The 55902-nt window shown below is 61.5% G+C and carries 57 protein-coding genes, 1 tRNA gene and 1 pseudogene (2 of these 59 running past the window's edge); 41 read left to right on the forward strand and 18 right to left on the reverse strand.

Annotated elements, in window-relative coordinates; translation table 11 throughout:
* The 15 genes from RCCGE510_RS07565 to RCCGE510_RS07635 form a co-directional block, all read left to right on the forward strand.
* On the forward strand, positions 1 to 423 hold the 3' end of the coding sequence (locus RCCGE510_RS07565; RefSeq protein ID WP_007628684.1) for a VOC family protein. It extends 474 nt beyond the left edge of the window; the window shows 423 of its 897 coding nt (coding positions 475–897); its start codon lies beyond the left edge, outside the window; it ends in the stop codon at positions 421 to 423.
* Positions 420 to 1265, forward strand: a complete 846-nt coding sequence (gene kdsA / locus RCCGE510_RS07570) for a 3-deoxy-8-phosphooctulonate synthase (RefSeq protein ID WP_007628685.1) — start codon at positions 420 to 422, stop codon at positions 1263 to 1265. The genes RCCGE510_RS07565 and kdsA overlap by 4 nt, the downstream gene beginning before the upstream one ends.
* Positions 1266 to 1405: 140 nt before the next feature.
* A complete protein-coding gene (gene eno, locus RCCGE510_RS07575) occupies positions 1406 to 2680 on the forward strand; it encodes a phosphopyruvate hydratase (RefSeq protein ID WP_007628686.1) in 1275 nt (424 codons plus the stop codon).
* A gap of 137 nt (positions 2681 to 2817) precedes the next feature.
* Positions 2818 to 3138 carry a septum formation initiator family protein gene (locus RCCGE510_RS07580; protein WP_007628688.1) on the forward strand — a complete coding sequence of 107 codons (321 nt, stop codon included), beginning with the start codon at positions 2818 to 2820 and terminating at the stop codon, positions 3136 to 3138.
* Positions 3139 to 3283: 145 nt separating this feature from the next.
* Entirely contained in the window at positions 3284 to 4330 is a 1047-nt protein-coding gene (gene pdhA, locus RCCGE510_RS07585) for a pyruvate dehydrogenase (acetyl-transferring) E1 component subunit alpha (RefSeq protein WP_007628691.1), read from the forward strand.
* Positions 4331 to 4345: 15 nt separating this feature from the next.
* A complete protein-coding gene (locus RCCGE510_RS07590) occupies positions 4346 to 5731 on the forward strand; it encodes a pyruvate dehydrogenase complex E1 component subunit beta (protein WP_007628692.1) in 1386 nt (461 codons plus the stop codon).
* 15 nt (positions 5732 to 5746) lie between these two features.
* Positions 5747 to 7087, forward strand: a complete 1341-nt coding sequence (locus RCCGE510_RS07595; RefSeq protein ID WP_007628693.1) for a pyruvate dehydrogenase complex dihydrolipoamide acetyltransferase — start codon at positions 5747 to 5749, stop codon at positions 7085 to 7087.
* A 19-nt stretch (positions 7088 to 7106) separates the two neighbouring features.
* The gene (locus RCCGE510_RS07600) at positions 7107 to 7748 is read left to right on the forward strand and encodes an SGNH/GDSL hydrolase family protein (RefSeq protein ID WP_007628694.1); all 642 of its coding nucleotides are present in this window, start codon (positions 7107 to 7109) and stop codon (positions 7746 to 7748) included.
* Positions 7749 to 7750: 2 nt separating this feature from the next.
* Positions 7751 to 8332 carry a GNAT family N-acetyltransferase gene (locus RCCGE510_RS07605; protein WP_007628695.1) on the forward strand — a complete coding sequence of 194 codons (582 nt, stop codon included), beginning with the start codon at positions 7751 to 7753 and terminating at the stop codon, positions 8330 to 8332.
* A gap of 17 nt (positions 8333 to 8349) precedes the next feature.
* Positions 8350 to 9798, forward strand: coding sequence for a dihydrolipoyl dehydrogenase (gene lpdA, locus RCCGE510_RS07610; protein WP_007628696.1), 1449 nt, complete (start codon positions 8350 to 8352; stop codon positions 9796 to 9798).
* A gap of 113 nt (positions 9799 to 9911) precedes the next feature.
* The gene (locus tag RCCGE510_RS07615) at positions 9912 to 10166 is read left to right on the forward strand and encodes a GlsB/YeaQ/YmgE family stress response membrane protein (RefSeq protein ID WP_003539329.1); all 255 of its coding nucleotides are present in this window, start codon (positions 9912 to 9914) and stop codon (positions 10164 to 10166) included.
* Positions 10167 to 10190: 24 nt separating this feature from the next.
* Positions 10191 to 10439 (forward strand): GlsB/YeaQ/YmgE family stress response membrane protein, encoded by a 249-nt coding sequence (locus RCCGE510_RS07620; RefSeq protein WP_007628699.1) that lies wholly within the window; start codon positions 10191 to 10193, stop codon positions 10437 to 10439.
* 45 nt (positions 10440 to 10484) lie between these two features.
* Complete coding sequence (gene lipA / locus RCCGE510_RS07625) at positions 10485 to 11456, forward strand: lipoyl synthase (RefSeq protein ID WP_007628700.1); 972 nt, start codon at positions 10485 to 10487, stop codon at positions 11454 to 11456.
* A gap of 281 nt (positions 11457 to 11737) precedes the next feature.
* Positions 11738 to 12292, forward strand: coding sequence for an AAA family ATPase (locus RCCGE510_RS07630; protein ID WP_037078070.1), 555 nt, complete (start codon positions 11738 to 11740; stop codon positions 12290 to 12292).
* A gap of 9 nt (positions 12293 to 12301) precedes the next feature.
* Complete coding sequence (locus tag RCCGE510_RS07635; RefSeq protein WP_007628702.1) at positions 12302 to 12754, forward strand: type II toxin-antitoxin system RatA family toxin; 453 nt, start codon at positions 12302 to 12304, stop codon at positions 12752 to 12754.
* Between the two features lie 23 nt (positions 12755 to 12777).
* Here the strand turns inward: RCCGE510_RS07635 and RCCGE510_RS07640 are convergent, their stop codons facing one another.
* Positions 12778 to 13278: a CinA family protein gene (locus RCCGE510_RS07640; protein ID WP_007628704.1), complete on the reverse strand. Its 501-nt coding sequence runs from the start codon at positions 13276 to 13278 to the stop codon at positions 12778 to 12780.
* A complete protein-coding gene (locus RCCGE510_RS07645) occupies positions 13278 to 14495 on the reverse strand; it encodes a bifunctional 2-C-methyl-D-erythritol 4-phosphate cytidylyltransferase/2-C-methyl-D-erythritol 2,4-cyclodiphosphate synthase (protein ID WP_007628706.1) in 1218 nt (405 codons plus the stop codon). The genes RCCGE510_RS07640 and RCCGE510_RS07645 overlap by 1 nt, the downstream gene beginning before the upstream one ends.
* A 145-nt stretch (positions 14496 to 14640) precedes the next feature.
* On the opposite strand from RCCGE510_RS07645, the gene dusB reads away from it, so the two are divergent.
* The 4 genes from dusB to RCCGE510_RS07670 all read left to right on the forward strand — a co-directional run bounded on the left by dusB (position 14641) and on the right by RCCGE510_RS07670 (position 19789).
* Entirely contained in the window at positions 14641 to 15657 is a 1017-nt protein-coding gene (dusB, locus tag RCCGE510_RS07650) for a tRNA dihydrouridine synthase DusB (RefSeq protein ID WP_037078073.1), read from the forward strand.
* On the forward strand, positions 15654 to 16808 hold the full coding sequence (locus RCCGE510_RS07655; RefSeq protein WP_007628710.1) for a nitrogen regulation protein NR(II): 1155 nt from the start codon (positions 15654 to 15656) through the stop codon (positions 16806 to 16808). Before dusB ends, RCCGE510_RS07655 begins: the two co-directional genes overlap by 4 nt.
* Positions 16805 to 18256: a nitrogen regulation protein NR(I) gene (gene ntrC / locus RCCGE510_RS07660; RefSeq protein WP_007628712.1), complete on the forward strand. Its 1452-nt coding sequence runs from the start codon at positions 16805 to 16807 to the stop codon at positions 18254 to 18256. Before RCCGE510_RS07655 ends, ntrC begins: the two co-directional genes overlap by 4 nt.
* Before the next feature lie 543 nt (positions 18257 to 18799).
* On the forward strand, positions 18800 to 19789 hold the full coding sequence (locus tag RCCGE510_RS07670) for an aldo/keto reductase (protein ID WP_007628714.1): 990 nt from the start codon (positions 18800 to 18802) through the stop codon (positions 19787 to 19789).
* 161 nt (positions 19790 to 19950) lie between these two features.
* On the opposite strand, the gene RCCGE510_RS07675 is transcribed toward RCCGE510_RS07670, so the two are convergent.
* From RCCGE510_RS07675 to RCCGE510_RS07700, 6 genes are all read right to left on the reverse strand, one after another.
* Entirely contained in the window at positions 19951 to 21273 is a 1323-nt protein-coding gene (locus RCCGE510_RS07675; protein ID WP_007628715.1) for a D-serine ammonia-lyase, read from the reverse strand.
* A gap of 40 nt (positions 21274 to 21313) precedes the next feature.
* Positions 21314 to 22072, reverse strand: a complete 759-nt coding sequence (locus tag RCCGE510_RS07680; protein ID WP_007628718.1) for an amino acid ABC transporter ATP-binding protein — start codon at positions 22070 to 22072, stop codon at positions 21314 to 21316.
* 25 nt (positions 22073 to 22097) lie between these two features.
* Positions 22098 to 23225, reverse strand: a complete 1128-nt coding sequence (locus RCCGE510_RS07685) for an amino acid ABC transporter permease (protein ID WP_007628720.1) — start codon at positions 23223 to 23225, stop codon at positions 22098 to 22100.
* Positions 23222 to 24436, reverse strand: coding sequence for an ABC transporter permease subunit (locus RCCGE510_RS07690; protein ID WP_007628722.1), 1215 nt, complete (start codon positions 24434 to 24436; stop codon positions 23222 to 23224). Before RCCGE510_RS07690 ends, RCCGE510_RS07685 begins: the two co-directional genes overlap by 4 nt.
* Positions 24437 to 24493: 57 nt before the next feature.
* Entirely contained in the window at positions 24494 to 25528 is a 1035-nt protein-coding gene (locus RCCGE510_RS07695) for a transporter substrate-binding domain-containing protein (protein ID WP_007628723.1), read from the reverse strand.
* Positions 25529 to 25832: 304 nt separating this feature from the next.
* Positions 25833 to 26729 (reverse strand): LysR substrate-binding domain-containing protein, encoded by an 897-nt coding sequence (locus tag RCCGE510_RS07700; RefSeq protein WP_007628724.1) that lies wholly within the window; start codon positions 26727 to 26729, stop codon positions 25833 to 25835.
* Between the two features lie 127 nt (positions 26730 to 26856).
* Here RCCGE510_RS07700 and glyA point away from each other — a divergent pair, with 127 nt between their 5' ends.
* The 10 genes from glyA to hflX all read left to right on the forward strand — a co-directional run bounded on the left by glyA (position 26857) and on the right by hflX (position 37997).
* The gene (gene glyA, locus RCCGE510_RS07705; RefSeq protein ID WP_007628725.1) at positions 26857 to 28134 is read left to right on the forward strand and encodes a serine hydroxymethyltransferase; all 1278 of its coding nucleotides are present in this window, start codon (positions 26857 to 26859) and stop codon (positions 28132 to 28134) included.
* Between the two features lie 111 nt (positions 28135 to 28245).
* Positions 28246 to 29142, forward strand: a complete 897-nt coding sequence (folD, locus tag RCCGE510_RS07710; RefSeq protein WP_037078079.1) for a bifunctional methylenetetrahydrofolate dehydrogenase/methenyltetrahydrofolate cyclohydrolase FolD — start codon at positions 28246 to 28248, stop codon at positions 29140 to 29142.
* Positions 29143 to 29164: 22 nt separating this feature from the next.
* Positions 29165 to 30061 (forward strand): formyltetrahydrofolate deformylase, encoded by an 897-nt coding sequence (purU, locus tag RCCGE510_RS07715; RefSeq protein ID WP_007628727.1) that lies wholly within the window; start codon positions 29165 to 29167, stop codon positions 30059 to 30061.
* A 43-nt stretch (positions 30062 to 30104) separates the two neighbouring features.
* A complete protein-coding gene (locus tag RCCGE510_RS07720) occupies positions 30105 to 30362 on the forward strand; it encodes a hypothetical protein (RefSeq protein WP_007628729.1) in 258 nt (85 codons plus the stop codon).
* 223 nt (positions 30363 to 30585) lie between these two features.
* Positions 30586 to 31512: a helix-turn-helix transcriptional regulator gene (locus RCCGE510_RS07725; protein WP_007628731.1), complete on the forward strand. Its 927-nt coding sequence runs from the start codon at positions 30586 to 30588 to the stop codon at positions 31510 to 31512.
* A gap of 174 nt (positions 31513 to 31686) precedes the next feature.
* Positions 31687 to 33957 (forward strand): PAS domain-containing sensor histidine kinase, encoded by a 2271-nt coding sequence (locus RCCGE510_RS07730; protein ID WP_007628732.1) that lies wholly within the window; start codon positions 31687 to 31689, stop codon positions 33955 to 33957.
* On the forward strand, positions 33947 to 35311 hold the full coding sequence (locus RCCGE510_RS07735) for a sigma-54 dependent transcriptional regulator (protein ID WP_007628733.1): 1365 nt from the start codon (positions 33947 to 33949) through the stop codon (positions 35309 to 35311). Before RCCGE510_RS07730 ends, RCCGE510_RS07735 begins: the two co-directional genes overlap by 11 nt.
* A 65-nt stretch (positions 35312 to 35376) precedes the next feature.
* Complete coding sequence (locus RCCGE510_RS07740; protein WP_007628734.1) at positions 35377 to 36240, forward strand: D-amino-acid transaminase; 864 nt, start codon at positions 35377 to 35379, stop codon at positions 36238 to 36240.
* 111 nt (positions 36241 to 36351) lie between these two features.
* Positions 36352 to 36594, forward strand: a complete 243-nt coding sequence (gene hfq / locus RCCGE510_RS07745) for an RNA chaperone Hfq (protein ID WP_003539403.1) — start codon at positions 36352 to 36354, stop codon at positions 36592 to 36594.
* 77 nt (positions 36595 to 36671) lie between these two features.
* Positions 36672 to 37997, forward strand: a complete 1326-nt coding sequence (gene hflX / locus RCCGE510_RS07750) for a GTPase HflX (RefSeq protein ID WP_007628735.1) — start codon at positions 36672 to 36674, stop codon at positions 37995 to 37997.
* 179 nt (positions 37998 to 38176) lie between these two features.
* Here hflX and mazG read toward each other — a convergent pair whose 3' ends face one another.
* Both mazG and RCCGE510_RS07760 read right to left on the reverse strand, forming a co-directional pair.
* Positions 38177 to 39025, reverse strand: coding sequence for a nucleoside triphosphate pyrophosphohydrolase (gene mazG, locus RCCGE510_RS07755; RefSeq protein WP_007628736.1), 849 nt, complete (start codon positions 39023 to 39025; stop codon positions 38177 to 38179).
* Between the two features lie 6 nt (positions 39026 to 39031).
* Complete coding sequence (locus tag RCCGE510_RS07760; protein ID WP_007628737.1) at positions 39032 to 39619, reverse strand: nucleoside deaminase; 588 nt, start codon at positions 39617 to 39619, stop codon at positions 39032 to 39034.
* A gap of 266 nt (positions 39620 to 39885) precedes the next feature.
* Here RCCGE510_RS07760 and cysG point away from each other — a divergent pair, with 266 nt between their 5' ends.
* From cysG to RCCGE510_RS07785, 5 genes are read left to right on the forward strand one after another with little or no spacing between them, the layout of a single operon-like run.
* Positions 39886 to 41322, forward strand: coding sequence for a siroheme synthase CysG (gene cysG / locus RCCGE510_RS07765; RefSeq protein WP_007628738.1), 1437 nt, complete (start codon positions 39886 to 39888; stop codon positions 41320 to 41322).
* 2 nt (positions 41323 to 41324) lie between these two features.
* The gene (locus tag RCCGE510_RS07770) at positions 41325 to 41639 is read left to right on the forward strand and encodes a DUF2849 domain-containing protein (protein ID WP_007628739.1); all 315 of its coding nucleotides are present in this window, start codon (positions 41325 to 41327) and stop codon (positions 41637 to 41639) included.
* Between the two features lie 8 nt (positions 41640 to 41647).
* A complete protein-coding gene (locus RCCGE510_RS07775; RefSeq protein WP_007628740.1) occupies positions 41648 to 43318 on the forward strand; it encodes a nitrite/sulfite reductase in 1671 nt (556 codons plus the stop codon).
* A gap of 10 nt (positions 43319 to 43328) precedes the next feature.
* A complete protein-coding gene (locus RCCGE510_RS07780) occupies positions 43329 to 43841 on the forward strand; it encodes a DUF934 domain-containing protein (RefSeq protein WP_007628741.1) in 513 nt (170 codons plus the stop codon).
* A 38-nt stretch (positions 43842 to 43879) separates the two neighbouring features.
* Positions 43880 to 45091 carry a UbiH/UbiF family hydroxylase gene (locus RCCGE510_RS07785; RefSeq protein ID WP_007628742.1) on the forward strand — a complete coding sequence of 404 codons (1212 nt, stop codon included), beginning with the start codon at positions 43880 to 43882 and terminating at the stop codon, positions 45089 to 45091.
* On the opposite strand, the gene RCCGE510_RS07790 is transcribed toward RCCGE510_RS07785, so the two are convergent.
* The 4 genes from RCCGE510_RS07790 to RCCGE510_RS07805 all read right to left on the reverse strand — a co-directional run bounded on the left by RCCGE510_RS07790 (position 45059) and on the right by RCCGE510_RS07805 (position 49159).
* Positions 45059 to 46021 (reverse strand): AEC family transporter, encoded by a 963-nt coding sequence (locus tag RCCGE510_RS07790; protein ID WP_007628751.1) that lies wholly within the window; start codon positions 46019 to 46021, stop codon positions 45059 to 45061. The genes RCCGE510_RS07785 and RCCGE510_RS07790 overlap by 33 nt on opposite strands.
* A 221-nt stretch (positions 46022 to 46242) precedes the next feature.
* The gene (locus RCCGE510_RS07795) at positions 46243 to 47178 is read right to left on the reverse strand and encodes an MBL fold metallo-hydrolase (RefSeq protein ID WP_037078084.1); all 936 of its coding nucleotides are present in this window, start codon (positions 47176 to 47178) and stop codon (positions 46243 to 46245) included.
* A 182-nt stretch (positions 47179 to 47360) separates the two neighbouring features.
* Positions 47361 to 48110 (reverse strand): cytochrome c biogenesis CcdA family protein, encoded by a 750-nt coding sequence (locus RCCGE510_RS07800; RefSeq protein WP_007628775.1) that lies wholly within the window; start codon positions 48108 to 48110, stop codon positions 47361 to 47363.
* Between the two features lie 167 nt (positions 48111 to 48277).
* The gene (locus tag RCCGE510_RS07805; protein ID WP_007628776.1) at positions 48278 to 49159 is read right to left on the reverse strand and encodes an AraC family transcriptional regulator; all 882 of its coding nucleotides are present in this window, start codon (positions 49157 to 49159) and stop codon (positions 48278 to 48280) included.
* 264 nt (positions 49160 to 49423) lie between these two features.
* On the opposite strand from RCCGE510_RS07805, the gene RCCGE510_RS07810 reads away from it, so the two are divergent.
* The 4 genes from RCCGE510_RS07810 (at position 49424) to RCCGE510_RS07825 (ending at position 51228) form a co-directional block, all read left to right on the forward strand.
* A tRNA-Lys gene (locus RCCGE510_RS07810) sits at positions 49424 to 49499 on the forward strand.
* 670 nt (positions 49500 to 50169) lie between these two features.
* Positions 50170 to 50460, forward strand: a complete 291-nt coding sequence (locus RCCGE510_RS07815) for a hypothetical protein (RefSeq protein ID WP_007628777.1) — start codon at positions 50170 to 50172, stop codon at positions 50458 to 50460.
* Positions 50447 to 50764: a type II toxin-antitoxin system RelE/ParE family toxin gene (locus RCCGE510_RS07820; RefSeq protein WP_007628778.1), complete on the forward strand. Its 318-nt coding sequence runs from the start codon at positions 50447 to 50449 to the stop codon at positions 50762 to 50764. Before RCCGE510_RS07815 ends, RCCGE510_RS07820 begins: the two co-directional genes overlap by 14 nt.
* Positions 50765 to 51024: 260 nt before the next feature.
* Positions 51025 to 51228 (forward strand): CsbD family protein, encoded by a 204-nt coding sequence (locus RCCGE510_RS07825; RefSeq protein WP_007628779.1) that lies wholly within the window; start codon positions 51025 to 51027, stop codon positions 51226 to 51228.
* 82 nt (positions 51229 to 51310) lie between these two features.
* Here the strand turns inward: RCCGE510_RS07825 and RCCGE510_RS35500 are convergent, their stop codons facing one another.
* Positions 51311 to 51538: a hypothetical protein gene (locus RCCGE510_RS35500; RefSeq protein ID WP_007628780.1), complete on the reverse strand. Its 228-nt coding sequence runs from the start codon at positions 51536 to 51538 to the stop codon at positions 51311 to 51313.
* Positions 51539 to 51625: 87 nt separating this feature from the next.
* Between RCCGE510_RS35500 and RCCGE510_RS35130 the strand changes: the two genes are divergently transcribed.
* A complete protein-coding gene (locus tag RCCGE510_RS35130; protein ID WP_007628781.1) occupies positions 51626 to 51796 on the forward strand; it encodes a hypothetical protein in 171 nt (56 codons plus the stop codon).
* A 330-nt stretch (positions 51797 to 52126) separates the two neighbouring features.
* Positions 52127 to 53620, forward strand: coding sequence for an FAD-dependent monooxygenase (locus RCCGE510_RS07835; RefSeq protein WP_007628782.1), 1494 nt, complete (start codon positions 52127 to 52129; stop codon positions 53618 to 53620).
* Between the two features lie 141 nt (positions 53621 to 53761).
* Here RCCGE510_RS07835 and RCCGE510_RS07840 read toward each other — a convergent pair.
* Both RCCGE510_RS07840 and RCCGE510_RS07845 read right to left on the reverse strand, forming a co-directional pair.
* Positions 53762 to 54498 (reverse strand): annotated as a pseudogene (locus RCCGE510_RS07840) (hypothetical protein).
* Positions 54499 to 54974: 476 nt separating this feature from the next.
* Positions 54975 to 55157 carry a hypothetical protein gene (locus RCCGE510_RS07845; RefSeq protein ID WP_007628786.1) on the reverse strand — a complete coding sequence of 61 codons (183 nt, stop codon included), beginning with the start codon at positions 55155 to 55157 and terminating at the stop codon, positions 54975 to 54977.
* Between the two features lie 238 nt (positions 55158 to 55395).
* Between RCCGE510_RS07845 and RCCGE510_RS07850 the strand changes: the two genes are divergently transcribed.
* Positions 55396 to 55689, forward strand: coding sequence for a DUF982 domain-containing protein (locus tag RCCGE510_RS07850; RefSeq protein ID WP_007628788.1), 294 nt, complete (start codon positions 55396 to 55398; stop codon positions 55687 to 55689).
* A gap of 153 nt (positions 55690 to 55842) precedes the next feature.
* Here the strand turns inward: RCCGE510_RS07850 and RCCGE510_RS07855 are convergent, their stop codons facing one another.
* Positions 55843 to 55902, reverse strand: partial view of a nickel-binding protein gene (locus RCCGE510_RS07855; protein WP_007628790.1) — the final stretch only. Its footprint extends 768 nt past the window's final position; the window shows 60 of its 828 coding nt (coding positions 769–828); its start codon lies beyond the right edge, outside the window; the stop codon is at positions 55843 to 55845.

Below are 55902 nucleotides of genomic sequence, written 5' to 3' on the forward strand. Positions count from 1 at the left end.
GTTGAGCGCGTCAATCCGCTGCTGGCCGACCGCGCCGCGCTGGAGACGCATGCCAATGGTGTGACCGGCATAACCGAGATCGCGCTTTGCGCGCCGGACCCCGCTGCATTCGCCGCCTTCGTCAGCCTTGCCACGGCGCAATCGGCCGTCGAGAAAACCGGTTTCGGCGTTAATATCGCGGCGCCGAATGCGAAAATCAGCCTGATGACGCCGGAAGGGCTGGAGGCCTATTTCGAGATCGCCGTCGCATCCGCCGACCGCGGGCTGCGCGGCCGTGCTATCCTCTTTGCCGTCGCCGATCTTGCCGTGACAGAAGCGCATTTGGCTGCTAACGGAGTGACCTACACGCGCAAGAACAATCGCATTCTGGTGAAGCCGGCGCCCGGGCAGGGCACGCTCTTCGCCTTCGAGGAAACACGATGAGCACTGATACGAATTCCGAAGTCAGGATCGGCGAGGGCGCAGGCCAGGTCACCTTTTCCAATACCGGCCGCCTGTCGCTGATTGCCGGCCCTTGCCAGATGGAGAGCCGCGACCATGCCTTCATGATTGCCGGCACGCTGAAGGAGCTTTGCGCCAAGCTCGGCATCGGCCTCGTCTACAAGAGCTCCTTCGACAAGGCGAACCGGACCTCGCTCTCTGCCGAACGCGGCATCGGGCTTGAAAAGGGCATGCAGATCTTTGCCGACCTGAAGAAGGAGTTCGGTTTTCCGGTCCTCACCGACGTCCACACTGCCGAGCAATGCGCCGAGGTGGCAAAGGTGGTCGATGTCCTGCAGATCCCGGCCTTCCTCTGCCGCCAGACCGACCTTCTGATCGCCGCCGCCGAAACCGGCCGCGTCGTCAATGTCAAGAAGGGCCAGTTCCTCGCTCCCTGGGATATGAAAAACGTCCTGAAGAAGCTCAACGCCAGCGGCAATCCGAACGTGTTGCTGTGCGAGCGCGGCGCCTCCTTCGGTTACAACACCCTGGTCTCCGACATGCGCTCGCTGCCGATCATGGCGTCGATGGGCGCGCCGGTGGTTTTCGATGCGACCCATTCCGTGGCGCAGCCGGGCGGGCAGGGCGATTCCTCCGGCGGTCAGCGGGAATTCGTGGAAACGCTGGCGCGCGCGGCGGTGGCGACCGGTATTGCCGGCGTCTTCGTCGAAACCCACCAGGACCCCGACAACGCCCCGTCCGACGGCCCGAACATGGTCTACCTCAAGGATATGCCGCGGCTTTTGGAAAAGCTGCTGGCCTTCGATGCTGTCGCCAAGGGCTGACAGTCAAAAGCCTGACATGTTCGTGCTGTAGCGACGATCGGACATGCAGGTCGAAGGTGCGGTAAGCGCCATTGTAATTTGCACGCCTTCGATTATGACAGGCTTTGAACGATTGATCACCCACCGAGCAGGAAGAACCCATGACTGCAATCACCGATATCATCGCCCGCGAGATTCTCGATAGCCGTGGCAACCCCACCGTCGAAGTCGATGTCTATCTCGAAGACGGCAGCATGGGCCGCGCGGCCGTTCCCTCGGGCGCTTCGACCGGCGCGCATGAGGCGGTCGAGCTGCGCGACGGCGGCAAGCGCTACCTCGGCAAGGGCGTTCAGAAGGCGGTCGATGCCGCCAACACTGAGATCTTCGATGCGATCGGCGGCATCGATGCCGAAAACCAGATCCAGATCGACAACATCATGATCGAACTGGACGGCACGCCAAACAAGTCGCGCCTCGGCGCCAACGCCATCCTCGGCGTGTCGCTCGCCGTCGCCAAGGCTGCCGCCCAGGCATCCGGCCTGCCGCTCTACCGTTATGTCGGCGGCGCTTCCGCGTGCCTGCTGCCGGTGCCGATGATGAACATCATCAACGGCGGCGCCCATGCCGACAATCCGATCGATTTCCAGGAGTTCATGATCCTGCCGGTCGGCGCCGATACGATCGCCGAAGCCGTGCGCATGGGTTCTGAAGTCTTCCATACGCTCCGCAAGGAACTGGCCGCACAGGGCCACAACACCAATGTCGGCGACGAAGGCGGTTTCGCACCTGGCCTGAAGAGCGCGCCCGAGGCTCTCGACTTCATCATGAAGTCGATCGAGAAAGCCGGCTACACGCCGGGCGACGACATGTGCCTCGGCCTCGACTGCGCCTCGACCGAATTCTTCAAGGACGGCAAGTACGTTCTCGAAGGCGAAGGCCGTACGCTCGAATCGGGTGCCATGGCTGAATACCTGGCCGAACTCGCCGCCAAGTACCCGATCATCTCGATCGAGGACGGCATGGCCGAAGACGACTGGGACGGCTGGAAGACGCTGACCGACCTTGCCGGCAAGAAGACCCAGCTCGTCGGCGACGATCTCTTCGTCACCAACTCCGCCCGTCTTCGCGACGGCATCCGCATGGGCGTCGCCAACTCGATTCTCGTCAAGGTCAACCAGATCGGCTCGCTGACGGAAACCCTCGACGCCGTCAACACGGCACACAAGGCAGCTTATACCGCCGTCATGTCTCACCGCTCCGGCGAAACCGAAGATTCGACCATCGCCGACCTCGCGGTCGCCACCAACTGCGGCCAGATCAAGACCGGCTCGCTGTCACGTTCCGACCGTCTTGCCAAGTACAACCAGCTGATCCGCATCGAGGAAGGCCTCGGCCCCCAGGCCCAGTATGCCGGCCGCAGGATCATTCGCGCCTGATCGGATCTGATTTTCAAACGGCTAGAGCCCGCGCCTTCCGGCGCGGGTTTTTTATCGCCCGTCTTTACGGTCAATGAACGGTTAATCTCTGCGCGTTATGCTGAACGAATTGGTAATGCGTTCAAGAGCATGCGTGTATGTGGACAAAGCATCATAAGAAGAGAAAATTCGGTCGCTTCGTCATTCCGGCTATGGCGGTCGCCTTCCTCTCCTATTTCGGTTATCATTGCATTCACGGCGATTATGGCCTGCGCGCAACGGAAACGTTCGAGCATCAGCGTGTCGCGCGTGAAAAAGAGCTTGCGATCTTGAAGGCGAAGCGCGAACATCTGGAAAATCAGGTCGCGCTGCTGAGTGACGGCTCGCTCGACAAGGATATGCTGGACGAAAAAGCGCGCTATCAGCTCAATATGTCGCGCGCGGACGAGATCGTCATATTCAATCATTATTCCAATTAACTGAAATCAGGTTAATTCGAATTTCGCTAGCTTTATCAGTAGTTTAGACTTGAATACGAGCCATGCAATTATGGCATTGCTGTGGTCAAATTTCTTCCCTATGGTACGCGCCACCAAGAACCGACAAACCCATAGGGAGGGTTGAATGGCGCCGCGAAAGACCGCGACCGTTTCCAGCCGCAAAATTGCAGCAAAACCGGCAGCCAAAGCATCGAACGGCGGCCCGGTAGCCGACTTCGATCGCGATGAGGAGCTCAAGGCCTATCGCGAGATGCTGCTGATCCGCCGCTTCGAGGAGAAGGCCGGCCAGCTTTACGGCATGGGCTTCATCGGCGGCTTTTGCCACCTCTACATCGGTCAGGAAGCTGTCGTCGTCGGCATGCAGATGGCGCAGAAGGAAGGCGACCAGGTCATCACTGCCTATCGCGACCACGGCCACATGCTGGCAACCGGCATGGAAGCGCGCGGCGTCATGGCGGAACTGACCGGCCGTCGCAGCGGCTATTCCCACGGGAAGGGCGGCTCGATGCACATGTTCTCGAAAGAGAAGCATTTCTACGGCGGTCACGGCATCGTCGGCGCCCAGGTTTCGCTCGGAACCGGTCTTGCCTTTGCCAATCATTACCGCGGCAACGGCAATGTCTCGATCGCCTATTTCGGCGATGGCGCTGCCAACCAGGGCCAGGTCTACGAGAGCTTTAACATGGCGGCTCTCTGGAAGCTGCCGATCGTCTATATCGTCGAAAACAACCGTTACGCCATGGGTACGTCGACGGCGCGCGCCACCGCTCAGTCGAACTACTCGCTGCGCGGCTCCGGCTTTGGCATCCCCGGCATTCAGGTTGATGGCATGGACGTTCGCGCCGTCAAGGCGGCGGCAGACGAGGCGCTCGAACATTGCCGTTCCGGCAAGGGCCCGATCATTCTCGAAATGCTGACCTATCGTTATCGCGGTCACTCCATGTCCGACCCGGCGAAGTATCGTTCCAAGGACGAAGTGCAGAAGATGCGCTCCGAACATGACCCGATCGAACAGGTGAAGGCACGCCTTGTCGAAAAGGGCTGGGCGTCCGAAGACGATCTGAAGGCGATCGACAAGGATGTCCGCGACATTGTCGCCGACAGCGCCGACTTCGCCCAGGCCGATCCGGAGCCGGATGCATCCGAGCTCTACACCGACATTCTGCTCTAATCGGGGAGGGAACCCATGCCTATCGATATCCTCATGCCCGCCCTCTCTCCGACGATGGAAGAAGGCACGCTGTCCAAATGGCTGAAACAGGAAGGTGACAAGGTCACCTCCGGCGACGTGATCGCCGAAATTGAAACCGACAAGGCGACGATGGAAGTCGAAGCCATCGACGAAGGCGTCATCGGCAAGCTGCTCGTCGATGCCGGCACCGAAGGCGTCAAGGTCAACACCAAGATCGCCGTGCTGTTGCAGGACGGCGAATCCGCCGCCGATATCTCAGCCGCCAAGCCGGCTGCCGCTGCCGCCCCCGTTGTTGCCCAGGAAGAAAAGCCGACCAATACCGGCTCCGCTTCCGCGCCGCTTCCGGCCGAGCCGAAGGCCGTCGTGCCGAATGATCCGGAAATCCCGGCCGGCACCGAAATGGTATCGACGACCGTGCGCGAAGCGCTGCGCGACGCCATGGCCGAGGAAATGCGCGCCAGCGAAGACGTCTTCGTCATGGGCGAGGAAGTTGCCGAATACCAGGGCGCCTACAAGGTCACCCAAGGCCTGCTGCAGGAATTCGGCCCTCGCCGCGTCATCGATACGCCGATCACCGAGCACGGCTTTGCCGGCGTCGGCGTCGGCGCCGCAATGGCCGGCCTTCGCCCGATCGTCGAATTCATGACCTTCAACTTCGCCATGCAGGCGATCGACCACATCATCAACTCCGCCGCCAAGACGCTCTATATGTCCGGCGGCCAGATGGGCGCTCCGATCGTCTTCCGCGGCCCGAATGGCGCCGCGGCACGTGTCGGCGCCCAGCACAGCCAGGATTATGCTGCCTGGTACAGTGCAATCCCCGGCCTGAAGGTGGTCATGCCCTACACGGCATCCGACGCCAAGGGCCTGCTCAAGGCTGCGATCCGCGATCCAAACCCGGTGATCTTCCTCGAGAACGAAATTCTCTACGGCCAGCATTTCGATGTGCCGAAGCTCGACAATTTCGTTCTGCCAATCGGCAAGGCCCGCATCCATCGTCCGGGCAAGGACGTAACGGTGGTCTCCTTCGGCATCGGCATGACCTATGCGACGAAGGCTGTCGCCGAACTCGAAAAGATCGGCATCGACGTCGAACTGATTGACCTTCGCACCATCCGCCCGATGGATCTTCCGACGGTCATCGAATCCGTTAAGAAGACCGGCCGCCTGGTCACGGTCGAAGAGGGTTATCCGCAGTCATCTGTCGGCACCGAAATCGCCACCCGCGTCATGCAGCAGGCCTTCGATTATCTCGATGCGCCGATCCTGACAGTTGCCGGCAAGGACGTGCCAATGCCCTACGCCGCCAATCTCGAAAAGCTGGCGCTTCCGAACGTCGGCGAAGTCGTCGATGCGGTGAAGGCTGTTTGTTACAAATAAGGGGAGGGTATCTCGATGCCGATCAATATCACGATGCCCGCCCTCTCTCCGACCATGGAGGAAGGCAATCTTTCCAAGTGGTTGGTCAAGGAAGGCGACACGGTCAAGTCTGGCGATGTGATCGCCGAGATCGAGACAGACAAGGCGACGATGGAAGTCGAAGCCGTCGATGAAGGCACGGTCGCCAAGCTCGTCGTTGCCGCCGGCACAGAAGGCGTCAAGGTCAACGCGCTGATCGCGGTTCTCGCCGCCGATGGCGAGGATGTCGCCGCCGCCGCAAGCGGCGCGGGCTCCGCCGCTCCGGCGCAGAAGGCTGAAGCTGCACCGGCTGCGAAGGCTGAGGCTGCTCCGGCCCAGGCCGCTGCAGCACCCGCCGCTGCACCTGCACCGGTTTCACCAGACGGTAACCGCACCTTCTCTTCGCCGCTCGCCCGCAGGCTCGCCAAGGAAGCCGGTATCGACCTTTCGGCAGTCGCGGGCTCCGGCCCGCATGGCCGCGTCGTCAAGAGCGACGTCGAGACAGCCGTTGCCGGTGGTGGCGCCAAGGCCGCCGCACCAACAGCCTCCGCTCCGCAAGCTGTTGCAGCTCCGGCTCCGGCCGCTGCAGCGCCGAAGGGTGCTTCCGAGGAGGCCGTGCTCAAGCTGTTCGAACCGGGTTCCTACGAGCTCGTGCCGCATGACGGCATGCGCAAGACGATCGCCAGGCGTCTGGTGGAATCCAAGCAGACGATTCCGCATTTCTACGTCAGCGTCGATTGCGAGCTCGATGCTCTGCTGGCGTTGCGCGCCCAGCTGAACGATGCGGCACCCCGCAAGGACAACGCTCCAGCTTACAAGCTCTCGGTCAACGACATGGTCATCAAGGCCATGGCGCTGTCGCTGCGCGACGTTCCGGATGCCAACGTCTCCTGGACCGACAACAACATGGTCAAGCACAAGTACGCCGATGTCGGCGTCGCCGTCTCGATCCCCGGCGGCCTGATCACCCCGATCATCCGCAAGGCCGAGCAGAAGACGCTGTCGGCGATCTCCAACGAGATGCGCGATCTCGGCAAGCGGGCCAAGGATCGCAAGCTGAAGCCCGAGGAATATCAGGGCGGCACCAGCTCGGTCTCGAACATGGGCATGATGGGCGTGAAGAACTTCGCTGCCGTCGTCAACCCGCCGCATGCAACGATCCTCGCGGTCGGCGCCGGCGAACAGCGGGTCGTCGTCAAGAAGGGTGAAATGGCCATCGCCACCGTGATGTCGGTCACGCTGTCGACCGACCATCGCTGCGTCGATGGCGCGCTCGGCGCCGAGCTGCTTCAGGCCTTCAAGGGCTATATCGAAAACCCGATGGGCATGCTGGTCTGACAGCTGGGCGGAGGCGGAAATGAGCAAGACCGTTCTTTGTTATGGCGACTCGCTGACCTGGGGTTATGACGCCGAGACGATCGGCCGTCATGACTACAAGAATCGCTGGCCGAGCGTGCTTCAGGCAGCGCTCGGCAGTGAGGCGCGCGTCATCGCCGAAGGTCTTAACGGTCGCACGACCGCTTTCGACGACCACCTCGCTGATTGCGATCGCAACGGTGCGCGCATCCTGCCGACGATCCTGCAGACGCATGCACCGCTCGATCTCGTCATCCTGCTGCTCGGCACCAATGACATGAAGCCGGTCGTGGCCGGTTCCGCCTTTGCCGCCTGCCAGGGCATCAGCCGGCTGGTGCGGCTGATCCGGAATCACGCCTGGCCCTTCGAATTCGACGGGCCGGAGATCCTGATCGTGGCGCCGCCGGCGATCTGCGCGACCGGCAATGTGCCCTTCGCCGCATCCTTTCCCGGCGGCATCGACGAATCGGCAAAGCTCGCAACGCTTTACCGGGATCTTGCCGACGAACTCGGCTGCGGCTTTTTCGACAGCAATTCCGTCGCCAAGACCACGCCGATCGATGGCATTCACCTCGATGCGGACAATACGCGGGCGCTCGGACGCGGGCTGGAATCGATCGTGCGGATGATGCTGGGGATCTGACCATGACCGCCTTCATCGCCCTGCGGCAGGCCTCACGGCGGGATGCCTCGGAGCTGGCGATCTTGGCGGATATTGCCTCGCACGGGTTTGCTTCCTGGCTCTGGTTTGCCGATGTGGCGAACGGCATCAGCGACACGCCCTTGGAGCGAGGCCGGCTGAAGATGCGCGAAGAGGAAGCTGTCGGCGGCTGGCAGGATGCCATCATCGCCGAGGCCTACGGCGAGGTTGCAGGTGTGGCGATTGGCCATGCGCTGGGTGAGGGGATAGGCGATATCGAGGCGACGATACCAGCGACCCAGCCGATGCTCGCCTTGCAGAAAACGGTGGTCGGAAGCTGGTTCGTCGGCAGTCTCGGCGTCTATAGCCATCTGCGCGGCATCGGCATCGGACGCAGGCTGCTGGAGGATCAGATCGAAAGGGCCGATCGCCGTCCCGTCAGTCTCATTACCGCAAGTGATAACGAAGCGGCTTTGTCGCTTTATGGAAGAAACGGATTCCTGGAGGCTGCGCGCGTTGATGCCGTGCCGCTCTTCGAAAACAGCAAAAGACACGCGTGGGTGCTCATGACCCGCAGCGCAGCGTAACAAAGGGCAGGAAACACATGGCTGAATCCTACGACGTCATCATCATCGGCTCCGGCCCCGGCGGCTATGTCGCCGCCATCCGCGCCGCGCAGCTCGGCCTCAAGACCGCGATCGTCGAGCGCGAGCATATGGGCGGCATCTGCCTAAACTGGGGCTGCATACCCACAAAGGCGCTGTTGCGCTCGGCTGAGATCCTCGATCACTCCAATCACCTCAAGGATTACGGTCTCGTTCTCGAAGGCACGGTCAAGCCGGATGCCAAGGCCGTGGTCGCCCGCTCGCGCGGCGTCTCCGCCCGTTTGAACGCCGGCGTCGGCTTCCTGATGAAGAAGAACAAGATCGACATCATCTGGGGCGAAGGCAAGATCACCAAACCAGGCGAAATCGTCGTCGGCAAGTCGTCGAAGCCCGTGGTCGAGCCGCAGCATCCGCTGCCGAAGAACGTCAAGAGCGGCGAGGGCACTTACACCGCCAAGCACATCATCATCGCCACCGGCGCCCGCCCCCGCGCGCTGCCCGGCATCGAGCCTGACGGCAAGCTGATCTGGACCTATTTCGAGGCGCTGAAGCCGGATGCGCTGCCGAAGTCGCTGATCGTCATGGGTTCGGGCGCGATCGGCATCGAATTCGCCAGCTTCTATCGCTCGATGGGCGTCGACGTGACGGTCGTCGAAGTCATGCCGACGATCATGCCGGTCGAGGATGCCGAGATCACCGCCATCGCCCGCAAGCAGCTTGAAAAGCGCGGCCTGAAGATCTTCACCAGCGCCAAGGTCACCAAGGTCGAGAAGGGTGCGAGCAGCATCACCGCGCATGTCGAGACCGCCGATGGCAAGGTGCAGCAGATCACCGCCGACCGGCTGATTTCGGCCGTCGGCGTTCAGGGCAACATCGAAAATCTCGGCCTCGAGGCTCTCGGCGTCAAGACCGACCGCGGCTGCGTCGTCATCGACGGTTACGGCAAGACCAATGTCGCCGGCGTCTACGCAATCGGCGATGTCGCCGGCCCGCCGATGCTGGCACACAAGGCCGAGCATGAGGGTGTGGTCTGCGTCGAAAAGATCGCCGGCCTGCCGAATGTCCACCCAACCGATAAGGGCAAGGTCCCGGGCTGCACCTATTGCAATCCGCAGGTCGCCTCCGTCGGCATCACCGAAGCCAAGGCCAAGGAGCAGGGCCGCGACATCCGCGTCGGCCGCTTCTCGTTCGCGGCAAACGGCAAGGCGATCGCGCTCGGCGAAGACCAGGGCATGGTGAAGGTAATCTTCGACAAGAAGACCGGCGAGCTGCTCGGCGCCCATATGGTCGGCGCCGAAGTCACCGAACTCATTCAGGGCTTCGCCGTCGCGATGAACCTCGAGACGACCGAGGAAGAACTGATGCACACGATCTTCCCGCATCCCACCGTTTCGGAAACGATGAAGGAAGCGGTTCTCGATGCTTACGGCCGTGTACTGAACGCTTGATAATTTCCAAGGCCGCCCTTTATCTCAGGGCGGCAAAGCCGTCCCGCCGGGTGGCGTATGCCATCCCCCAGGGTGGCTTATCCCCCGGGTGGAAAAAACGAAAGGAAATCATCATGTCTATGGAGACGCAGGCGTTGCTGGTGTTTTTGTTGATCGGCCTGGTCGCAGGCTTCCTCGCCAGTCTGGTCGTTGGTGGCGGCGGCTTGATCAGGTGCCTGCTGAGCGGCATCATCGGCGCCTTCGTCGGCGGTTATCTGTTCAGCGCGCTCGGCATTTCGCTGGGCATTGAAAACGCGCTGGTGGTACAGATCATCCACGCCACCGTCGGCGCCATCATTGTGGTGCTGATCGCAAGAGCGGTCGCTTGAGGCGCAACTGAAGGGCAGGGCAGAATGGAAAGTGTCGGCTGGATTTCGGCAATCGTCATCGGCGGACTTGCGGGCTGGCTCGCCGGCAAGCTGATGGAAGCGCGATACGGGATTTTCCTGAACATCGTGCTCGGCATCGTCGGTTCGGTCGTCGCCAGCGCCGTCCTTGCCCAGTTTCATGTCGAAGTGGTCGGCGGGCGGCTCGGTTACTTCGTGACGGGTTTCCTCGGCGCCTGCCTGCTGATATTCCTGGCGCGGCTGGTGCGGCGCTAGATCCGGATGATTTGCCGCAAGGAGCGGTAGAAAGCTGATACTGCAATGGTGACCATTCTCGACACGATCAATCCCGACGCCAAGCGCGTGCGCCATCCCGAGAAGGCGCATCGGCCGGACACGGAGGTCATGCGCAAGCCGGACTGGATCCGCGTCAAGGCGCCGACCTCCAAGGGTTATGCCGAGACGCGCGCGATCGTGAAGGAGCACAAGCTCGTCACCGTCTGCGAGGAGGCCGGCTGCCCGAATATCGGCGAGTGCTGGGACAAGAAGCACGCCACCTTCATGATCATGGGCGAGATCTGTACCCGCGCCTGCGCCTTCTGCAACGTCGCCACCGGCAAGCCGAACGCGCTCGATATGGCCGAGCCGGAGAATGTCGCCAAAGCGGTCAAGCAGATGGGCCTATCCCACGTCGTCATCACCTCGGTCGATCGTGACGATCTGGAGGACGGCGGCGCCGAACACTTCGAAAAGGTGATCTGGGCGATCCGCGCTGCCTCACCGATGACGACGATCGAGATCCTGACGCCGGATTTCCTGAAGAAGCCGGGTGCGCTGGAACGCGTCGTCGCCGCCAGGCCTGACGTTTTCAACCACAATATGGAAACGGTGCCCGGCAATTATCTGACGGTTCGCCCCGGCGCCCGCTATTTCCATTCCGTCCGCCTGCTGCAACGGGTGAAGGAACTCGATCCGACGATGTTCACCAAGTCGGGCATTATGGTCGGCCTCGGCGAGGAGCGCAACGAGGTGCTGCAACTGATGGACGATCTGCGCACCGCCGATGTCGACTTCCTGACGATCGGTCAATATCTGCAGCCGACCCGCAAACACCACAAGGTCGAAAGCTTCGTCACCCCAGACGAGTTCAAGTCCTATGAAACGGTCGCCTATAGCAAGGGCTTCCTGATGGTCGCCTCCAGCCCGCTGACCCGCTCCTCCCACCATGCCGGCGACGATTTCGCCCGGCTGAGGGCGGCGCGAGAAAAGAAGCTGCTGATGGCGGCGGAGTAAGATTTCGTACCCTTTATCAGCCCGTTGATAAAACGGCCAACCACGCTTTTGGTTGCTCGAGCTCGTCCCATAGCTGCCAGGTTCGCGCCAATGGCCGCCCCTCACCCTAACCCTCTCCCCGTAAAAACGGGGAGAGGGGACGTGCCCGCGAGACGTTGGCGAGAGGTGGAGAGGGTGCGGCATATTCCCTTCGCCCCGTTTACGGGGAGAAGGTGCCGGCGCGGATGAGGGGCAAACCCACGGCGATCTCCCGGCTATGGTATCGCATTTTGAGGGCGACGATGAAGGACACATCCGCTTTGAAAGCGACGCTGGCCGAAGTCGACCGTATCCTGGTGATCGGCTGCCCCGGCAGCGGCAAGAGCACGCTGGCAAAGCAGCTCTCGCGATCGTTCGGTCTTCGCTACATCTCGATGGACCGCGACTTCTACTGGCTGCCCGGCTGGAGAAAGAGGCCGCGCGATGAGATCGACCGCCTTATCGCCAAGGCCGTGGCGGAAGAGCGCTGGATCATGGATGGAACCGGCCTCAGCTCCTTCCATCTTCGCCTGCCGCGCGCCGATGCTGTTATTTGGCTTCGGCCGCCAAGATATGTGTGCCTGTACGGTGCGATCTCGAGAGCCTTCCGCTATTTCGGCCGCAACCGTCCCGAACTGCCTGTTGGTTGCCCTGAACACCTCTCCCGGGAAGCGCTTGCGTATATCTGGAGTTTCGAGCGGGATGCTGTCCCCCTGATCGAGGCGGCACTTCGGGATGTCGCCGGTAAGCCGGTTCTTCAGCTAAAATCCCGCCGTCAGATGCGTGAGCTTCTTGATCTTCTCGGCCGGCCCGCTTAATTGCCGCCTATGCCGCAATTCGAAACCCATCGTCCCGTCCCACACTCGCCCGATCAGATGTTCGACCTCGTTGCCGATGTCGAGCGCTATCCGGAATTTCTGCCGCTCTGCGAAGCCTTGGCCATCAGGAGCCGCAAGGAACGCGACGGCAAGATCCTGCTCGTCGCCGACATGACGGTCGGTTACAAGGCGATCCGCGAGACCTTCACGACCCAGGTGCTGTTGAACCGGGCCGAGCACGTCATCGAGGTCAAATATATCGATGGCCCATTCAGGTATCTCGACAATCGCTGGCATTTCGCCGCGACGGCGACTGGCGGCTGCACCGTCGATTTTTTTATCGACTACGAGTTCAAGAGCCGCATCCTCGGGGCATTGATGGGCTCGATGTTCGACCGTGCCTTCCGCATGTTCACCGAAGCCTTCGAGACCAGGGCAAACCGGATCTACACGACGGCTTGACGGGGCGATCGCCGAAGGTGCCGTCAACCGGCGAGAAACAAGTGCACCATCTCCAGCGCCGTCCGGACCGTTGCCAGCCGAACCTCGCTGCGACCGATATCGCCATAAAGCATCTTTCGATGAATGAGCGTGCCGGCGCGTGACTTGGCGGCGAGATGCACGAGGCCGATAGGTTTTTCCGCCGATCCGCCGCCAGGGCCGGCAATGCCGGTGACGGCGACGGCGATATCGGCGCGCGAGCGGAAAAGGGCGCCATGCACCATTTGTCGGGCTGTTTCCTCCGACACCGCCCCGAAGCGCAGCAGCGTTTCCGCCTTGACGCCGAGCAGCTCGATCTTGGCGGTGTTGGTATAGGTGACGAAGCCGCGGTCGACGACGGCCGAGGAGCCCGATATCTCGGTCAGCGCGCCGGCGATCAGCCCGCCGGTGCAGGATTCTGCGGTCGAGATCATCAGCCCGGCGGCGGCAAAGTCACGGATGATCGTCTGCGCCGCTGAAAGAATATCGTCGGGAAAAAGGCTCATCATTTCCCCCCGCGGTAGACGACGGTCGCCGTGGCGATCGCCGCAATGCCTTCGCGCCGGCCGACGAAGCCGATCGTCTCGTTGGTGGTCGCCTTGACCGAGCAGCGCTCGATATCGATACCGAGATAATCGGACAGTTTCGCCCGCATGACTTGGCGATGCGGGCCGATCTTCGGCGCCTCGGCGATCAGCGAGACATCGGCATTCATGATTGTGCCGCCGTGGTCGCGGACGATCCGAGCGGCGTGCTCGAGGAAGATCCGCGACGCCGCGCCCTTCCATTGCGGGTCGGATGGCGGGAAGTGATCGCCGATATCGCCGGCGCCGCAGGTGGCAAGCAGCGCGTCCGTCAGCGCATGCAGCGCGACGTCGGCATCGGAATGCCCTTTGAGCTTCTGGTCATGCGGAATGAACACACCGCAGAGCGTGACGCCATCGCCCGCTTCGAGCTGGTGCACGTCGTAACCATTGCCGGTGCGTACATCGGGAAGCAGTGACGTCGACAGCTTGTCGTCGGCCATGGCGATATCTTTCTTTACCGTCAGCTTGACGTTATCGGGCGTGCCCTCGACGATCGTCACCGGAATGCCCAGCCATTCGGCGATCGAGGCGTCGTCGGTGAAATCGCTTCGCCCGCTCGCCGCCGCCTTCTCATGCGCGTCGAGGATCGTTTCGAAGGCGAAGGATTGCGGCGTCTGTGCCGCATAGAGGTGCTCGCGCGAAACGGTCGTCAGCACGGTGCCGGCGCTGTCGGCGCGTTTCAGCGTGTCGGTGACCGGGGTCGCCGGCAGCACCGCCTGCGCGCCGTCGCCGAGGCTGTCGGCAATGCGGTCAAGAAGTACGTGGTCGAAGAACGGCCGCACGGCATCGTGGATCAGCACATGGCTGATTTGCTTGTCCTTGAGATATCTGAGCCCGGCCAGCACGGATTGCTGCCTGGTTGCGCCGCCCTGCACGGTTTCGATCGGCGTTGCCGAGATGATGTGGCGAAAGGCTTTGGCAAACAGCGCCTCGTCGTCGGGATGAATGACAACGACGATCTGCGTTGCCGCTTCCCATGTCACGAAGTTTTCAAGCGTATGGGCGATAACCGGCTTGCCGCCGATCATGCGATACTGCTTCGGGCCTTCCTCTGAGGATCCTGCGCGCTCGCCGCGGCCGGCGGCAACGATGACAATTCCAGCCGATATCGGTTGCTTAGAAGGCATTTGCAGCATAAATCCCCTAAAATATGCGGAATTGACCCGAGTGCTCTAACGTCTTGCTTTGGCCTTTTCCAGCATCTGCCCGAAAAATATCGATTTCGATCCGAGCCCCCTTGGCAAGCCGAGGAACAATGGCTAAAAATCATGCAGTTCCACAGTGTGCCCGAAAGATAATCATTTGATTTCCAAGGACCTCGCAGCGCCTTTCCGAGTCGGAGACGTCTCCGTGCGGAACCGCGTCGTGCTGGCGCCGATGTCCGGCGTCACGGACATGCCCTTCCGCGAGCTCGCCTGGCGCTTCGGCGCCGGCCTTGTTGTCACCGAAATGGTAGCAAGCCGCGAACTGGTCAATGACACCGCCGAATCCTGGTCGCGGCTCCAGGCCGCGGGCTTCCGGCCGCATATGGTTCAGCTCGCCGGCCGAGAGGCACACTGGATGGCGGAGGCGGCGAAGATCGCTGCCGATCACGGCGCCGACATCATCGACATCAACATGGGCTGCCCGGCAAAGAAAGTGATCGGCGGTTATTCCGGCTCGGCGCTGATGCGCGATCCCGATCACGCGCTCGGCCTCATCGAGGCGACGGTCAAGGCCGTCGATATCCCGGTGACGCTGAAGATGCGCCTCGGCTGGGATGAGAATTCCATCAACGCGCCTGACATTGCGCGCCGCGCCGAGACGGCCGGTATCCAGCTGGTGACCATTCATGGGCGAACCCGCATGCAATTCTACGAAGGCCGTGCCGACTGGGATGCGATCCGCGCCGTCCGCGAGGTGATCTCCATTCCGCTGATCGCCAATGGCGATGTCGAAACCGCAGAGGACGCGCAGGAAATATTGCGCCGCTCCGGCGCCGATGCGGTCATGATCGGCAGGGGCTGCCAGGGCAGGCCGTGGCATGCCGGCGTCCTTGCCGGAGCCGCCGCGCCGCACCGGCAGGAGATCGCCGATGTCGCCGTCGAACATTATGCGATGATGCTGGATTTCTACGGCGAGGCAGTGGCGGTCCGCCATGCCCGCAAGCATCTTGGCTGGTATATCCAGCGGTTCGCCGCTGATCTCGCTGGCGGCGAAAAGGCAGCGATCATGACTTCGCGAGATCCGCGCGAGGTGGCCGCGCGCCTTTACGATGCGCTGGCATCAACTGTTGTCGACAGCCGGGAGGCGGCATGACGAAGGATACGATCGCTCCGCCCGATCACGCCGGCGGGACCGTCGCCATGGCCGTGCTCAACGCCATCCAGAACCCTGTCGTCATGGTCGACGAATCCGGCTTCGTCGTTTTCGCCAATTGGGAGGCGGAGGCCTTCTTCGGCGCCAGCGCCCCGCATCTGGCGCGTTACCGCATCTCGACCTTCATTCCCTTCGGCAGCCCGTTGCTCGCCCTGATCGACCAGGTGCGTGAGCGCAAGGCGCCGGTCAACGAATATCGCGTCGACCTGAGTTCGCCCCGCCTCGGCCAGGACAAGCTCGTAGACCTCTATGTCGCCCCGGTGCTCAGCGAGCCCGGCGCCGTCGTCATCGTTTTTCAGGAACGCTCGATGGCCGACAAGATCGACCGTCAGCTGACGCATCGCGCCGCTGCCCGCTCGGTTACCGGTCTCGCCTCGATGCTGGCGCATGAAATCAAGAATCCGCTCTCCGGCATTCGTGGTGCTGCCCAGCTGCTCGAGCAGTCGGCGGTCGATGACGACCGGGCGCTGACCCGGCTGATCTGCGACGAGACCGACCGCATCGTCTCGCTGGTCGATCGCATGGAAGTCTTTTCCGACGAACGCCCTGTCGACCGCATGCCGGTCAACATCCATTCCGTGCTCGATCATGTGAAGGCGGTCGCCAAGGCCGGCTTTGCCCGCAACATCCGCGTCACCGAGAGCTACGACCCGTCGCTGCCGGCGGTCTATGCCAATCGCGATCAGCTCGTCCAGGTCTTCCTCAATCTGGTGAAGAACGCCGCCGAAGCGGTCGGCGACCGGCCGGAGGGCGAGATCATGCTGACGACGGCCTATCGCCCCGGCATCCGTCTGTCGGTTGCCGGCACCCGCGAAAAGATCTCGCTGCCGCTGGAATTCTGCGTTCACGACAATGGCCCCGGCGTGCCCGTCGATCTGTTGCCGCATCTCTTCGATCCTTTCATCACCACCAAGCCGAACGGCAGCGGCCTCGGCCTGGCGCTGGTTGCCAAGATCATCGGCAATCATGGCGGCATTATCGAATGCGACAGCCAGAACAGCCGCACGACATTCCGCGTTCTCATGCCGGCGTCGAAGGACGCCTCGCTCGAGGACGCCTCTATCGCAAGCTCGACAGGACCTTCTCGATGACAGCTACGATCCTCGTTGCAGATGATGATGCGGCCATCCGGACCGTGCTCAACCAGGCTTTGAGCCGCGCCGGTTATGATGTCCGCATCACCTCCAACGCCGCGACCCTCTGGCGCTGGATTTCAGCGGGTGAGGGCGATCTGGTCGTCACCGATGTGGTGATGCCCGACGAAAACGCCTTCGACCTGCTGCCGCGCATCAAAAAGGCGCGTCCCGACCTGCCCGTCCTCGTCATGAGCGCGCAGAACACTTTCATGACTGCTATCAAGGCTTCGGAAAAGGGCGCTTACGACTATCTGCCGAAGCCCTTCGACCTCACCGAGCTGATCGGCATCATTGGCCGTGCGCTCGCCGAGCCGAAGCGCAAGCCGGCCAAGCTCGAAGACGATATGCAGGACGGCATGCCGCTCGTCGGCCGCTCGGCGGCGATGCAGGAAATCTATCGCGTGCTCGCCCGCCTGATGCAGACGGACCTGACGCTGATGATCACCGGCGAATCCGGCACCGGCAAAGAGCTCGTCGCCCGCGCCCTGCATGATTACGGCAAGCGCCGCAACGGCCCGTTCGTTGCGATCAACATGGCGGCGATCCCGCGCGACTTGATCGAATCGGAACTGTTCGGCCACGAGAAGGGCGCCTTCACCGGTGCGCAGACCCGCTCGACCGGCCGCTTCGAGCAGGCCGAAGGCGGCACGCTCTTCCTCGACGAAATCGGCGACATGCCGATGGACGCCCAGACCCGGCTTCTGCGTGTGCTGCAGCAGGGCGAATACACCACCGTCGGCGGCCGCACGCCGATCCGCACCGACGTGCGCATCGTTGCCGCCACCAACAAGGACCTGAAGCAGGCGATCAACCAGGGCCTGTTCCGCGAGGATCTCTATTACCGCCTCAACGTCGTGCCGCTGCGCCTGCCGCCGCTGCGCGACCGGGCCGAAGACATCCCCGATCTGGTGCGCCATTTCACCCAGCAGGCCGAAAAGGAAGGTCTTGGCTCCAAGCGCTTCGATCAGGAAGCGCTGGAACTGATGAAGGCCTATGCCTGGCCGGGCAACGTTCGCGAGCTGGAAAATCTCATCCGCCGTCTGGTGGCGCTCTATCCGCAGGATGTCATCACCCGCGAGATCATCGACGCGGAACTTCGCTCCGATGTGCCCGACAGCCCGATCGACAAGGGGCCGATCCGCAACGGCTCGATGACGATCGCGCAAGCCGTCGAGGAAAACATGCGCACCTATTTCTCAGGCTTCGGCGAAAATCTGCCGCCGCCCGGCCTCTATGACCGTGTGCTGACGGAAATGGAATATCCGCTGATCCTCGCTGCGCTGACGGCAACGCGCGGCAACCAGATCAAGGCAGCCGATCTTCTCGGTCTCAACCGCAACACCTTGCGCAAGAAAATCAGGGAACTCGGTGTCTCGGTCTACAGAAGCTCCCGCACTGCCTGAATGAAAACTGGCTGAATGAAAAGAGGGCGGTGGGCCCTCATGTTGCCCACCGCCCACTTCCTCCCGGCGTCCGCCGCCACGGTCGGGAAGAGAATTGAATCTAGCTGAGCCGGGTCGCGGTTTATATCCAGGCGGACAAACAAAAGCGCAGTGTCATTCAACGGTCACAGAGCATTTGTGAGGCGCGGTTTGCCGTCAGGCGAATGTCATTGAAGTTGCTGCGGTCGTAGCCGCCGCGCCTGTGGATAAGCTGTGGATAATAGGTGGATGACCGGCGCGATCAGCGGGCAAAAACGTTCCCAATTCCACTTCCATGTTGCCAATCCGTTCCGAATCTCGTCATCTCCCTCTGCTGCCGTCGACTTCCGCCGCAAACGTCGTCGACTGCATGCTACGGGGCGCTCCGACTTACGTCGTCGAGCGCCCTTTTTCTTTGAGGAAACTCCTCGCATATCGTCGCCCATGCCATAGATTACGCGAGTCGGTCGTCGATCGATCGCGCAATGCCGGCGACCGGCCGGCACATTTTTCAGGAGCTGCATGATGGAATATCGTCGTCTGGGAAAGTCGGGCCTGCAAGTGAGCGAGTTCTCGTTCGGCTCATGGGTGACATTCGGCAAGCAGGTCCATGGAGACGATGCCGTCGACCTGATGAAGCTTGCCTATGACAACGGGGTGAACTTCTTCGACAATGCCGAAGGCTATGAAAGCGGCAAGTCCGAGATCGTCATGGGCGAGGCGCTGAAATCGCTTGGCTGGAGCCGCGACAGCTTCGTCGTCTCGAGCAAGGTCTTCTGGGGCGGTCAGAAGCCGACGCAGCGCGGCCTGTCGCGCAAGCATGTGACCGATGCCTGCCATGCGGCACTGAGGAGGCTTCAGGTCGACTACCTCGATCTCTATTTCTGCCACCGCCCGGATATCGACACGCCGGTCGAGGAAACCGTGCGGGCGATGCATGATCTCGTTGCCCAGGGCAAGGTGCTCTACTGGGGGACGTCGGAATGGTCTGCGCAGCAATTGACGGAAGCCTACGCCGTGGCGCGCGACTTGCGCATCACGCCGCCGACCATGGAGCAGCCGCAGTACAACATCTTCGAACGCCAGAAGGTCGAGTCCGACTATCTGCCGCTCTATGACCTGATCGGTCTCGGCACCACCATCTGGTCGCCGCTCGCCTCCGGCGTCCTGACCGGCAAATACAATAACGGTGTGCCGGCAGACAGCCGTATGAACCTGCCGGGCTACGAATGGCTGAAGGAGAAGTGGTCAAGCGACGCCGGCCGCGCCCAGCTCAAACAGGTTGGTGAGCTCGCAAAGCTCGCGGACGAGATCGGCATATCGATCACCCATCTCGCTCTGTTGTGGTGCCTCGCCAATCGGAACGTCTCCACAGTCATCCTCGGCGCCTCGCGCGCCAGCCAGTTGCAGGACAATCTGGCGGCCCTTTCGCACAGGCAGAAGATGACGCCTGAGGTGCGGGACAGGATCGACGCGATTGTTGGAAACAAACCGGAAGCCCCGCGTCGGTTCTAGAGCCAGTCGCGCTAACGACATGCGTCAAACAAAGACCTAAAGCGCGAGAAGCGCGCTTTAGGTGAAACAATCTCACGCGACGTGGATACTGCAGCTGGCATCGGGTCGACAGGCGCGGATCGTTCCCGACCCGCGCCTGCGGCACCATTCGGCATGTGGGACTAAGCGAGGGCTTCCGCCTGATGGAGGAAGTGCTGGAACTGCTCCTCCGGAACGAATGAGCCGCCAGTTGTCCAGAGCACGTGCGTCGCCCGCGACATCTTCTCCTCGAGGCCATGCAGGGCTTGGAAACGCCGACCTTCTTTGTGGCGCAAGACGAAGTCCGGGCCGAGCAAGGCGGCGGCGGCCGAGGGCTCCAGCTTCTGCCTTTGGGTCATCCACGCCATTCGAAGCAGCTTGAACAGATCGTCGTCGGCTGCCGTATAGACGCCGGCGAGCATCTCGCGCATCACATTGGCCACGAAGGCCGACATGCGGGCAACAGCCATGCCGTCGGCTTCGGTCTTGTTGGTCAGGCCGACGTCGTAGACCGACACCAGCTCCTGCGAACCCGACATCATGTGGACGAGGGCGCAGGGCGACTGAACCGGCTCGACGAAGAAGGCGTGCACATTGTCGCCGAAGATCGCCTTGGCGCCGAAGGCGACGCCGCCCGGCGCCCCACCGATCCCGCAGGGCAGGTAGAGGAAGAGGGGGTTCTCCTCGTCGATGGTTATCCCGCGCTCGTCGAGCTGCGCTGCCAGCTCCGACGCCGCCGCGCTATAACCGAGGAACAGGTGCCGAGACTGCTCGTCGTCGACGAAATAGATCGTCGGGTCGGCGTCGGCGATGTCGCGGGCGTTTTCGACCGCGGTCGTGTAGTCCGCCTCGTGCTGGATGACGTCTACCCCCAACCGCCGCAGGCGCTCGACCTTCCAGGCCTTGGCGTCGGACGACATGTGAACCGTGGCTTTGAAGCCGAGCGCGCGCGCGGCGATGCCGACGCTCAAGCCGAGATTGCCGGTGCTGCCCACCGCCACGGTATAGCCGGAAAATAAGGAGCGAGCCTCGTCCGTTGCCAGCTTCCGGATATCGTCGCCGTCAGCGAGCAGTCCGGCCTGACGGGCGAGGCCTTCGGCAAAAAGGAAAACCTCGTAGACGCCGCCGCGCGCCTTGATGGAGCCGGCAACCGGCAGGTGGCTGTCGGCCTTGATGAAGACGTTGCCGAACTCTCTCGTTCGATAGCCGAGCGCCTCGCGAAGTTCCTTGAGTTCCACCAGTTCGGAGCGGATCTCGCCGTACGTATCCTTCAGTTCCGGAAAACACTCGGCAAGAAGCGGCGCCAAGCGCTGCCAGTTCAGGCGTGCCGTTTGCACGTCTGCCGGCGAAACCGGCAGGTCCGAGGTGTCGATTGCCTGTTTCCGATAGGAAGGATTGAGCCAGAGGGTGGGTCGGCCCGCAAGAACATCGTCGCGAGCGGGATCAGTGGGCAATATCGTGTTCATAGGATTTCCATTGCTTCGTGCGCCGGCTGAGTTGGTGCGGTCAGTGTTTCAGGACGCGTGCGAGGAAGGAGCGAGCACGGTCGTTTTTCGGATTGTCAAAGAATTCGTCCGGCTTCCCGACCTCGATGATCGAACCCTGGTCGATGTAGACGATGCGGTCGGCGACCTCTCTTGCGAACCCCATTTCGTGCGTCACGACCATCATCGTCATGCCTTCGGCGGCCAGTTCGCGCATGACATCAAGGACTTCGCCGACCATTTCCGGATCCAGGGCGCTGGTGGGCTCGTCGAAAAGCATCAGATGCGGCTCCATGGCGAGCGAGCGCGCAATGGCCACGCGTTGCTGCTGGCCGCCGGACAACTGACCCGGATATTTGTCGGCATGCGCCCTGAGGCCGACGCGGTCGAGAAGCTTCATCGCGGTCGCTTCGGCTTCTTCCCGCGACTTCTTGCGAACCCGCATCGGCGCGATGGTGATATTGTCCAGCACGGTCTTGTGCGGGAACAGACCGAATTGTTGGAATACCATGCCGACGCCCTTGCGGATTGCCGCGAGCTCGCGTTCTCCCCCAAGCTTCCGGTCAGCCTCGACGGGCATTTCATAGCCGTCCACGACGAGGCTGCCGTTCTGGTACATCTCGAGGCCGTTGACGCACCGGATGAGGGTGGACTTTCCCGAGCCGCTGGCCCCGAGTATGACCATGACTTCACCGCGGGTGACGGCGAGATCGATGTCCTTGAGCACATGGTGCGCGCCGTAGAACTTGTTCATGCTTTTCATTTCGACGATGGCGTTCATCGTGATGTCTCCGTGTTGGAACCGCTCAGCGGGCGCTCGTTGCCATATGGTCTTCGAGCTTTCTGGCGGCATAGGTGATCATCGAACCGACCAGGAAATAGGTGACGAGCAGGAACGAGAGGACTTCGAAGGTCCGGTCGCCATATTGTGGGTTCGCCAGGATCATCTGCCCTGCGCGGAGAAAATCCGTGAGTCCGATGATGAAGACGAGCGGCGCAGAGTTGAAGATGTCGAGGACGTTGCCGACCAGTGGCGCCACCACGACCCGGAGCGCCTGTGGCAGGACGATCGAGCGGTTGATGTCGAATTCGCTCATGCCGAGAGACCTTGCCGCCTCGGTCTGGGCGCGCGGCACCGCCTGAAGGCCGCTTCGGAAATATTCGGCAACGTAGGCGGAGTAGAAGATCGTGAACCCGATCATGCCGCGCGCGACGTCGGCCAGCCCCCACTGGGGCGCAAGGACCGGCATGAGAATCCAGATCCAGTAGACGACGAGGATGAGCGGCACCGACCGCATGACCTCGATGTACCATGTGCAGATAATCCTGAGGCTTGAGAGCCGGCTCTGCCGTCCGAACGCAAGCAGGATGCCGATCGGCAGAGATAGGACCGACGTCACCAGTGTCAGGAGGACGCTGAGAAGAAGTCCGCCCCAGAGCCCCACGCCCGGAGGGGCCATGACCGCCACAATGACGATGAAGCTCGTGAACGCCGCGGCAGGCATCGCCTTCCTGGACAGTGGCACATACGACGTCAGCACCCAGCCCAGCATGGTCGCAACGACGACGCCTGCCGCAGGCAGTGCATTCCCCAGGTCGCCATGATCGACGACCAGAAGCAGCAGGGGGACGAGAGCGAGGACCAGCCCATGATGAGGCTTGAACGAAAACACGCAACCGAGGCCGGCGCCGAGGATCGCTCCGATGATCGCCGATGCCGTCCATGCGCGCCACGCCTGATCGGCGGGAAACACGCCGATCATCAACACCCGCAGGCTCTGTACGATGATATCCCACCTTGCCGCGGTGAGCGCCCAAGCAAGGATCGAATAGGCGAGCCAGAGAGCGCCGGGAATGACCAGCAGCGACAGGGCGACGTCGAACGGCTTTCCGAAGAGGTTGTGACGGGTCCACTTTATTGAGGTGGCGATCATTGCGACACTCCCATGGGGTTAAGACGGCGGTTCGCCCAGTACACGGCCGAACTGATGATCCAGCTGAGGATCAGGTAGGACGCCATGACGATGATGATGCCTTCGAGGCTGTGGCCGGTCTGATTGGCGATCGTCCCGTAGATGTTGAAGAGATCGGGATATCCGACCGCGATCCCGAGCGCGGTGTTCTTGGTCAGGCTGATATACTGGTTCCCGAAGGAGGGGAGGACGACGCGAAATACTTGGGGGAGGATGATATCGTTGACTGTGTCGCGACGGCTGAGCCCCAGCGACCCCGCAGCCTCCCATTGGGCCCTCGGAAGAGCGTCGATCGCGCCGCGGACTGTCTCGGCGATGAAGGAAGCGCTGCTCACGACGATGGCAAGCAGGAGGGCTGCCATTTCCGGGCTGATGCTGGTTCCTCCGCTCGCCTTGAACTTGTTGGCGACGGGAAAGTCCACGGTCATCCCGCCGGTCGCGATCAGTAGCCCGAGGCAGACGACCGTTGCGGCGACGCATATCCGGCGCACTCCACGGATGGGGTCGAACACCGCCCCCAGCACCGACACCACAGTGGCAGTGACGAGGATAAGCGAAAGGGTGGAGACGCCGCCGCTCCATGAAAGAGTGGGAACGTATATGCCTTGCTGGCTGACGATAAGACCGCCGTAAAGCTTCGCTGCGGACGCCATTGGCGGAAAGCGCAGCACGACCGCGAAGTACCAGAAGACAAGCTGTATGAGCAGCGGCGTATTGCGTACGAACTCCACGATCCAGAAACAGAGGTTTCTCACCACCCAGTTGGTCGAAAGACGTCCGACGCCGAGCATCGTTCCAAGGATGGTGCTGAGGATGATCGCGAGCAATGCGACCTTCGCGGTGTTGAAGATGCCTGTGACGAAGCCCGACGCGACCGACATGTCTGAAGAGAATTGGGCGAGGCTGGGGACGAAGCCGTCACCAGATGTCAGCGTCCATCCTTCGCTGATGTCGAAGCCGGCGGTGTTCGTCAGGAACGAGAAGCTGAACCGTATGCCCTTCTCGGCAAGTCCCGTCTTGACCGCGTACGCCAGCATGCCGAGCAGCACGACGATGAGTGCAACGATTCCCAACTGGATCGCCTCGTGCCGGATGCGATTGCGCAGGCGCCGCCACCTCAGCCTATCGTTCTCTGCCATGCCCTGGATCGCACTCGTTTCATGGATTGTCATGTTCAGGCTCCAAGTGCTTGGGGGTCGAAACCGCGTGGTCCCGACCCCCGGCCAGCATCAGTTCCAGAGCGGCGAGTAGATTGCGCCACCCTGCGTCCACAAGGCGTTCGGTGTGCCCTTGCGGTCGAGATACATCTTGGTCTTCGGGCCCAGGTTGCGATCATAGGCCTCGCCGTAGTTGCCGACGGCTTTGATCGCCTGAGCAATGAAGTCGTCGGAGAGGCCGAAGTCCTTGCCGTAGCCGCCGCCATTGCTGCCGAGGAACTTCTGAACGAAGGGATCCTCGCTCTTCAGCTTTTCGGCCAGATTAGCCTGAGTGATCCCGGACTCTTCAGCCTGGAAGAGGCCATATTCGATCCAGCGCAGCGCGTTGCGCCACTTGGAATCGTTGGCAGCGACGAAGCCGCCGAACGGAGACTTGTCCAGCGTATCCGGGAGGATCAGATAGTCGGCTGGCTTCGGTGCGTTCCCCGCCCAGGCGGCAAGGGCTGATTTGTCGGTGCTCATCGCATTGCAACGACCCGAGTTGAGAGCGGAGAAAAGCTTCTCCAGGTTTTCATAGGTCAGGACCTTGGATTCCTTCCAACCACGCGCTTTGAAGGCAGCAGCCAAAACGGTCTCGGTGGCCGATCCCTGCGTGGTGCAGATCGTTGCACCATCGAGGTCGGCGAATTCCTTGATCCCGGCATCAGCTTTCACCATGAGGCCGGTGCCGTCGTAGAAGTTGATCGGGAGAAAATCGATGGCGATTGACGATTCACGTGCGGGTTTGATCGTGGTGTGGGCAAAGACGACATCGACCTGGCCGGTAAGGACTGCGTCGAAGCGGCTCTTGTCGGTCACCGTGATGAACTTGACCTTCGAGGCGTCGCCAAGAACGCCGGCTGCGACCGCCTTGCAGAAGTCGACGTCGAGCCCTTCCATCTGTCCGGTCGTGGTGTTGAGGTACCCGAAGCCCGGAGCGGTGTTGTCGGTGCCGCAGTTGAGCACGCCGCGCTGCTTGACCGTGTCCAGAACAGAAGCGGAAGCATGGGTGGCGTTGAATGCAACGCCTGCAAAAACGCCGGCAGTCAGGATTTTCAGTAGATTCATCGAAGTTCCCCTTTCGGATCGCATAGTGACGGTGACGCCAAATCAATGAGCAATGGCTCTATCGAAAGTCCGGTAAGACGCTGGAGGCGTTATCGCCATTCTGAACGCGTCGTTCCCACTATTGGCCAAGGTCTGCGTGCGATCTCGCTCCCAGCCCCATCAATTGGCAGATGGACTCTAGGAGCAGGGTCTGTTCAAATCTACTTAATTCTCCTGAGGTGATACATTAGGAAATCTGTTGATTTCTTGCCTCGATACCGCGTTGGTTATCGGCATGGTGCACGGGTTGCGCTGGCACCCAAACTCAAGAGAGCGGCGGCTTCTCCGCCATCCGGTCAAGGAACACCTGAAGGGCCGGACTGCGCTTTTCCTCCTTGCGGAAGGCGATGAATATCTTCCGACGGATTTCTGGAACGAGCCTGCAGACCCAGACGTCTTCGAGATCGTAGCTGGCGCGCAGGCCAGGCAGGATCGAGATGCCGTAGTTCTGCCGGATCAGCGCGATGGTCACCTCGAACCCTTTGCATCTCGCCACGATGTTGGGCTTGAAGCCCTCTTCCTGACAGGCCTCCACCACCATCCTAGTATAGGTGTCGGAAGCGGTGTCGATTGCCCACCGCTCATCCCTAAGCTCATGCAGGCCAACGGTCGGTTGCTCCGAAAGCCTGTGATCCTTGGAGACCATGACGTTGAAGACGTCCTCCATCAGGAAGATCGTCTCGATGTTGGGATCGAGCGCGCCGGTCGGCATGTTCAGGTCATCGATAATCGCAACGTCCGTCTGCCAGCTCCGCAGCGCGGCAACGCTTTCGCCGGGCTCCATTTCTTCGAACTGGACGGTGAGGTGAGGGTGTCGTTCGGCGAGATCGTAGACGACCTTCGGAATGACGGCCGCCGCCACGGAAGGGAACGCCGCCACCCGAAGCTCGCCGGAAACAACGCTCTTCAGTTCGGCGATGTCTGCTTTCGCCGATTCGATTTCGATGAGGATCTTCTCCGCTCGCAGCACCAGCTGCTGGCCGGCGGGTGTCATGACAACGCCCCGGCCGCGTCGCTCGACGAGCCGTATGCCGACCTCATCTTCGAGAAGTGCAATTTGTTGCGACACGGCCGACGGCGAGACGTGTAAGGCTTCTGCCACCGCGGCCATAGTCTTGCGGATTGATAGTTCGCGAAGTGCCCGCAGACGCCCGACGTCCATAACGACCTCCTCACAGCTCCGTGGAATCATTAGCACGTCTGAACGTATAAGCAAATATTATTAACTTTTTCTGGTGTTTCGATCGATCTAGGTTCCCTTCACGAATTTCGAGGAATGGAGAGCTTAGATGACCGATGCTGCAAGGGTGCATTTCAACACCACCGTCCAGGAAGCTGATCCGCTCGTCGCCGATGCTCTCGCATCCGAGCGGGCCCGACAGCAGAACCAGATTGAACTCATCGCCTCGGAGAATATCGTCAGCCGCGCGGTTCTGGACGCTTTGGGGCACGAGATCACCAATAAGACGCTCGAAGGCTATCCCGGCAACCGTTTTCACGGTGGCGGACAGTTCGTCGACATTGCCGAGCAGGCCGCAATCGACCGCGCCAAGCAGCTGTTCAATTGCGGCTACGCCAACGTCCAGCCGCACTCGGGCACGCAGGCCAACCTTGCCGTCTTCTTTCTGCTTCTGAAGCCGGGCGAAAAAGTGCTTTCGCTGGACTTGGCGGCCGGCGGTCACCTGTCGCACGGCATGAAGGCGAACCTGTCGGGCCGCTGGTTTGATGCCAACAACTACAGCGTCAATCCGCAGAACGAGGTCATCGACCTTGATGAGATGGAACGTATCGCTGAAGAGATCCGCCCGAAGCTGCTGATCACCGGCGGCTCCGCATATCCGCGCGAACTCGATTTCGAGCGCATGTCGAAGATCGCAAAGAAGGTCGGTGCCCACTTCCTGGTGGATATGGCCCACATCGCCGGCCTCGTTGCCGGCGGCGTCCATCCTTCGCCGTTCCCGCATGCCGACATCGTGACGTGCACCACCACCAAGACGTTGCGCGGTCCGCGTGGCGGCCTGATCCTCACCAACAACGAGGAATGGTATAAGAAACTGCAAGCCGCAGTGTTTCCCGGCGTCCAGGGATCTCTGCACAGCAACGTCCTAGCCGCCAAGGCGATCTGCCTGGGCGAAGCTCTCCGCGACGACTTCAAGCTCTATGCCCGCCAGGTCGTTGAAAACGCGAAGGTTCTCGCCGAGACGCTTGCGGATCGGGGCGTTCGCATCGTTTCGGGCGGCACCGACACCCACATCATCCTGCTCGATCTGTCGAGCAAGGGACTGCTTGGCAAGCAGGCTGAAACGCTGCTCGCCAAGGCGAACATCACGTCCAACAAGAACCCGATCCCCGGCGACAGTCCCCGTCCTCCGGAATGGGTCGGCATGCGCCTCGGCTCCTCCGCTGCCACGACGCGCGGCCTGAAGGAAGATGAATTCCGGGTTCTCGGCCATGTCATTGCGGACCTCATCGACGCCGAAACAGAGGGCAAGACCGACGAGATCGTCGGAACTGCCAGGGCGAAGATCGCGGAACTGACCGAGAAATTCCCGGTCTACGGCCACTAAGGCCAACGTAACGCCGGAGGCAACAACGCCGCGCCGACGTCTCGAACGCGCGGCATTTCTTCTGGCAGATGCAACTTGCTGGTTCGAGCTTGGATGCAAATGGAGCACCCCATGGGAATGGATAGATTCACACGCGCCGCAAACATCGATGGCAAGGAGTACGCCGCAGGGCTCCTCGAGCGCATCAAGGCCGACGTCGAAACGCTGAAGGCGACGACATCAGCCGTTCCCGGTCTGGCCGTCGTCCTGGTCGGGGACGATCCGGCAAGCGCGATTTACGTTGCTTCAAAGCACCGTCAGACGGTTGCCGCCGGGATGAAGTCCTTCGAGTATCGACTTGCTGCGGAAACCGCGCAGGGCGAACTGATCGACCTCGTGCATCGTCTCAACAACGATCCGGAAGTGCATGGAATTCTTGTGCAGTTGCCATTGCCGGTGCATCTCGATCCGAACGCCGTGATCCAGGCCATCAATCCTGACAAGGATGTCGATGGCTTCCATGTGTCGAATGCCGGCCGCCTTGCAACCGGCAACCCGGCGCTCGTTCCTTGCACCCCTCTCGGCTGCATGATGCTCATCAAGGATACGCTCGGCGACTACCTCTCCGGCCTTCATGCCGTCATCGTCGGCAAGTCCAATATCGTTGGAAAACCGATGGCGCAGATGCTGATGAACGCCCACTGCACAGTCACGGTCGTTCATTCACAGACAAGGAACGCGGCAGAACTTTGCCGGTCGGCCGACATTCTAGTCGTCGCGGCCGGTAGAGCGGGCCTCGTTCGTGGTGACTGGATCAAGCCCGGCGCCGTCGTGATCGACGTCGGCATCAACCGGATCCAGGACGGCGAAAAATCGCGGATCGTCGGCGACGTTGCCTATGGCGAAGCCGGCCACGCGCGCGCCATCACGCCGGTGCCGGGCGGCGTCGGCCCGATGACGATCGCATGCCTGCTGTCCAACACGCTCACCGCATTCCGCCGCCATCACGCGATGATCACCGCGGCCTGAGACGACGAACAAGGATATAGAGATGACCATCACGGCCCCTCGCTACGCTCTGCGTGTCGCATGCCCGTCGATCCGCGGCGTGACGGCCGCCATCGCCAGCTTTCTCTCCCAGAACGGCTGCAACATCTCCGACAGCGCGCAATTCGACGATGCCGACACCGGACGCTATTTCATGCGGATCAGCTTCCAGCCGCATGACGGACATACGCTTGACCAGCTTCGTGAAGGCTTCGAACCGATCGCCGAGAAGTTCGAGGCGAACGCCGAATTTTTCGATGAAAGCGAAAAGAAGAAGGTGATCCTCATGGTGAGCCGCTTCGGACACTGCCTGAACGATCTCCTCTACCGCTGGCGCATCGGGGCGCTGCCGATCGATATCGTCGGCGTGATCTCGAACCACACGGACTACGAGCGGGTCGTGGTGAACCACGACATCCCGTTCCACTGCATCAAGGTTACGAAGGAAAACAAGCCGGAGGCAGAGGCAAGGCAGGTGCAGATCGTCGAGGACTCAGGCGCCGAACTCATCGTGCTGGCCCGCTACATGCAAGTCCTGTCCGACGACATGTGCCGCAAGATGTCCGGCAGGATCATCAACATCCACCATTCGTTCCTACCGAGTTTCAAGGGCGCGAATCCCTATAAGCAGGCCTTCGAACGGGGCGTGAAGCTCATCGGCGCGACGTCGCACTACGTGACGGCAGACCTCGATGAAGGCCCGATCATCGAGCAGGACATCGTCCGCGTCACCCATGCGCAGAGCGGCGAAGACTATGTCAGCCTCGGCCGCGACGTCGAAAGCCAGGCGCTGGCCCGAGCCATCCACGCCCACATCCATGGCCGGGTGTTCATCAACGGCAACAAGACTGTCGTCTTCCCTGCGTCACCCGGCTCCTACGCGTCGGAGCGCATGGGTTGATTGCCATGAAGATCGTGGCCTGGCGCGCTGGCATCGTCAGCCGGTGACGCAGGCGCCCGACAACAAGCAGATCATCAACTCGACCGATACGGCCAAAATGCTCTCCTCCGTCTGCACGGCAGTCAAGGCGAGCGGCATCACGATCTTCACCAACGGCTTCGAGGTGAGCGGCAACGCGACGACACAGATGACCAACTGCGCTACCAGCCCGGGCCACTACTATCCGGCCTCGGGATCGGGCCTGGGTGGTGCTTTCAAGTCAATCTCGACCTCGATCAAGAAGCTGAGGCAGACGCAATGACGCGACGATGACGCGAACCCTATCACAGGCGGTAGTTCTATTTTGGCTCCGCCTAATTTTTAGCGAGGTCATTCGAAATGTCACAAAATAATGCGTCCGAGTTTCGTCCGCGCTTTCAAGGTTCGGATTTCGATGAAATGGTCGATACCTTCAAACGGCATTTTGGCCCTTTCGATGCATCTCGCGGCGGCTCTGCGCGATCATTCAATTGGAAAGCCGACTATTGGAGCTATGGCCCAATGAGTTGCTCAGCGGGCAATACCATGGCAGCTGGCAGGTGCGCGCGGAGCCGGAAACAGCTGAATGGCTATCCATCCTCCTGCCCCGCGAGGGCGCCCTGGATATATCGCTAGGCCGAGATACACTCGAAGGAACGCCCGGTAAATTGGTTCTGGTCAACAATCAAGAGGTCGAGCGCTGTCTGGTGCGAGGAGCTCCGCATGAGTCGGATATATTGCGTTTGGATTGGGCCATCATTGCACAAGCGGTTGCCGGATTCGTCGACATTTCCCCGGCCGGTAGACTCGGACTAGCATCCATAATCGACCTTTCAAATGCCGACGGGCGGCTTATTGGCAGTCTGGCGCAAACGATCGTATCCGGCATGCGACACAATGGGCCATTGCTTCGCTCGCCCATCGCCATGTCGAATTTGAGCCATGCACTGGCCGATCTGGTCGTGCAGTCGGTCCCCCATCGGTTGTCACACCTCATTGGCAGGAAACCTTTCTTTATTGCACCTTGGCATGTTCGTGACGCCATCAACTTCATGCACGTCAATATGGCCCGTCCCATCACCATATCGATGGTGGCGGAAGCCGTCGGTATTTCCACTCGCTCACTCGAAACCGGCTTCCGCTCCTTCAGGGAAACAACACCTTCTGCCTTTCTGCGCACGATCCGCCTTCGCGCGGCGCGCGAAGATCTTCTCGACGCTTCAAATCCGGAATCGGTGAAAGACATATGCCTGAAATGGGGCTTCTTTCACTTAGGTCGCTTCTCCGCCGCCTATCGTGACGCCTATGGGGAAAAGCCGTCGGATACGAAAAGACGACAGGCAAGGAGTCAGCGGACGCCGCAAGGCGAGTGGCATGACAATATGCCTGGGCAACACGCCATTGTGTCGGTCCGAGGCCTTGGCGCGGCTTGACAATGTGGCGGGGTGCGTTGCATTTTCGCCACAATGCGTTGCTTAAAGGTCACGCAAGGGTTTTGGACATTTCGCTCCCGATCGAGTCGTTCCGGACGCTGGCTTTCTGAAGCCGGCGTTGTTTGGTTTCGATCAGCTGGCGAGGGCGGTGGGTGCCGTCTGAAGAGAGGCCGAATGACGCAGGATGGGGTATCGCCGGCAGCGGCGGGCGAGGCGGTGACCACGGTGACCGATCGCCGCGCCCTTTTTGCCGTGCCTGGCCTGGTGCTTGCCGGCGGCGCGCTTCTCTGCGCCACGGCGACGCTTTTCGTGCTGCTCGGCCTCACCCCGATCGCCCCGAGTTCGCATGTCGTCATCACCTCGGTGATCGTCAATTCCTTCTTTGTCCTGACGCTGCTGGCGTTGATCGCCCGTGAGGTGGCAAGGCTGCTCAAGGCCCGCACCCGGGGGCGGGCGGCTGCTCGCCTGCATATCCGCATCGTCGTGCTCTTCTCGATCGTCGCGATCACGCCGGCAATCCTCGTCGCCATCTTTGCCAGCATCACCCTGAATGCCGGCCTCGACCGCTGGTTTGCGCTGCGCACCCAGTCGATCGTCAGCTCGTCGCGCAATATCGGCCAGGCCTACATGATGGAAAACGCCAGCTACCTGCAGGGGCAGACGGTTTCCATGGCCAACGACCTGGAGCGCAACCGCGCGCTCTACACACTCGACCGGACGGGTTTTGCCGACCTGATGACGCGCCAGGCGAGGGGCCGCGGCCTGCTCGGCTCCTTCCTCGTCGAGCGCGACGGCTCGGTGATCGTCCAGGCCGACATCGCCACCGAAAAGCCGTTGCCGGCCATTCCGCAGGACGCGCTTGAGAAGGCCGCTGCCGGCCAGCCGACGCTGATCCCGCCCGGCGTCACCAACCTCGTCGGCGCCATCATCAAGCTCGATGCCATCCAGGGCACCTTCCTCTATACGGTGCGCGCCGTCGATCCCAAGGTCATGGGTGCCATGCGCATGATGGAGGAGAACGCCACCGAATACCGCTCGATGGAAGCCAACCGCTTCTCGCTGCAGATCGCCTTCGCCGTGCTCTATATCGGCTTCGCGCTGATCGTGCTGCTCGCGGCGATCTGGACTGCGATTGCCGTTGCCGACCGCATCGTCCGGCCGATCCGGCTCCTGATCACCGCGGCCGACAGCGTGGCATCGGGCAATATGGACATTGTCGTGCCGGTGCATGCCGTCGATGGCGACGTCGCCAATCTGTCGCGCACCTTCAACAAGATGATCTCGGAAATCCGCACCCAGCGCGATGAGATCCTCGAAGCCAAGGACGAGGTCGACGACCGCCGCCGCTTCATCGAAGCGGTGCTCTCGGGCGTCACTGCCGCCGTCATCGGCGTCGAGCAGGATCGCCGCATCGCCATCGTCAACAGTTCGGCCGAAACGCTGATGTCGCTGTCGGCCGACGAGATGCTCGGCAAGCAGCTGGTCGACATCGCGCCGGAGGTCGATCACGTGCTGACCGAGGCGGCATCGCGTCATCGCGGCGATTTCCGCAAGCAGATCGCGCTTGTGCGCGGTGGCACGGTCAGGACGCTGAGCGTCCAGGTCACCCGCGAGGAAGTGCGCGATCAGAGCGAATCCTACGTGATCACGCTCGACGACATCACCGACCTGGTCATCGCCCAGCGCTCGACCGCCTGGGGCGACGTCGCAAGACGCATCGCCCATGAGATCAAGAACCCGCTGACGCCGATCCAGCTTTCCGCCGAGCGCATACAGCGCCGTTACGGCAAGCAGATCGACCCCGGCGATCGAACCGTTTTCGACCAGTGCACCGATACGATCATCCGCCAGGTCGGCGATATCGGCCGCATGGTCGACGAATTCTCCGCCTTCGCCCGCATGCCGAAGCCGACCAAGGAGCCGAGCGACCTGCGCGATATCCTGCGCGACGCGATCTTCCTGCGCGAGATGGGCAATCATCACGTAAGCTTTGCTCAGGATTTCGGCGAGCAGCCGCTGGAGGGCCTGTTCGACAGCCGCATGCTCGGCCAGGCGTTCGGAAATCTGATCAAGAATGCCGTCGAAGCGATCGAGGCCGTTCCGAGCGACGAACGGGACGAACGCAAGATACTCGTCCGCGCCGCCCTCGACACCGGCCGCGACCGCTTCACCGTCGATGTCATCGACAATGGCCGGGGCCTGCCGGTGGAGAACCGCCACAGCATTCTGGAACCCTATATGACGATGCGTGAGAAGGGCACCGGCCTCGGCCTCGCCATCGTCAAGAAGATCATCGAGGACCATGGGGGGCAGCTCGAGCTGCATGATGCGCCCGCCGATTTTGACCGGGGAAGAGGAGCCATGATCCGCGTGCATCTGCCACGCCGGGATCCGACGCCTGCTTCTCCCGCAGCCAATGATAAGGAAAGCGTTTATGGCCTCTGATATTCTCGTCGTCGACGACGAGCACGATATTCGCGAGATCGTTTCCGGCATTCTCTCCGACGAGGGACACGAGACGCGCACGGCCCATGACAGCGACAGCGCGCTGGCGGCGATTTCCGATCGGGTGCCGCGGCTGATCTTCCTCGATATCTGGATGCAGGGCAGCAAGCTCGATGGTTTGTCGCTGCTCGACGAGATCAAGACCCGCCATCCGGAACTGCCCGTTGTCATGATCTCGGGCCATGGCAACATCGAGACCGCCGTCTCGGCGATCAAGCGCGGCGCCTTCGATTTCATCGAGAAGCCCTTCAAGGCCGACCGGCTGATCCTGATCGCCGAACGGGCGCTGGAGAATTCCAAGCTGAAGCGCGAGGTCTCCGAGTTGAAGCGTCGCACCGGCGACGCGCTGGAATTGATCGGCACCTCGGTCGCCGTGTCGCAGCTGCGCCAGACCATCGAGAAGGTCTCGCCGACCAACAGCCGCATCATGATCCTCGGCGCTTCCGGCTCCGGCAAGGAGCTGGTGGCGCGGATGATCCACAAGAAGTCGACCCGCGCCAACGGTCCCTTCGTGGCGATCAATGCTGCCAACATCACGCCCGATCGCATGGAAGTGGCGCTGTTCGGCACCGAGGGCACGCCCGGCCAGGCGCGCAAGATCGGCGCGCTCGAGGAAGCTCATCGCGGCATCCTCTATCTCGACGAAGTCGGCGAGATGCCGCGCGAGACGCAGAACAAGATCCTTCGCGTGCTGGTCGATCAGCAGTTCGAGCGCGTCGGCGGCTCCAAGCGCGTCAAGGTCGATGTCCGCATCATCTCCTCGACCGCCTATAATCTCGAGAGCCGCATCGCTGAGGGATGGTTCCGCGAGGATCTCTATCATCGCCTCGCCGTCGTGCCGGTGCGGGTGCCGGCTCTTGCCGAGCGGCGCGAAGATATTCCCTTCCTCGTCGACCAGCTGATGCGCCAGATTTCCGAGCAGGCAGGCATCCGTCCGCGCCGCATCGGCGACGATGCCATGGCGGTTCTGCAGGCGCATGACTGGCCGGGCAACATCCGCCAGCTGCGCAACAATATCGAGCGGCTGATGATCCTTGCCCGCACCGACGGGCCGGATGCGCCGATCACCGCCGACATGCTGCCGACCGATCTCGGCGACATGCTGCCGAAGGTCTCCGCCAAGAACGACTATCACATCATGACGCTGCCGCTGCGCGAAGCCCGCGAGATGTTCGAGAAGGATTACCTGATCGCCCAGATCAACCGCTTCGGCGGCAATATCTCGCGCACCGCGGAATTCGTCGGCATGGAGCGTTCGGCGCTGCACCGCAAGCTGAAGTCGCTCGGCGTCTGATTTTCTCCGGCGCGGCCTTTGCCGCGCCGCACCCTTTGTACCGCTTCCCGAAGACCAGGATTCCCATGCCGAGAATTGCCTATGTGAATGGCCGTTACGTCAAGCATTCCGATGCCAGTGTGCATATCGAGGATCGCGGTTATCAGTTTGCCGATGGCGTCTATGAGGTCTGCGAAGTGCGCCACGGCTATATCGTCGACCTCACCCGCCATCTGAACCGGCTCGACCGTTCGCTGGGTGAGCTCAGCATTGCCTCGCCGATGGGCCGGGCGGCGCTGACGCAGGTCATCCGCGAGACGCTGCGCCGCAACCACGTCCGCAATGGGATTTTCTATATGCAGGTGACGCGCGGCGTTGCGCGCCGCGACCATGTCTTTCCGGCCGAGGGAACGCCGCCTTCGCTTGTCATCACCGCCAAGAGCACAGATCCCAAAATCATCGCCGCCAAGAACGCCAACGGCATCAAGGCGATCACCGTTGTCGACAATCGCTGGGACCGCGTCGACATCAAATCTGTCGGTCTGCTGCCCAACGCCATGGCCCGCCAGCAGGCCAAGGAGGCCGGCGCCCAGGAAGCGATCTATGTCGACCGCGACGGCATGGTGAAGGAAGGGGCGGCGACCAATGTCTGGATCGTCGATTCGGAGGGAATGCTGGTGACGCGACCCGCCGAACACGGCATCCTGCGCGGCATTACCCGCACCACATTGATGGATGTCGCAGCCAGGCTGGGCCTGAACATCACCGAGCGGAAATTCTCGGTTTCCGAGATGCTCGCTGCCCGCGAGGTCTTCCTCACCGCAGCCACAAGTATTTGTTTTCCGGTCGTTTCCGTCGATGGCCAGGCCATTGCCAACGGCCATCCGGGCAGCGTCTCGCAGAAAATCCGCGAAGCCTTTTTCGACGTTGCGGAAAAGATTGCGATTTGATACCAAGATTTGCTGGACGGGTGGAATGAGGGTGCCACCGGTCTTTCGTGGTGAGGTTGATTGATACTCCACCGACCAACTCAGGTCGGCAATAAAGAAAGAAGCGGCGCGATGGCGGAACGTTCTCAGAATCTTCAGGATTTATTTCTCAATACTGTTCGCAAGCAAAAGATTTCCCTGACAATCTTTTTGATCAACGGCGTGAAACTCACGGGCGTTGTTACGTCTTTCGATAATTTCTGTGTTCTTCTTCGCCGTGACGGCCATTCGCAGCTGGTGTATAAGCATGCGATCTCGACGATCATGCCGGGCCAGCCCATGCAGATGTTCGAGAGCGAAGAAGCAGCGTCCTAACAGGATCAGCCGTCATTTCGACACGCGATACCAAGAACGATTCGATCATCCCTGAGGCCGCCAAGCACAGGGACGACATGCGCGCGACCGTCGTCGTGCCGGTGCTGAAATCGCGCAGCCGCGGCGGCCAGAGCGAATCGGCCTCGACCCGCACGCCGGAAAGCCGGCTCGAAGAGGCGACAGGGCTTGCCCAGGCGATCGACCTCGATGTCGTCACCGGCTCGATCGTCCCGGTCAATGATCCCAGACCAGCGACATTGCTCGGCACCGGCAAGATCGAGGAGATCAAGGCGCTGCTCAACGAGCGCGATTCCGGTCTCGTCATCGTCGATCATCCGCTGACGCCGGTGCAGCAGCGCAATCTCGAAAAGGAATGGAACGCCAAGGTCATCGACCGGACGGGCCTCATCCTCGAAATCTTCGGCCGCCGCGCTTCCACCAAGGAAGGCACGCTGCAGGTCGATCTCGCCCATCTGAATTACCAGAAGGGCAGGCTGGTTCGAAGCTGGACCCACCTTGAACGCCAGCGTGGCGGCGGCGGCTTCATGGGCGGCCCCGGCGAAACCCAGATCGAAGCCGACCGGCGGATGCTGCAGGACCGCATCATCAAGCTCGAGCGCGAGCTGGAGCAGGTCGTGCGCACCCGCCAGCTCCACCGCGCCAAGCGCCGCAAGGTGCCGCACCCGATCGTGGCGCTCGTCGGCTATACCAATGCCGGCAAGTCGACGCTGTTCAACCGCATCACCGGCGCCGGCGTGCTGGCTGAAGACATGCTCTTCGCCACGCTCGATCCCACACTTCGGCGCATGAAGCTGCCGCATGGCCGCACCGTCATCCTGTCCGACACCGTCGGTTTCATCTCCGACCTGCCGACCCATCTCGTCGCCGCCTTCCGGGCGACGCTGGAAGAGGTACTGGAAGCCGATCTCATCCTGCATGTCCGCGACATGGCCGATCCGGACAACCAGGTCCAGAGCTCCGACGTCATGCGCATCCTTGGTGATCTCGGCATCGACGAGGCCGAAGCCGAGAAGCGGCTGATCGAGGTTTGGAACAAGATCGACCGGCTGGAGCCCGCGGTGCACGACACCATGGTACAGAAGTCAGCCGGCGCCAGCAACGTCGTCGCGGTGTCTGCCGTCAGCGGCGAGGGCGTCGACACGCTGATGGACGAGATCAGCCGCAGGCTCTCCGGCGTGATGACCGAAGCGACCGTCCGGCTTCCTGTCGACAAACTGGCGCTGCTGCCCTGGCTCTACGACCATGCGATCGTCGATGCCCGCGAGGACAATGAGGACGGCTCGATCACGCTCGATCTGCGCCTGTCGGAAACCGAAGCCACCGAACTCGAACGCCGGATCGGCAACGGCCCGAAGTCTTCGAAGGAAGATTGGGAGCGGTGAGGTTGGCGAAGCCAGCCCCTCATCCGGCTGCCGCCACCTTCTCCCCGTAAACGGGGCGAAGGGGAAGCCGCAACCTCTCCATTCTCCGCAGACCTCTCGTAGGGCACGTCCCCTCTACCCGTTTACGGGGAGAGGGTTAGGGTGAGGGGCAACCATTTGCACGAACGGGCAGGCACAAATCACTCAGTCCCAGCCGTTACAGCTCGCTCAATCGCCTTCGCCGCCTGCCAGATCTCCTCCATCCGCTCCAGACTGGCCGCCTCCAGCGTCTCACCTTCTTTATCGAGAACCTGCTCGATATGACTGAACCGACGACGGAATTTCGTATTCGTCCCACGTAGCGCCTGTTCCGGATCGGTCTTCACGTGCCGGCCGATATTGACGACCGCGAAGATCAGGTCGCCAAGTTCGTCGCTGACCTTCGCGCGATCGCCTTCGCTTAATGCCACCCGCAATTCGCCGATCTCTTCCTCGATTTTGTCGAGAATCGGTTCCGGCGCCGACCAGTCGAAACCGACCTTGGCGGCACGTTCCTGCAGCTTCAGCGCTTCCGTCAAAGCGGGGAAACTCCGCTGCACCGAGCCGAGGAAGCCGCCGTTGAAATCCTCGGTGATCCCGCGCCTGGACGACCGGCGCTCTGCGCGCTCGCGTTTTTCCGCCTGCTTGATCTCGTCCCACTGGATCTTTACCGCGTCCGGCGTATCGGCCGCCGAGCGGGCAAAGACATGCGGGTGGCGGCGGATCATCTTGGTGGTGATCGCGTTGACGACGTCGCCGAAGGAGAATTCGCCGGCCTCCTCGGCCATGCGGGCGTGGAAGACCACCTGCAACAGCAGGTCGCCCAGTTCGTCGCAGAGGTCGTCCATATCGCCGCGCTCGATCGCGTCGGAGACCTCATAGGCCTCCTCGATCGTATAGGGCTTGATCGTCTCGAAATTCTGCTCGATGTCCCAGGGGCAGCCGGTTTCGGGGTGGCGCAGCGCCGCCATGATCTCGATCAGCCGTAAAATGTCTTTTGAAGGTTCCATGGTGCCTCAGTTGAGCGGAATATCGTTGGCGCTCTTCGACGACTGGTAGGTGGTGGAAAGCGCGTCGTAGCGCGCTTTGATGCGGGCGGTCTGAGACTGCAGCGCGGTCTTCAACTGAGCCTCTTCGGTCTCGACGAGATCGGCGATGGCAAAACTGTTCCAGAAGGCGTTCTGCCGGCGGTAACCGCCGGGTTCAAGCCCGAAGACCTCCTTCAGGATCTTCAGATCGTGGGGAATGGCGAAGGCATCGCGGGAATCCTGATGGCTGAAGAAATAGTAGAAATTGTCGAAGCCCGCCCAGGTGATCGCCGACATGCACATGGTGCAGGGTTCGTGGGTCGACAGAAAGATCAAATCCCTGGTCGCCGGCTTGTCGCCAAGCTCGTAGAAGCGCTTCAGCGCATGCACCTCACCGTGCCAGAGCGGATTGTCGAGCTCGTTGTTGGTCTCGGCAACGACGAGCGAAAGATCGGATTTGCGCAGGATCGCCGCGCCGAACACCTTGTTGCCGAGTGAAACGCCGCGCTCGGTCAGCGGCAGGATATCGTCTTCGACAACGGAAAGCAGGCGGGCGGCGATGGTTTTGTCAGGCATTGATCTCTCCGGTTTTCCCTCAGTCTATCGCCTCGGCGGCGCAAGTGAAATGCGCCAAACGCCGGTGGACGTCTTTTGTCACAGGCTTTACAATGCACTGCAGCAAACGTGCTCACATGTGCTGTTTCGGTCAGCATGGGTGACTTTTCTCAAATCACTGAGGCCACGAGCAAAACAATACGCGCATGCTTAGGCTTTCGAATTTCTGTTCCTTCAATCCCTTGTCGATCAAGGGCATATTCTGGCAACTTCGAAGTGGATTGATGATGTCTCCCAAGACTGAGCAGCTTTCGGTATTTCCAGCCTTCTTTCGCGTGGAAGGCCAGAAGACGGCTGTCTTCGGCAATGGCGACGAAGCTTTCGCCAAGGTGCGGCTGCTGCTCAACACACGGGCGCGGATCGTTGCCTATGCCGATCGGCCGGAGGCCGATTACCATGCCTTCCTGATCGGCAACCGCATCGAGACGGTGCGTGCCGGCTTTTCCGCCGAGCAGGTCGAGGGATCGGCACTCGTCTTCGCCGCCACCGGCAATGAGGCTGACGACCGCGAGATCGTCGATGCCGCCCGCACTGCCAGAATTCCGGCCAATGCCGTCGATCAGCCCGATTACTGCGATTTTTTCACGCCGGCGCTGGTTAATCGCGCGCCCGTCGCCGTTGCGATCGGCACCGAAGGGGCAGGGCCGGTTCTGGCGCAGATGATCCGGGCGCAGATCGACCAGCTTCTTTCCCCCTCGCTCGGCCGGCTTGCCGGCCTGGCGACAAGCTACCGCAAATCAGTCGAGCAATTGATTCCGCGTGGCGTTTCCCGCCGCGTCTTCTGGCGCCGCTTCTTCTCCGGCACCGTTGCCGATGCGATCGCCAATGGCAACCTGCCGCAGGCCCGCCATGCTGCCGACCGGCTGTTGGGCTCGATGGACAGGGTCGCCGGCCATGTCTGGCTGGTCGGTGCCGGTCCGGGTGCCGAGGATCTGCTGACGCTGCGCGCCCAGCGCGTGATGATGGAAGCCGACGTCATTGTCTATGATGCGCTCGTGCCACAGGCGATCGTCGATATGGGTCGCCGCGATGCCGAGCGGCTTTCGGTCGGCAAGCGCAAGGGCTGCCACTCGAAGTCGCAGGAAGAGATCAACGACCTCTTGGTCGACCTCGGCCGCCAGGGCAAGCGTGTCGTCCGCCTGAAATCCGGCGATCCGCTGGTCTATGGCCGGGCAGGCGAAGAGATGGCGGCAATGCGCGCTGCCGGCATCACCTATGAGGTCGTGCCCGGCATCACTTCGGCTTTCGCCGCCGCTGCGGATTTCGAACTGCCGCTGACGCTGCGCGGCGTTGCTTCCTCGCTGGTCTTCACCACCGGCCATGATTTGACCGGCGATGTGTTGCCAGATTGGGCAAGCCTTGCCGTCTCCGGCGCGACGATCGCCGTCTATATGGGCCGTACGGTTGCCGCCTCGGTTGCCGAGCGGCTGATGCAGGCCGGCATTCCCGCCGAGACCACCGTCGCCGTCATCGAGAATGCCAGCCGCACTGAGCGCCGCCTGCTGCATGGCACGCTCGCCGATCTGCCTGATCTGCAGCATCGAGACGAACTGACCGGTCCGGTCATGGTCATTATCGGCGATGCGGTCGCCGGCGCCAATTTCGAATTGTCCGAGCCGCTGGTGCGTGCGAACGCCCGGCTCGAGGAACTTGCAAGGAGCTGAACATGGTAGACAAGGTTCTGACGGCCAACCGGCTGACGGACGGCATTGCCGTCTGGCTGGATGCGAACGGGAAATGGTCCATCTCGCTGCAGGAGGCGCTTGTTGCCCGCCATAACGAAGCCGTCGAAGCGCTTGAGGTGATCGGCAAAAAATCCTATGCCGACAACGAAGTCGTTGACGTCGCCGTCGTCGAAGTTCAGGAAACCAACGGCATTCTCTGGCCGCTCCGCCTTCGCGAGCGCATCCGCGCGCAAGGCCCGACCATGGAATACGCACCGGGCTACGCTGTTGCCGATCCCGAATTCATTGCAGTCTGAGGAAGACGATGTACCGTTACGACGAATTTGACCATGCCTTTGTCAGCGAGCGCGTCGAGCAGTTTCGCGACCAGGTTCAGCGCCGCCTTTCCGGCGAACTTGCCGAGGATGCGTTCAAGCCGCTGCGCCTGATGAACGGCGTCTACCTGCAGCTCCACGCCTATATGCTGCGCATCGCCATTCCCTACGGCACGCTGAGCGCCCGCCAGCTGCGCATGCTCGCCCATATCGCCCGCACCTATGACCGCGGTTATGGGCATTTCACCACGCGCCAGAACCTGCAGTTCAACTGGCCGAAGCTGTCGGACATCCCCGATGCGCTCGCCGATCTCGCAAGCGTCGAGATGCATGCGCTGCAGACCTCGGGCAACTGCATCAGAAACGTCACCGCCGATCACTTTGCCGGTGCCGCCGCCGACGAGATCGCCGATCCGCGTCCCTATGCCGAAATCCTGCGCCAGTGGTCTTCGGTCCACCCGGAATTCTCCTTCCTGCCGCGCAAGTTCAAGATCGCCGTCACCGGCGCCGAGCGCGACCGCGCCGCGATCCAGGTCCATGATATCGGCCTGCACCTGAAGAAGAACGACAAGGGCGAAATCGGCTTTGCCGTTTATGTCGGCGGCGGCCAGGGCCGTACGCCGATGATCGCCAAGCTGATCCGCGACTTCCTGCCCGAAGAGGATCTGCTCTCCTACACCACGGCGATCGTGCGTGTGTACAATCTGCACGGCCGCCGCGATAACAAGTACAAGGCCCGCATCAAGATCCTCGTGCACGAAACCGGCGCCGAGGAACTGGCGCGCCAGGTGGAAGTCGAATTCGCCGCCCTGAAGGATACCGAGCTCAAGCTGCCGGAAAAGGACGTCGAGGCGATCGCCGGCTATTTCGCGCTGCCGGATCTGACTGAGCGTGCCGAAGGCTGGGAAAACCTCGCCCGCTGGAAGAAGGCCGATCCGGATTTTGCCCGCTGGGTCCAGCAGAATGTGCAGCCGCACAAGAACCCCGATTACGGCATGGTGACGATCTCGCTGAAGCCGATCGGCGGCATTCCGGGTGATGCCACCGACGCGCAGATGGATGCGATCGCCGATCTCGCCGAGGAATATGCCTTCGACGAAATCCGCGTCAGCCATGAGCAGAACCTGATCCTGCCGCATGTGGCACTTGCCGATCTCGAAGCCGTCTATCGCGGCCTCGTCGCCATCAATCTGGCCGAAGCCAATGCCGGCCTGATCACCGATATCATTGCCTGTCCCGGGCTGGACTACTGCGCGCTCGCCAATGCCCGCTCGATTCCGCTGGCGCAGGAAATCTCTCGCCGTTTCGGCAATGCCGAACGCCAGGCCGAGATCGGTGAGCTGAAGATCAAGATCTCCGGCTGCATCAATGCCTGCGGCCACCACCATGTCGGCCATATCGGCCTGCTCGGTGTCGAGAAGAAGGGTGCCGAACTCTACCAGATCACGCTCGGCGGTTCCGGCGACGAACATACCTCGATCGGCGAAATCATCGGCCGCGGCTTCGAGCCGGACAGGGTGACGGACGCGATCGAGACGATCGTCGACACCTATCTCGGCCTGCGCCTCGATCCGTCCGAGATCTTCCTTGCCGCCTACCGCCGCGTCGGGCCGCAGCCTTTCAAGGCTGCGCTCTACGGCGCAACCGCCGAAGCGGCATAAGGAGGCGATGATGACGAAGATCTGGAGAGAAACCGGTTTTGTCGAAAACGATCCCTGGGTGATCGAGACCGACGAGGTGAAGGCTTCAGGCGAGCAGAAGCCGCTGCTCGGCCTCGACGAGCTGATCGCCAAGGCCGACGAAAGCAACGATGTCGGCCTCGGCGTGCTGATCAAGCCAGCCGACGATGTGCGCCGGCTGGAGCCCTATCTCTATCGCCTCGAAATCGTCGCCGTCGCCTTTCCCGCCTTCAACGACGGCCGCGCCTTCAGCCATGCCTCGCTGCTGCGCCAGCGCCTCGGCTACACCAACGAGCTGCGCGCCGTCGGCGACGTGCTGATCGACCAGGTGCCGCTGATGCTGCGCGTCGGTATCGACAGCTTTTCCGTCAGCAACGCCACGGCGCTGAAGCGGCTGGCCGAAAACCGTCTTCCCGCCATTCCCCATCATTATCAGCCGGCGGTGCGTGACGCCGAAGCCGGCAAGGGCTATAGTTGGCGCCGTCAGGCGAAGCCGGCCGCATAAGCGATCGGTCCGCTGACTTATGATGGCGGAACGGTAGCATGAAGACATTCGAATTGGCGGTGATCGGTGGCGGTCTCGCCGGCATGATTGCGGCAATCGCGCTTGGTCGCGGCGGCCGCAGTGTGGCGTTGGTGGCGCCCGTCGCGGCAAAAGAGGACCGGCGCACCACGGCGCTGATGGATCAGTCGATCCGCTTCCTCGACCGGCTGACACTGTGGGAAAAACTTCGCCCGGCAGCCACGCCTCTCACCAGCATGCGCATCGTCGATGGCACCGACCGGCTGCTGCGCGCGCCGACGACCACCTTTCGCGCCGCCGAAGTCGGCCTCGATGCCTTTGGCTATAATTTCCCCAACAAGGCGCTGATCGATGTTCTCGAAACAGCCGTGGCCGGTGAGGGCAATATCACCCGCTTCACCGATATGGCCGAATCGATCGCGATCTCAGCCGAGGCCGTGTCGATCACGCTGGCCGGCGGCGAAACGCTCACGGCCGATTTTGCCGTCGGCGCCGACGGCCGCGGCTCGAAGCTGCGCGAGACGGCTGGCATCGGCGTGCGCAACTGGTCCTATCCGCAATCGGCGATGGTGCTGAATTTCGCCCATTCGCTGCCGCACCAGAATATCTCCACCGAATTTCACACCAAACATGGCCCCTTCACCCAGGTGCCGCTGCCGCAGGGCCGTTCCAGCCTGGTCTGGGTGCAGGATCCCGCTGAAGCAGCAAAGCGCCTGGAATTGCCGCTGGCCGAACTCGGCGCCCTTGTCGAGGCGCGCATGCAATCGATGCTCGGCAAGGTAAGTGTGGAGGAGGGCGTCCAGGTCTGGCCGCTGTCCGGCATGATCGCCCACCGTTTCGGCAAGGGGCGCATCGCCCTGATCGGCGAGGCCGCCCATGTCTTCCCGCCGATCGGGGCGCAGGGGCTGAACCTCAGCCTGCGCGATATCATGGCGCTGGCCGAGATCCTTTGCGATCGGGCGGAGCTGCCGGTACCGGCCGATGCGGGCGAAAGCTTCGACCGCAAGCGCCGCGCCGATATCATGACGCGCACCGCCAGCGTCGATCTCCTCAACCGCTCGCTGCTCTCGGATTTCCTGCCGGTGCAGATGCTGCGCGCCGCCGGCCTGCATATCCTCTCGGCCATTCCGCCGCTGCGCAATATCGTCATGCGCGAGGGCATCGAGCCCGGCCGCGGCTTTCGCGATATTCCGGGTGCCCTACGGGAAAAGCTGAAGCGGAAGAAGGCCTGAGCGGATCACCATCAGCCAGAGCGAGACCGTCGCCACCGAAAGCACCGTCGTGATCAGGATCGTCGCCGAGGCGCGCTCCTGCCAGACGCCATATTGCTGGCCGATGACGAAGACGTTGGTCGCCGTCGGCAGGCAGGCGAGCAGCACCGCGGCCTGGATCCACACCGGCTCGAAACCGCCGATCGCTGTCAGCGCCAGGAAAACCACGATTGGATGCAGGATCAGCTTCGCCGGCACGATGTAGCCGATCTCAGCCGGAACCCGTTTCAGCGGCCGCAGCGCCAGCGTCACGCCCATGGCAAACAGTGCGCAGGGCGCGGCTGCCTGGGCGAGGTAATCGACGAGGCGCTGAAACGCCAGCGGCTGGTCGATGTGCAGGGCCGCTACCGCAAAGCCTGCCGCCGTCGACAGGATGAAAGGATGCAGCGCCACCTTCCGGGCGATGTCGGCGGTAAGCCGCCCGGCCGAACGCTTGTCGTCGCCGGCCGCCGCCATCAGCGCCGGCGCCACGATGAAATGCAGCGCATTCTCGAAGCAGATGATCAGCGCCACCGGCACCGCGGCCCGATCGCCGAGTGCCAAGAGCGCCAGGCCCGGCCCCATATAGCCGATATTGCCATAGGCGCCGGCAAAGCACTGGATGGTGCAGTCGGCAAGCGAATTGCCGCGCACGAGACGGCCGATGGCAAACAGCAGGATGAACACCGAATAGGTAGCGGCAATATCGGTGACGATGAAATCGATCCGTGTCAGCTCTTCGATCGGCGTGCGCGAAACCAGCTTGAAGAACAGGGCAGGCAGGGCGGCATAGATGATGAAGGTGTTCAGCCATCCCAGCGCTTCGGCCGGCTGCTTCGTCGCCTTGGCGGCGGCATAGCCGATCAGGATCAGGCCGAAAAACGGCAGTAGCAGGCTGACGATATCGGCCAAGGGATCTTCCAGCGGGCGGGAATCGGCGGGTCAGGATCTGACTTAGCGCAATTCCAGCAAAACTGTGTAGCGCTTTAATGTATGGCGCCCGGAAGCGTGCAGCGGGCTCCTCGTATCGACGCGACGCGCCTTGAGCGTCCGGATTTGCGCGAATCGATAGAGCGTTTTCGCCCATTCGAAGAAAGACGAAAACGCTCTGGAAGCGCGAGACCCGCAAGCGGTCAGTAGTCCCAGAAGACCGGCACCCAACGAAAGGTTTCGCCGTCGACAGCCACATGGCAGACGGAGGGGAACGGCAGGTGCGTGGCCACCAGCAGCTCGCCGCTTGCCGCCAGTTCCCGCAGCAGATTGACCCGGACGCGAGCCGCTTCCTCGGGGTCATGCTCGAAGCCGTTATGCCAGTCTGGTTGGTCGAAGCCGACGGCGAACACCGCGTCGCCGGCAAATGTCAGCCGGTCTCCTCCGGACGCCAGGCGGATCACGCTGTGCCCGGGGGTGTGGCCGCCGGTGTGACGGGCGACGACCCCGGGTGCCACCTGGCACTCGTCATCGAACAGCCGCAGGTGGCTGCGGTACTCGTTCACGAACCGCTTGGCGGTCGCCCGAATCGCATCCGGAAAGCCCGGCGGCATGCGGGTCCGGGAGAAGTCCGGCGCCTCCCAGAACTTTACCTCGGCGGCCGCCAGGTGGATCTTGATGTCGGGGCGCAGCTGCTCCTTCACCCCGTCGACGAGAAGCCCGCCAATGTGGTCCATGTGCAGGTGGGTCAGCACTACGTCGGTAACGGATGCAAGATCGACGCCGGCGGCCTCCAGTCGCTTGATCAACTGACCGGCCCGCGGCAAGTGCAGGTCCGGGTCGAGACCCAGCCCTGCGTCGAGAAGTATGGTCTGCCCGCCACTGCGCGCCACCACCACGTTCAGCGGCCAATCCAGCGAGTCTTGCGGCAGGAACATGTGGTTCAGCCAGGCTTCACGGACCGCAGGATCGGCGTTGTGTGCCAACATCGTGGTCGGGAGCGGTAGCACTCCATCGCTGATCACCAACACCTCTATCTCGCCGATCTGCACTGCGTAGCGCGACGGAACCAGTTCGCCGGGTCCTGGTCCACCGGGATGTGAGGTATTTTCCAGGCTCATATTTGTCGCGAGGCTCATGTCTGTCTCCTTCTGACCGCCGCCTTGAACACGGCACCGACGACGCTACAGTCAGGCCTGTTTTCGGTCGATTGGGTCGAGGGATAAGGCCTGGTAGGGCCAAGGACAGGGTGAGCTATACCACCGCATAGGTCCGTCATTCAGGTTGCGGGAACCGGGTCAATCGACCAGTCGCGCCTGAACTAGCCGATCTGCATCAGGATCGGGAAGGTCTGCTGAAACCAGATCGCCACATCGCTGACCCATCCGAACAGGAAGGCGAGGCCGGTCAGCACCAGGAAGACGCCCATCACCTTTTCTACCGTGCCGAGATGGCGGCGGAAGCGCGACAGGAAACGCATGAAGGCGCCGGAAAAGCCGGCGGCGATCCAGAAGGGGATGGCAAGGCCGAGGGAGTAGACGGCAAGCAGCCCGGCGCCGGAGCCGACCGTCTCGCGCGAGGCGGCGACCCCGAGGATCGCGCCGAGCACCGGTCCGATGCAGGGGGTCCAGCCGAAGGCGAAGGCGAGGCCCATGACGTAGGCCCCCGTCAGCGTCGCCGGCTTGCCGCCGCCCTGGAAGCGCGCCTCACGGGCGAGCAGGCCCAATCGGAACAGCCCGAGGAAATTCAGTCCCATGACGATGATGATCAGCCCGCCGAGCTTCGACAACAGGTCGAGATGCTGGCGAAGCGCCATGCCGATGCTGGAGGCGCCGGCGCCGAGCGCCACGAAGACCGTGGCAAAGCCGAGCGTGAAGAGCAGGGCGGAGAACAACACGCCGCGCCTGATGTCGGGTGCCACCGCAACCGCACCGCCGCCACGGAACTGCTCGACTGATATGCCGGCCATATAGCAGAGATAGGGCGGAACGAGGGGAAGCACGCAGGGCGAAAGAAAGGAAAGCGCCCCGGCAATCAGCGCGCTCCACAGGGAAATATCGGCAATCGACACGCATTCTCTCCGGCTGCAATCTGCGTGATGTTCCTAGCTTTGCGAGGCCGGGATTGCCAATCACCTTTTTGCGCTTGGCTGGGAGGGATCCCATAAAGATTGGGATCGGGTGGATAGCGGCCTGTCCGCTTCCAAGCTGGGAAGGGACAGGCCGCCGCCCGAGGGCGCTATTTCAGCGGCAAGAACAGTTCCGCGACCGCTTCATGCTCCGGCACCTCCGGGAAGAAGCTCATTCGCTGGCAATAGATCGGGAAATCGCGTGCTTCTTCGCCGCTCTCCGAAAGCCAGTCGCGATAAAGGTAGAGTGCGGCGGGCTCCAGATTGTCGGTGTTGCCGACGACGCGTAGCACCGCGCAACGCCCGCCGGGGATTGCGCCGGCTTTGATCTGCCCGCCGTTCGCCTCGATCGGTCGGTCGGTCCCGACACAAAGATCGACGCTATAATCGGCAGGTGACGCAGGACGCCGCTCGGACCGCCAGACATTGAAGGTCGGATGTGTCCTTGGGTGCAGGCCAGCGGCCTGCCGCCAGGCGATGAAGCGCTGGATGCTGGCGCCGAGCGTCGCGGGGTCGCCCCGATGTTCGATGATCGCCACCGGCGTGGTGGGCACATCGCGAATCGTCACGTCATCAGCGGTAAAACTCTTCTGCATGCGCTTGCTCCTTGCGTTGTCGAGAGGCCCGAAGGCCGCAAGCCACGGCTCCCAGTCGGGAGATTTCCGGAACGACGAAGGCGATTGTCCGAACCGTTGCCGAAAAGCGCGGGCGAAGGCATCGGGTGCATCGTAACCGGCATCCACCGCTATCTCGGTGACGCTTTGGGCATCCCTGTAGGCCAGCCGGTGCGAAGCGCGCTTCATCCGGGCAAGCTGGACATAGCTATGCACGGATAGACCGAAGGCCGCCGTGAACTGCCGGTGGAAATGAAACTTCGAGAACGCCGCAACACCGCTCACCGTTTCCAGGTCCAGATCACCGTCCAGATGCCGATCTATGTGATCCAGCACCCGCTGCATCCGGTCATGGTAGTTTTGAAGCGCCGCCTTCATCGTTCCGTCCTTCGTGGCAGCAGGAGATAAGCGCATGCCGACATGACGCGCTCGACCGATCTTGCGGTTTTGTCACGGGTGGCCGACGATCGACAAGATTTAGGCAAGCAGGAGGCTGCGAGCCAATCGGAGCGAGCGAGAAGCGTGTCCCCGCAAGAAATGTGCCGACTGCCCGAAAAAGCCGAATTTTTCGGTTGACCGCAATGGGTCGCCTGCCTATGTTCCGCCCACTTCCAGCCGGGGTGCATCACACCCGCGGAGCGGGAGAGCGTAGCTCAGCTGGTAGAGCAACTGACTTTTAATCAGTAGGTCTCGGGTTCGAACCCCGACGCTCTCACCATAATACCTAAGAATTCAATGTGGTAGAAACTGTAGGAGGCGGCAATCGATGCCTCCACTTATGTCGATTTACGGCCGATGATGGGCACACGACACATGAGCATAAAGAGACCGCCGGCTGACGAGGCCGACTGCGCGCTTGTGGGTGGCATGGTGATTCTAGGCGCCGCGGCGACTGCGACTGAGCGCTGTTCGATTAGGTTATGCCTAATGCTATACCTACCTCTTGTCTTGTTGGCCGGCTGCAACGACGACAGCAGCCAATATACGCTGTATCGGAGCAGTATACCGGACGAGAAAATGCGCTTGCATGTCGCATCGTTCGACAGTGCGGACGGTGATGCTGACAACTCCGAAAAACTGCCAAATTGCAGCCGGTCTCTTCGCGGATCAGCCGGGCATTCAGGTTCGGTACTGGTGCGAAAAGGGCCGCTTTCGGAAATAACAGCGGGTTAGCATGCTCGAAGGAGCGGCCGAGAATAGGAGACACTGAATCTGGTCCATTATCCAGCGTCCTTATCTTTTCTGGACGTTGCTGGTTTATCGCATTCGAGTACGTTGGGAATTGTTGTGTTGAGATGAGGAGGGATTGGTCACCATCGCTCCTGATTTTTCTGGTGTGAAGTATGACTTTATCATACTTTATAAGAAACCGTGGAAAGTCTAAGACGATGCGAAATGCGGAAAAGGTAACGATTACGCTCACAGCCGATATGTTGCGGAGTGTCCGGGATACGGTCGAGGCGGGTGAGTTTGCGACCACGAGCGAAGCGATGCGTGATGCGGTGCGGGTGTGGCAGCGCCAGCGGCTTGAGGATGCCGAACGCCTAAACGCGATGCGCGCCCGCATCCGGCGTTCTCTGGACGATCCCCGCCCGAGCTTGACGGCGGAAGAGGCCGAAGCGGAAATGGACCGCTTCATGAAGGGTCAGGAAAAAGCCTCCCGCAATGCGGCGCGCTAAGGTCGTCTACCGGCCCGAGGCACTTGGCGACCTTCGCCAAATCTATCTCGACATTGCGGATATGAGTAAGAGCAACGTCACTGCCAATCGCTTCGTGAAGCGCATCATGGCGAGGTGCCGCAAGATCGGCGATGCGCCGAATGGCGGGCGTCCCCGGGATGATTTGTCTCCGGGCTTACGGATCGTTCCCTTTGAGCATTCCGCCGTGATTGCCTATCACGTCACTGAGGCTGTCGAGATCGTCAACATATTCTATGGTGGCAGGAACTATGAGGCCTTGTTTCGGGTAGGCGATGACCAATGAGTCGTGAAGCGCTTGCCAAGTCTAGCGCGCAGCGGGGTGTCGGGAATGGCGGCCAAAGCGCGTGGGAGCAGTGACGGCCGGGTTCCGTTTCCCATTCCTCCGACGCTGCATCGCTGCTGGTGAGCACGTGCGCGGATGGTCCGAGAGGCAATCATAGCCCAACGCAGAAACACCCGACGATTTAAAAATCAGCGAAATCACAGGAACCAACTTCCACTGCGGTCCGTTTTTCTTCTCATCAACAACAGGAGAAAACTGTCATGGATTGGAATCGTGTCGAAGGAAACTGGAAGCAGGCGAAGGGCAAGATCAAGGAGCAGTGGGGCAAACTCACTGACGACGATCTCGACCAGATCGCCGGCAAACGTGACCAGCTGGAAGGCAAGATCCAGGAGCGTTATGGCATCGAAAAGGACCGTATCAGAACCGATGTCGATGACTGGTATGGCCGCCAGACTTGGTAATTACCTGAACAACAGCCCGGTGAAAGCCGGGTTTTTTCTGTCGGAGGACCTCAGGCACCATCGATCAAGTGCTCTCGGATGTTCATGAATATCCACCAACAGCCAGTAAAACTACGCCGATAGCGATTACGGCCAGGGCTGGCCAGTTTTGGGATATCCCGAGGAACCTGAGGCCTTGGCCCCGTGGTTCCAGCGTGCTGCCGCCCTGCGGCATCTGATGGGGATCGCTCGGTCTCCGACCAAGCGCCGACGAAAACAGAAAAAGAAGTCCGCCGATGATGAGAGCGGCACCGATCAGGATTGCCCACATGGTGGCCTCCGCTGGGTAACAGGGATTTGGGTAAACCAGATCGGGACCTGTTCGTTCCGTGAATGCTGAGCAACCCTGGAGTTCCCAATGGACAAGACACCGAAAACGGCCATCCGCGGAATGATGTTGTACGTACTCGCTCTTCTCGTCCTGGGCGTTTTGGCCGGCGGCGCCTACACACTCTATGGCCATCCCGCCGATCCGTCTGAGCGACCAGCGGCTGAGACGATTCCGCAAAAAGCCACGGCTCCGCAGTAAAGCACATCATACCAACTATTTGATTGCTCGCCCTTCGAGAACGAACGGTGACTCTGCAAAGGACTTGCCACACCGGCTTCCCACCCGGTCTGGTCGTGTTGAAAAGCTTGGGTTCCACGGCAAGAAAGCAGCAGCGGCAGGCACCATGGCTTTGGAAAGCGAGGCGGAAGCCCCTGTCGCAAGTCGTTCCAACCAGTAGGTATCTCTCTTTATAGGGAGAACAACCTGCGACAGGCCAAAACGACAGCAGGCCAGCCCGATCCATTGGCTTTCCCGAAGCACTTGAGCCCCTATATCGCCCTCGGACAGCCGGAACAGAGGAGTTGGCGGATGATGGAGCATGCAGTCGTGATTGCTGGAGGAGGGCCGACGGGCCTGATGCTGGCGGGCGAATTGGCCTTGGCGGGCGTCGATGTCGCCATCGTCGAACGCCGGCCGAACCAGGAGATCGTCGGTTCGCGCGCCGGCGGTCTGAGCGCCCGCACGCTCGAGGTTCTCGATCAGCGCGGCATTGTCGACCGGTTCCTGGCGGAAGGGCAGATCGCCCAGGTCACCGGATTTGCGGTCACGCGGCTCGATATCAGCGATTTTCCGACCCGGCATAATTATGGTCTGGCGCTGCGGCAGAAGCATATTGAGCGCATTCTGGCCGGATGGGTCGGCGAGCTGCCGGTGCCGATCTATCGCGGCTGCGAACTGACGTCCTTTCAGCAGGACGAAACCGGCGTCATCATCCAACTCTCCGATGGGTCTTCGCTAAGGGCAGGTTATCTCGTCGGCTGCGATGGCGGCCGCAGTCTGGTTCGCAAGATCGCCGGCATTGAATTTCCAGGATGGGATGCGACGACCAGCAACATTCTCGCCCAGGCCGAGATGGAGGAGGAGCCGCCACTCGGCGTCCATCGCACGGCGCTCGGCATGCATGCCTTCGGCCGGGAGGAATATGAAATTCGCGATGGCAAGGTCGTCTTTGCCAGTGAAGGTCCGATCAATGTCATGGTGACGGAAAAGGATGTCGGCGCCACGAGCGAACCGACGCTCGGCGATCTCAGGCAAGCCCTGATCGCCGTCTGCGGAACGGATTTTGGAATTCATAACCTGACCTGGATTTCCAGGTTCACCGACATGTCGCGGCAGGCGTCGGCCTACCGCAAGGGCCGCATTCTCCTGGCCGGCGATGCCGCGCATGTGCATTCCCCGGTGGGTGGCCAGGGCCTCAATACCGGCGTACAGGATGCGGTCAATCTCGGCTGGAAGCTGGCCCAGGTGGTGAAGGGCATATCGCCGGAAAGCTTGCTCGACACCTATCACGCCGAGCGGCATCCGGTGGCCGCCCGCGTGTTGCGCACGACGATGGCGCAGGTCGCCTTGCAACGGACGGATGATCGCACCGAAGCCTTGCGAGACGTGGTATTGGAGCTCCTCGCCATGGACGAGCCGCGCAAAACGATCGCCGGCGAAATGTCCGGCCTGGCGATCCATTACGATCTTGGCGACGGGCACCCGCTGCTCGGCCGCCGCATGCCCGACCTCGACCTCACCACGGCCGATGGCCCCTTGCGCGTCTACACGCTGCTCCAACATGCGCGGCCAGTGCTCCTGAATCTCGGCGCGCCCGGCAGCTTCGACATTAGGCCGTGGGCAGACCGCGTCCAACTGGTTGACGCCGGCTATGGCGGTGCGTGGGGGTTGCCCGGGCTGGGTGCGGTTTCGGCACCGACCGCAGTGCTGATCCGGCCCGATGGGCATGTCGCCTGGGTCGGCGAGGGGACGCAGGATGGTCTTCGAGAGGCGATGATCAACTGGTTCGGGCCGCTAGGCTGAAATTGCAGGACGCTAAAGCATGTCGCGCAAACGTGTGCAGCGGTTTTCCCAGGCAAAGCGCCAAGCGCTTTTGCCGCAACGACATGCGAGAAAATAAAGACCTAAAGCGCGAGGAGCGAATCTGAAAGATCGCGACGCGCTTTAGGCGGCAAGCGAGATCGAGACGCAATCCGATACTGTCTCGGCCTCCGGCATCGGTTTGCCGCGACGCTCCCATGTCCGGCGGCTGATGCCGAAAGCCTCCCAGGGGCGCGCTTGGCTGAAGGAATTGGCGAGATAATCGGCTCTGGTCAGCGCCCCTGCGGCACGGCGTTGCTCTTCTCTCCGACTTCGGTCGCGCTGCCGCCGCCTTTGCTTTTGAAGTTTTGCTCTTTTCCCTTTCGGCACATCGAAGGCGCCGATGGTGCGGATATCGAGGGTGCAGCGCTCCGAGTAGCTCAAATGCAGAGCGTGGCCGAGCGCGTCGGCCGATAGCGAGGAGAACCGCACCTTCGTCCGCTCGTAGATGACCTCCTCAATGTCGGCTTTCCCAGCCCATGGCAGCCAGCGTGCCGCCAGCCGAGAACCACGTCGACAAACGCTTCCTTGAATTCCACGAGGGCGAGGCTGGCGATCACCTCGACATAGATCAATGCGTCATCGGCCTCTGGCACGATGTCGCCATGGCGATGCCTTATCAATTTCTCGATCTCGCGCATCCGGCCGCGGAAATGGTTCCAACGGCCGCCTCGCGCGCGGCGCTGCACGGCCTTGTAACCCAGCAGGCAATCGCCAACTTTGATGGCTGAAATATCCCGCGCAAACCCATCCGGCCGATCCGCTTCTACAGCCGGCTTCTTGAATTGAGTGGCTTCATTTGAGCCGATAGGACGATCCATCGATTTCCCTCGCGATCGGCTCGGGGAGGCCGAAACGCCTGACTGTAAAGGAAGCCGAGGGGGGTGATCATGCTATTTCCGTATTTTTCGACGAACGGCGAGAGAGCCGGCTGGATCCGGCGCTTCGCAGCCAGACTCGTCCATCCGCTCGCCGCGGGAGAAGGTCCGGTCAAGCCATCAAAAATTCAATCAGCAACGTCTGCAATCAGCGAAAGCCGAAGAAACTCAAAATCGCGAGCACGATAACGACAGCGCCGACGAGCCAGATCAAATTGTTCATTGGGAACTGTTCTCCTGTTTCAATTGAGCCAACCGTGACCCGTCGACTTAACTGCGGTATCCGGCTTGGAGTTCCCGATTATTCTTAATACGGCAGCGCTTCGTCGCAGTGATCCTGCGGCTCGGAGCGGCTGCGCCGTCTAGCCGCCTCGAACTGGCGCTTGTCGTCCGATAGTGAAACGTCTCGTCCACACCCTTCAGTAGCTGCAGGAGCGCGCATTGCCGGGTCTGAAGCCGCTCGCGCAGGCGGGGTTTACCGACGTATTTCGTTGATACTGAAAATCTTCGCGATCATGCTTGCCGGGCGAAGTGCAGGAAGACGTGATCGCGGACAGGCCGATCAGCATTCCGGCGGCCACCCATGTGAGAAAACGCTTCATTGAACATCTCCGTGCGAGGTTGAGCCTGATCACAATCTACCATGCCGTCACTCCGGTTTGTGAAGCCTTGAAGCTAGATCGCTGATCAATTCACTCAAGATAATCTCATCGGGCTATTCTGTCGTTATGGAAGTAGTTGCCGATAGTTTCAGCGAAAATCTGCCGTTTTTATCTTGAATAAATTATGGTTTTTCAGTAATATTATCCCATAAAAAAGTAATATAAATGGGAGGATACTATGGCTGAAACTCGGTTCGATCCGGTTTTGCTTCATCGTCAGCATTTCATCGCTGAGATCACGTGCCTCGATGAAATCTTCGATTTTCTCGATGAATGGCCGGAGGACAAACGAGGTCTGGCATATGACACGCTGTTGAAGGCGTGCAGAGACACGGCCGGCGGCCGTTTTCCGCTGAGTGCTGCGCGCGAGAATTTCCGGCGGTTTCTGAAGATGTCGGGTGTGCTGGCCAAGGTCGAAGCTGCACCCAAATTCGAGCAACTGATGGGCGATCGAAATATCGGGAATGCCTGATGATACTGAGTAGGCAGGGGCGCGCCGTCACATCATGTGCGGCGCGTCTTGCGTTCGATGTCGGCTGCGCGGCGGACGCCTTCGCCACGAAACGTCACGACACGCGTTTGCGAGAGGCGGGTGGCTTCCGGTGACCGGGGGATTGAAGGGATATCAAGCAAGCCCGCCATTCGCCCAGTCGCATCGGAAGACCATCATAGGCTTCGAAAACCC

Origin of the sequence: Rhizobium sp. CCGE 510, from assembly GCF_000292525.1 — a bacterium.
Lineage (GTDB): Bacteria > Pseudomonadota > Alphaproteobacteria > Rhizobiales > Rhizobiaceae > Rhizobium.

Excerpts from the sequence above, each read along its gene's own strand:
- RCCGE510_RS07780 (WP_007628741.1), top strand. The coding sequence starts at position 43,329 with ATGACGAAGATCTGGAGAGAAACCGGTTTTGTCGAAAACGATCCCTGG.
- RCCGE510_RS07675 (WP_007628715.1), bottom strand. The coding sequence starts at position 21,273 with ATGAACACGATATTGCCCACTGATCCCGCTCGCGACGATGTTCTTGCG.
- mazG (WP_007628736.1), bottom strand. The coding sequence starts at position 39,025 with ATGGAACCTTCAAAAGACATTTTACGGCTGATCGAGATCATGGCGGCG.
- RCCGE510_RS07825 (WP_007628779.1), top strand. The coding sequence starts at position 51,025 with ATGGATTGGAATCGTGTCGAAGGAAACTGGAAGCAGGCGAAGGGCAAG.
- RCCGE510_RS07635 (WP_007628702.1), top strand. The coding sequence starts at position 12,302 with ATGCCGCAATTCGAAACCCATCGTCCCGTCCCACACTCGCCCGATCAG.
- RCCGE510_RS07595 (WP_007628693.1), top strand. The coding sequence starts at position 5,747 with ATGCCGATCAATATCACGATGCCCGCCCTCTCTCCGACCATGGAGGAA.
- RCCGE510_RS07820 (WP_007628778.1), top strand. The coding sequence starts at position 50,447 with ATGCGGCGCGCTAAGGTCGTCTACCGGCCCGAGGCACTTGGCGACCTT.
- RCCGE510_RS07795 (WP_037078084.1), bottom strand. The coding sequence starts at position 47,178 with ATGAGCCTCGCGACAAATATGAGCCTGGAAAATACCTCACATCCCGGT.
- purU (WP_007628727.1), top strand. The coding sequence starts at position 29,165 with ATGACCATCACGGCCCCTCGCTACGCTCTGCGTGTCGCATGCCCGTCG.
- RCCGE510_RS07630 (WP_037078070.1), top strand. The coding sequence starts at position 11,738 with ATGAAGGACACATCCGCTTTGAAAGCGACGCTGGCCGAAGTCGACCGT.
- glyA (WP_007628725.1), top strand. The coding sequence starts at position 26,857 with ATGACCGATGCTGCAAGGGTGCATTTCAACACCACCGTCCAGGAAGCT.
- RCCGE510_RS07770 (WP_007628739.1), top strand. The coding sequence starts at position 41,325 with ATGGTAGACAAGGTTCTGACGGCCAACCGGCTGACGGACGGCATTGCC.
- RCCGE510_RS07805 (WP_007628776.1), bottom strand. The coding sequence starts at position 49,159 with ATGAAGGCGGCGCTTCAAAACTACCATGACCGGATGCAGCGGGTGCTG.
- hflX (WP_007628735.1), top strand. The coding sequence starts at position 36,672 with ATGCGCGCGACCGTCGTCGTGCCGGTGCTGAAATCGCGCAGCCGCGGC.
- kdsA (WP_007628685.1), top strand. The coding sequence starts at position 420 with ATGAGCACTGATACGAATTCCGAAGTCAGGATCGGCGAGGGCGCAGGC.
- RCCGE510_RS07850 (WP_007628788.1), top strand. The coding sequence starts at position 55,396 with ATGGCTGAAACTCGGTTCGATCCGGTTTTGCTTCATCGTCAGCATTTC.
- RCCGE510_RS07615 (WP_003539329.1), top strand. The coding sequence starts at position 9,912 with ATGTCTATGGAGACGCAGGCGTTGCTGGTGTTTTTGTTGATCGGCCTG.
- RCCGE510_RS07735 (WP_007628733.1), top strand. The coding sequence starts at position 33,947 with ATGGCCTCTGATATTCTCGTCGTCGACGACGAGCACGATATTCGCGAG.
- RCCGE510_RS07815 (WP_007628777.1), top strand. The coding sequence starts at position 50,170 with ATGCGAAATGCGGAAAAGGTAACGATTACGCTCACAGCCGATATGTTG.
- RCCGE510_RS07640 (WP_007628704.1), bottom strand. The coding sequence starts at position 13,278 with ATGAGCCTTTTTCCCGACGATATTCTTTCAGCGGCGCAGACGATCATC.
- RCCGE510_RS07700 (WP_007628724.1), bottom strand. The coding sequence starts at position 26,729 with ATGGACGTCGGGCGTCTGCGGGCACTTCGCGAACTATCAATCCGCAAG.
- RCCGE510_RS07775 (WP_007628740.1), top strand. The coding sequence starts at position 41,648 with ATGTACCGTTACGACGAATTTGACCATGCCTTTGTCAGCGAGCGCGTC.
- RCCGE510_RS07645 (WP_007628706.1), bottom strand. The coding sequence starts at position 14,495 with ATGCTGCAAATGCCTTCTAAGCAACCGATATCGGCTGGAATTGTCATC.
- RCCGE510_RS07835 (WP_007628782.1), top strand. The coding sequence starts at position 52,127 with ATGATGGAGCATGCAGTCGTGATTGCTGGAGGAGGGCCGACGGGCCTG.
- pdhA (WP_007628691.1), top strand. The coding sequence starts at position 3,284 with ATGGCGCCGCGAAAGACCGCGACCGTTTCCAGCCGCAAAATTGCAGCA.
- RCCGE510_RS07730 (WP_007628732.1), top strand. The coding sequence starts at position 31,687 with ATGACGCAGGATGGGGTATCGCCGGCAGCGGCGGGCGAGGCGGTGACC.
- RCCGE510_RS07600 (WP_007628694.1), top strand. The coding sequence starts at position 7,107 with ATGAGCAAGACCGTTCTTTGTTATGGCGACTCGCTGACCTGGGGTTAT.
- RCCGE510_RS07690 (WP_007628722.1), bottom strand. The coding sequence starts at position 24,436 with ATGACAATCCATGAAACGAGTGCGATCCAGGGCATGGCAGAGAACGAT.
- eno (WP_007628686.1), top strand. The coding sequence starts at position 1,406 with ATGACTGCAATCACCGATATCATCGCCCGCGAGATTCTCGATAGCCGT.
- RCCGE510_RS07740 (WP_007628734.1), top strand. The coding sequence starts at position 35,377 with ATGCCGAGAATTGCCTATGTGAATGGCCGTTACGTCAAGCATTCCGAT.
- lipA (WP_007628700.1), top strand. The coding sequence starts at position 10,485 with ATGGTGACCATTCTCGACACGATCAATCCCGACGCCAAGCGCGTGCGC.
- RCCGE510_RS07680 (WP_007628718.1), bottom strand. The coding sequence starts at position 22,072 with ATGAACGCCATCGTCGAAATGAAAAGCATGAACAAGTTCTACGGCGCG.
- RCCGE510_RS07590 (WP_007628692.1), top strand. The coding sequence starts at position 4,346 with ATGCCTATCGATATCCTCATGCCCGCCCTCTCTCCGACGATGGAAGAA.
- RCCGE510_RS35500 (WP_007628780.1), bottom strand. The coding sequence starts at position 51,538 with ATGTGGGCAATCCTGATCGGTGCCGCTCTCATCATCGGCGGACTTCTT.
- RCCGE510_RS07670 (WP_007628714.1), top strand. The coding sequence starts at position 18,800 with ATGGAATATCGTCGTCTGGGAAAGTCGGGCCTGCAAGTGAGCGAGTTC.
- RCCGE510_RS07685 (WP_007628720.1), bottom strand. The coding sequence starts at position 23,225 with ATGATCGCCACCTCAATAAAGTGGACCCGTCACAACCTCTTCGGAAAG.
- RCCGE510_RS07785 (WP_007628742.1), top strand. The coding sequence starts at position 43,880 with ATGAAGACATTCGAATTGGCGGTGATCGGTGGCGGTCTCGCCGGCATG.
- folD (WP_037078079.1), top strand. The coding sequence starts at position 28,246 with ATGGGAATGGATAGATTCACACGCGCCGCAAACATCGATGGCAAGGAG.
- RCCGE510_RS07695 (WP_007628723.1), bottom strand. The coding sequence starts at position 25,528 with ATGAATCTACTGAAAATCCTGACTGCCGGCGTTTTTGCAGGCGTTGCA.
- RCCGE510_RS07620 (WP_007628699.1), top strand. The coding sequence starts at position 10,191 with ATGGAAAGTGTCGGCTGGATTTCGGCAATCGTCATCGGCGGACTTGCG.
- RCCGE510_RS07655 (WP_007628710.1), top strand. The coding sequence starts at position 15,654 with ATGACGAAGGATACGATCGCTCCGCCCGATCACGCCGGCGGGACCGTC.
- hfq (WP_003539403.1), top strand. The coding sequence starts at position 36,352 with ATGGCGGAACGTTCTCAGAATCTTCAGGATTTATTTCTCAATACTGTT.
- RCCGE510_RS07580 (WP_007628688.1), top strand. The coding sequence starts at position 2,818 with ATGTGGACAAAGCATCATAAGAAGAGAAAATTCGGTCGCTTCGTCATT.
- RCCGE510_RS07760 (WP_007628737.1), bottom strand. The coding sequence starts at position 39,619 with ATGCCTGACAAAACCATCGCCGCCCGCCTGCTTTCCGTTGTCGAAGAC.
- cysG (WP_007628738.1), top strand. The coding sequence starts at position 39,886 with ATGTCTCCCAAGACTGAGCAGCTTTCGGTATTTCCAGCCTTCTTTCGC.
- RCCGE510_RS35130 (WP_007628781.1), top strand. The coding sequence starts at position 51,626 with ATGGACAAGACACCGAAAACGGCCATCCGCGGAATGATGTTGTACGTA.
- ntrC (WP_007628712.1), top strand. The coding sequence starts at position 16,805 with ATGACAGCTACGATCCTCGTTGCAGATGATGATGCGGCCATCCGGACC.
- RCCGE510_RS07605 (WP_007628695.1), top strand. The coding sequence starts at position 7,751 with ATGACCGCCTTCATCGCCCTGCGGCAGGCCTCACGGCGGGATGCCTCG.
- RCCGE510_RS07845 (WP_007628786.1), bottom strand. The coding sequence starts at position 55,157 with ATGAAGCGTTTTCTCACATGGGTGGCCGCCGGAATGCTGATCGGCCTG.
- lpdA (WP_007628696.1), top strand. The coding sequence starts at position 8,350 with ATGGCTGAATCCTACGACGTCATCATCATCGGCTCCGGCCCCGGCGGC.